This is a genomic window from Bradyrhizobium sp. CCBAU 25360, from assembly GCF_028128695.1.
Taxonomy (GTDB): domain Bacteria; phylum Pseudomonadota; class Alphaproteobacteria; order Rhizobiales; family Xanthobacteraceae; genus Bradyrhizobium; species Bradyrhizobium ottawaense.
In genome coordinates, this window is record NZ_LBJA01000001.1 from 400,957 (window position 1) to 455,351 (window position 54,395).

The following is a 54,395-nucleotide window of genomic DNA, read 5'->3' on the forward strand; positions in this document are numbered from 1 at the left end:
ACCGGCCGGAGCCAGATCGGCAGCCAGGCGAACAGGCGCTCGAACATCGGCGAGGAGCGCATCACGGCGATGCCGACGCCGCTGGTGATGAGCGCAAGCCCGATCAGGGCCAGATATTGCTCGACGCCGACGGCGCTGACCTTGGGTATCTCCAGCGAGTATGGCGCGCCGCCGAGCCATTGCGCGGTGAGCGCGCCGGCGAGCGAGGCTGCCAGGATCGGGGCCGCGCTGCCGACCGAATAGACGCCGACGATCAACTCACAGGCGTAGAAGGCACCGGTGATCGGCGCGCCGAATGCCGCCGCGATCGCAGCCGCAGCGCCGCAGCCGACCATCAGGCGCAGATCGTTGCGGCGCAGATTGAAGAACTTGCCGAACAGCGAGGCGATCCCCGAGCCAATCTGGGTATAGCCGGCCTCGAGGCCGACCGAGGCGCCGCAGCCGTTGGAGATCAGCGTCTGGCTCGACACGATGACGCTGTCCCGCATCGACAGATTGCCGCCGCGCAGCGCGTTCGCCTCGATCGGGTCGACCGCGTTCGAAATCTTCATCCGACGCCGCGACCACTCCATGATGCCAAGCGAAAGCCCACCCAGCGCCGGCGCGATCAGTGCCGCCCACGGGCTGACGCTCGCGTGGGCCGACAAGTGGACATCGACGGGAATTCCATAGATCACCACGTGCGCGATCTGCGCGATATGCGCCATCAGCGTCACCACCGCCCCGGCCAGCGTGCCGATCACCAGCGCCAGCGGGATCAGATAGAACTCGTTGCTGCGCAACAGAGCGCGCAGCCGAACCATGACGCGGTTAGATCCCTTGCGATCGGTGAGATGTCTGATCCGCGCGAACACCGCCCGCCCTAACCTTCCGACAGGCCGTAGCCGGCCATGCGCTGGCGGACCCGTTCGATCTCCTCGCTGGGGAGCAGCGGCGGTTTCCCGATCTGGAGGCAGCCGTGATATTGCCGCGCCAGCGTTTCGACCTCGACGGCGAGCCACATCGCCTTGTCCAGCGTCTTGCCGATCGCGATCATGCCATGATGGTCCAGCAGGCAGGCAAGCCGCCCCTCCAGCGCCCGCACCGCATGTTCGGACAGCTCCACGGTTCCGAACGTCGCATAGGGCGCGCAGCGGATGCTGTCGCCGCCGGCCGCCGCGATCATGTAGTGCACCGGCGGAATCTCCATGCCCATGATCGCCAGGATGGTGCAATAGGTCGGATGGGCGTGCACGACGGCGTTGACGTCACCCCGTGACTTCAGGATGTCGCGATGAAAGCGCCATTCGCTCGACGGCTTCTGATCGGGCGCATGTGTGCCGTCCATGGCCATGAAGACGATCTGGTCCGGCGTCATGGCCTCATAGGGCACGCTGGTCGGCGTGACCAGGAGCCCGTCCACATGCCGGACAGAGATGTTGCCCGAGGTGCCCTGGTTGATGCCGAGCGCGTTCATGCGCCGGCAGGCGTCGATGATGGCCTGTCTCTTGGCGAGCTCTTCCGCTGTCGTCGACATCCCGATTTCCTGACGATGGGCTTGTTAGACCCGAAGTACGTCAAAGCAATATGGCAGTGCAAGCGAAAGCGGCCCGGATCCGATGCCACCTTGTCGCCCCTCCTGCCAAATCACCAAATGGACGGCAAAATCAACGAATTCACGGATTGTCGCAGCCCTATGGCAGGCTGGTCCTGACCGCCGCAATCCCGTTGATCACGAACTGCACGGAATAGGCGGCGAGCAGCATGCCGAGGACGCGCGAGAGCACGGCATTTCCAGTGCGGCCGAGGGTTTTCGCGATCAGGTGAGCCGAGACGAAGCACAGCATGCAGAGCAGGCAGACCGAGAGCACGACCGCGATGATCACCGCGAGCCTCGCCCCATAGCCGGCGTCGCCCGAAAGCAGCAACGTGGTCGCAATCGCGCCGGGGCCGGCCATCATGGGGATGGCCAGGGGAAACACCGCGACATCGGAGGCGTGCTCGGACGTCGCCTTGTCGGCCTCGCGGGCCTCGCGATGCGGACGATCGCCGAAGATCATCTGGTAGGACACGCCGAACAGCAGCAGCCCGCCGGCGATCTGGAAGGCGGGGATGCCGATCCCGAGCTGGCGCAGCAGCCAGTTTCCGACCAGCGCGATCACCACCAGGATCGAGGCCGCGATCAGCGGTGCGCGCAATGCGATGGTTCGTTTGACCTTGTCGGGCATGCCGGCGGTCGCAGCGAGGAAGGCCGGCGCAAGGCCGACCGGATCGACAACCAGCAGCAGCGTCACGAAGGCGGACAGGGCGAAGTCGAGCATGTGCCGGTGGGGTCCTTGGACGCTGGAACGATGGCTTCCGGGCTGACTTAGCCCAGCAAAGCCGCTTTGGAAATCACTGGAGGCGACAATGAGCGACAGTGGAATCGGAATGCTTCTCGGCCAGCTCTCGGCCAACCTGCTCTGGCTCTGGTTCATCGGGGCCTTCGTGCTCGGCGGGGTCCTCGTCTATGGCGTGATGAAGGCCGGCCACCTCAGGCGCAGCGAGCGGGCGCAGCTCGATCGCAACACCGAGGCCCGACAGCGCCAGGAAGATCCCTACAAGCGCCCGACCTGAACGGTCGCCGCGCGCGCCGGTTGCAGTTTGGAACTTTCGTTCTCCAAACGGCTTTGATGGGCTGAGGATTGGGGAAGGAGATGCCTTCCCGTGTCACCTCAAGAGGAGGACATATGGCTAAACGAGCGAAGAAACGCGCACCCAAGAAGACCACAGCGCGCCGACCGCGTCAGGCGCCGAAGATGCTCAGCGACCTGTTTCTGGAGACGCTGAAGGACATCTATTTCGCCGAGAACAAGATCATCAAGACCCTGCCCAAAATGGCCAAGGCTGCAAACTCGAAAGAGCTCGCGGCCGCCTTCAACAAGCACCTGCGCGAGACCCAGGGCCAGGTCAAGCGTCTGGACCAGATCTTCAAGATGCTGGGCAAGCCTGCACGCGGCAAGCCCTGCGAGGCGATCAACGGCATTACCGATGAGGGCGCCGAGATCATGAAGGAGTTCAAGGGAGCGCCGGCGCTCGATGCGGGACTGCTCGCCGCCGCGCAGGCGGTCGAGCACTACGAGATCTCCCGCTATGGCACCTTGCGCACCTGGGCCGAGGAGCTCGGCATGCAGGACGCAGCAAGGCTGCTTCAGGCGACGCTGGACGAGGAAGAGGCGACCGATCATACGCTGACCGAGCTGGCCACCTCGGTGATCAACCTCGAGGCGGAAGAAGATTACCGCGCCGCGGCCTGACCCGCGCGCCAGCCGATGACGAAACGCCGCGGCCAGAGCCGCGGCGTTTGCTTTTTGGGCCAGAGCCGCGGCGTTTGCTTTTTGGGCCGTAGCCGCGGCGCTTGCTTTTGCGATCGCACGATGGCGCATGGCACGTCAGCGCCACCGCACTGGATTTCCCGGGAACCAGCCCCATATGCAGGCTTTCCCACCCCTGAGCCCGCATCATGCAACCCAAAAATCCCCTCGACTGGATGCTGTCCGAAGCCCTGGACCAGCTGACGCGCGCCGAGCGGCTGCGCCAGCAGTTCGGCCGCCAGGAAGCCTGCTGGGAGCCGCCGATCGACGTGCTCGAAACCGAGCATGAGCTGCTGATCCTGGTCGCGCTTCCCGGCGTCAATCCGGACAATGTCGAGACGGTCATTCATGACGGCGTGCTCGTCGTCTCCGGCCAGCGCACGCTTCCGCCGGAGCTTCGCAACGCCCGTATCCACCGGCTCGAACTGCCGCAGGGGCGTTTTGAGCGCCGCATTGCATTGCCCCTCGGCCGCTACGCCATCAGCCGCTTCGTGATGGACGGCTGCGTCGCGCTGCGCCTCGCCAAATCCTGAGGTCGATCATGGCCACCGAACAGATGAACAACGAACAGACCAATAACGACGTGAAGATCCCCGAAGACGCGCTGATCATCGTCGCCGTACGCGACATGGTGCTGTTTCCCGGCGCGATCGGGCCGATCGCGATCGCGCGGCCGAAATCGATCGCGGCGGCGCAGCAGGCGCTGCGCGAGCAGCGGCCGATCGGCATCGTCCTGCAGCGCAATCCCGAAGTCGATGATCCCACGCCGGACGACCTCTACCGGGTCGCGACCATCGCCAACATCGTGCGCTACATCACCGCGCCCGACGGCACCCATCACATCGTCTGCCAGGGCGTGCAGCGCGCGCGCATCCTCGACTTCCTGCCGGGGACGCCGTTCCCGGCTGCGCGCATCCAGCAGATTACGGAGCCCACCACGACTTCGCCGGAGATCGAGGCGCGCGCGCTGAATCTGCAGCGCCAGGCGATCGAGGCGATCGAGCTGCTGCCGCAGGCGCCGCCTGAGCTCGCCGCGATGTTCCAGGGCACCACCGCGCCCGGCGCGCTGGCGGATCTGGCGACCTCGTTCATGGACATCAAGCCGCAGGACAAGCAGGAGGTGCTGGAGACCATCGACCTCGCCTTGCGCGTCGAGAAGGTGTCCAAGCATCTGGCCGAGCGGCTGGAGGTGCTGCGCATCAGCAATGAGATCGGCCAGAAGACACGCGCCAGCTTCGACGAGCGGCAGCGCGAGGCGATCCTGCGCGAGCAGATGGCGACCATCCAGCGCCAGCTTGGCGAAGGCGACGGCAAGGCGGCCGAGGTCGCCGAGCTGACGTCTGCCATCACCAAGGCCAACATGCCGCCGGAGGCGGACGCGCACGCCAGGAAGGAGCTGCGCCGCTACGAGCGCATGCCGGAGGCCGCCGGCGAAGCCGGCATGGTCCGTACCTATCTCGACTGGCTGATCGAGCTGCCCTGGGCGCTGCCTGCGGAGAAGCCGATCGACATCAAGGAGGCGCGAGCCATCCTCGACGCCGATCATTTCGGCCTGGAGAAGATCAAGGGCCGGATCATCGAATATCTGGCGGTGCGCAAGCTCGCCCCGCAGGGCAAGGCGCCGATCCTGTGCTTCGTCGGCCCGCCCGGCGTCGGCAAGACCTCGCTCGGCCAGTCCATCGCGCGTGCGATGGATCGCCCCTTCGTGCGCGTCAGCCTTGGCGGCGTGCATGACGAAGCCGAGATCCGCGGTCACCGCCGCACCTATATCGGCGCGCTGCCCGGCAACATCATCCAGGGCATCAAGAAGGCTGGCAGCCGCAACTGCGTCATGATGCTGGACGAGATCGACAAGATGGGCCGTGGCGTGCAGGGCGATCCGTCAGCGGCCATGCTGGAGGTGCTCGACCCCGAGCAGAACGGGACGTTCCGGGACAATTACCTCGGCGTGCCCTTCGACCTGTCGCGCGTGGTGTTCATCGCGACCGCCAACATGCTGGACCAGATCCCGGGTCCGCTCCTGGACCGCATGGAGCTGATCAGCCTTGCCGGCTACACCGAAGAGGAGAAGCTGGAGATCGCGAAGCGCTATCTGGTGCGGCGGCAGCTCGAGGCCAACGGTTTGACCGCCGAGCAGGCCGAGATCGAGCCGGAGGCGCTGAAGCTGGTGGTCAAGGGCTACACCCGCGAGGCCGGCGTGCGTAACCTCGAGCGCGAGATCGGCAAGCTGTTCCGGCATGCCGCGGTGCAGGTCGCCGAAGGCACGACTGCGAAGGTGGTGGTGACGCCGAAGGACATCGCCACCGTGCTCGGCCAGCCGCGCTTCGAAGGCGAGATCGCGCAGCGCACCAGCGTTCCGGGCGTGGCAACCGGCCTTGCCTGGACGCCTGTCGGCGGCGACATCCTGTTCATCGAGGCGTCCCGTGTGCCCGGCCGCGGCGGCATGATCCTGACCGGCCAGCTCGGCGAGGTCATGCGCGAGAGCGTGCAGGCTGCGCTGACGCTGGTGAAGAGCAAGGCCACGCAGCTCGGCATCGATCAGTCGGTGTTCGAGAAGAGCGACATCCACGTTCACGTTCCGGCGGGCGCAACCCCGAAGGACGGACCGAGCGCGGGCGTTGCAATGTTCACGGCGCTGACGTCCCTGCTCACCAACCGCACGGTGCGCAGCGACACCGCGATGACCGGCGAGATCTCGCTGCGCGGCCTGGTGCTGCCGGTCGGCGGCATCAAGGAGAAGGTGGTGGCGGCCGCGGCGGCGGGCCTGAAGCGGGTGATGCTGCCGGCGCGCAACAAGCGGGACTATGACGACATCCCGAAGAGCGCGCGGGACAACCTCGACTTCATCTGGCTGGAGCGCGTCGACGAAGCCATCGCCGCGGCCCTCGAGCCGGTCGATGCGAAGGTCGAAGCGGCGGAGTGAATGCGATGAAGAAACTGCTGGAGAAAGCGAAGAGTTCGCGGACAACGCAGCGGCTGCGCCAGTTGCTCGATCGCGCGATCGACCGAGTTCGCGATGGGCTGGCGGCGCCAGGACTAGGTTCAAGACCGCGGCTTCAACCCATTCCGGTCCGGGTGAAGCGCCGCAAGGGTTGAGCCCTCCGTCTCAGGCCCTCGCGGCTGCCCCAATCAAAAGGCCCCCTCCGACCGAGGGGGCCTTTGCGTTGTTAGCCCACGGCGTCCTTGGCCGCCTTGACCGGGCGGGCGCGGACGATCTTGCGGGCCGGCTTGGCCTTGAACATCATCTCTTCACCCGTGAACGGGTTGGTGCCCTTGCGCGCCTTGGTCGCGGGCTTCTTGATGACCACGAACTTGGCGAAGCCCGGCACCAGGAACAGGCCGTTCTTCTTGAGCTCCTTGTGACCGACGTCGGTCAGCGTCTCCATGACGTTCTTGACGTCGCGCTTGGAAAGCTCGGTGGCGGTCGCAATCTTTTCGATCAACTGCGATTTGGACATTTGGGTTGGCATCGTGTCTCCTCTGATTCGTTGCCGGTTGCATATTAGACCAACCGGCGAAGGCCTATAGCCTTCTGCACAGTTTTGTCGCGGTTTTACGGGCTTTTTTGGCCCTCAGCGGCAAAAAACCCTGCTTTTTAGCGACTTCCGGAGCGGGAGAAGCCTCAGGCAGCGGATTTTACCTTGTTTCAAAGGCCCGCACGCAACCTTGCTAAAGCTGATTCGCCGCTTTCGACAAGCGACGAGGTGCCTCTTTGTGCGCGGAGGAGTGCGTTTCGCCCTAGAAAATAAGGCTAGATCGTCGCGTTGTGGCGTCTCACCTGCTCCCTCACCCTATTGCCACAGGGGCGCGGCGAGCTTCGCTCGCGCTAGATGCGCTCGATGATGATGGCCGGCGCCATCCCGCCGGCGGCGCACATGGTGACGAGACCACGCTTGAGGTCGCGCCGTTCGAGCTCGTCGAGCACGGTGCCGATCAGGATCGAGCCGGTGGCACCGATGGGATGGCCGAGCGCGATCGAGCCGCCGTTGACGTTGACCTTGGCGCGATCGAGCTTGAGGTCGCGGATGTATTTTTCCGCCACCACCGCGAACGCCTCGTTGATCTCGAACAGGTCGATGTCGTCGACGGTCAGCCCCGCCTTCGCCAGCACCTTGCGCGTCGCCGGCACCGGCGCGTTCAGCATCAGGGTCGGGGAGTCCCCCATGTTGGCCATCGCGACGACACGGGCGCGGGCTTTGAGGCCGTGCGCCCTGGCGTAGGCGGGCGAGGCCAAGAGGATCGCGGCGGCGCCGTCGACGACACCGGAGGAGTTGCCGGCGTGGTGCATGAAGTCGATTTCGAGATCAGGATATTTCTGCAGGATCAGGCCGCGATAGGTCGTGCCCTTGTCGTCGAGCGCATAGTCGGCAATCGCCGGAAAGGCCGGCTTCAGGCTGCCGAGGCCCTCCATCGTCGTCTGCGGCCGCGGATATTCCTCGTGGTCGAGCGCAAGGCTGCCGTCCTCGCGGTGAACCGGCACGAGGCTCTTCTTGAAGTGGCCGTTCGCGATTGCGTGCGCGGCGCGCTTCTGGCTCTCGAGCCCGAGCGCGTCGACGTCCCTTCGCGTGATGCCTTCGAGCGTCGCGATCGCATCCGCGCAGACGCCCTGATGCGATTGCGGATGCCGCGCGCGCAGGCGCAGATTGCCAGAGTCCATCATCATCGGGCCGCCGCCGCGGCGTCCTTCCATCGACATCATCTCGCAGCCGCCGGCGATGACGAGATCTTCCGCGCCCGCCATGATCGAGGATGCCGCCATGTTGACGCTGGTGATGCCGGAGCCGCAGAAGCGATCGAGCGTCACGGCGCTGGCGCGCACGTCATAGCCGGCATCGAGCGCCGACATACGGCCGAGATCGCCGCTTTGCGTTGCGACCTGCGCACTGCAGCCCCAGACGATGTCCTCGACATCGGCGGTGTTGATGCCGGTCCGATCAGCGAGCGCGCGCAGCACGGTGGCGCCGAGCTGCTGCGGATGAATGCCCGAAAGCGCGCCCTTGCCGGCCTTGCCGACGCCGCGCGGGGTCCGGCAGGCATCGATGATGAGTGCATCGGTCATTGGCGTTGTCCTCTTGTTGTGGGTTGTTGAGAGGCGTTTTCAATCAGGGGGAGATGGGAGTCAATGCACGGCATTCCTTCGCCTCTCCCCGCGTGCGGGGAGAGGCCGGATTTTACGCGCAGCGGAAAATTCGGGTGAGGGGGAGCTTCAACAAGGACGATGGCAGATGGACTCGCGGATAGAGCCCCTCACCCCTGCCCTCTCAGCGCGAGCGAAGCTCGTCGCGACCCCGTAAGAACAGGGAGAGCAAGAAGAGCTACGCACCCGCCGCGTTCTTCGCGATCACGTTGCGATAGAAGCTGGCGCTGAGTTTCGGCGTGCGGACCTGGGTGTCGAAATTGACGTGGTACAGCCCGAAACGCTTGTTCAGCCCATATACCCACTCGAAATTGTCCATCAGGCTCCAGAGGAAATAGCCGCGCACCGGGACGCCTTCGGCGGTGGCGCGCTGGAGCTGGGCGAGATAGTTGCGCAGGTACATGATGCGGTCGGTGTCGTAGATCTTGCCGTCCGGCGTGACGACGTCATCGCCGGAGGCGCCGTTCTCGCTGATGTAGATCGCATCCGTCTTCCAGATCTTTGCCGCCAGCTTCGGCACCCAATAGAGCGTCTCCGGCCCGACGCGCAGCCAGTCCGAGTTCATGTGCGGGAACGATTTCGGGATCGGCAGCGGCATGAAGCCCGCGCCCTGGTCGGAGGCCACCACATAGTTCTGCGGCGCGTAGATGTTGAGGCCGAGGAAATCGACCGGCGAGGAGATGATCTTCAGCTCCGCATCGGTGTATTTCGGCGCGTTGGGGCCGGCGAATTTCAGGAAGGCGTCGGTGTAGCGGCCCGTCATGATGACGTTGAGATAGCCGGCATTCATCTCGCGCAGTGCGATCTCCGCGGCACGGACGTTCTCCGGCGTGTCGATCGCGGGCGCGCAGGCATCGATGTTCTCGGCCGGCCCCACTCGGGTGCCGCGGCGGCCATGGGCGCGCACCGCCTGCACCGCGAGCCCGTGCGCGAGCGCGCTGTTGTGCCTGATCTGGTTGACCTCGGCCTGCGGCAGCGTCACGCCCGGCGCGTCGATGCCGATGCCGTAGCCGAAATAGACGAAGCGGCCGCTCTCGTTCAGCGTGAACACGTTTTTGACACGGTCAGTCAGATGCTCGGCGACATAGGCGGCGTAGTCGCCGAAGATCTTGCAGGTTTCCGTCGAACGCCAGCCGCCGAAGCGATCCTGCAGCGATTGCGGCAGATCCCAGTGATACAGCGTCAGCCACGGCTCGATGCCGTTCTTCAGGAGCTCGTCGACGAGACGATTGTAGAAGTCGAGCCCCTTCGGGTTGGGCTTGCCGTCGCCGTCCGGAAACAGCCGCGGCCAGGCCACCGAGAAGCGATAGGCCTTGCAGCCGAGCGCCTTGATGAGCGCGATATCCTCCTTGTAGCGGTGATAATGCTCATTGGCGCGGTCACCAGTGGTGCCGTCCTCGATCTTGCCGGGGATGCGCACGAACTTGTCCCAGATCGAGGCCCCTCGCCCGTCCTCGTTGACCGCACCCTCGACCTGATAGGACGAGGTCGCCGTGCCCCAGACAAAGCCCGCCGGAAAACCGCTGCCGCTGCGCGGCATGGCTGCCGGCCTGGCCTCGACGAGATCAAGCGGATTTGTCACCCCGGCTGCGGACAACCCCGCGAGCTTCGCAAACCGGCGACGCGAGACCTTGTCCGACATTGATGCTGCTCCGCTTCTCTTGGTTTTCGGCCCGGCACAATGAACAGTTCGAGGCCATTTGAGAAGCGCGTCCGGGAGGACCCAGATCCAGCAAACGTAGACGGTGCGGCAGGCACAATGCCGTCACTTTTCGGCGTCGGATGAATACTTTTCGGCTTCAGAGGGGCGGCTTTAGGGCCGACCTGCTCCGATTGCGCTGACCACGACCTGCATGAGCCACGCGATGCCGGCGTCTCTCATCGCCGCCTTGGTTGCGATCGCCCGGATCGCATCCGGTTTACGCGCAAAAGGCAGCTCGACGAACACCAAGCCGAAACGGCCGGCGTGGTGCTCCACCAATCGGCGCGGCAATGCTGCGATCAGATCAGATCCTGAAAGCTGGACGAGCGCCATCATGAAATTCGGGACGGTCAAGGCGATGCGGCGCTCGAGGCCGCGCTTTGCCAACATCTGATCGACGAAACCGCGCGCTTCACCACTGAGAGACACCAGCAGATGCTGTGACTGCGAGAATGCAGCACGGGTGGGCGCTTTCGCGAGGGGATGTCCCTTGCGCATGGCCAGCACGAAATCCTCGTCGTAGAGCCTGCGCGCCTCGAATCGCGGCGATACCGTCGGCAGCGGCAGCATTGCGACGTCGAGCTCGCGTCTTTCGAGCATATCGAGGCTTTGGTGCCAGGGCTCCCCGATCGCGCCGCCGCGCGGCGCAGGCATCAGGTGGATCAGGGCGAGGTCGATATGGGGGGCCGCAGTCGCGATCGATCGCAGGAGCTGAACGGATGTCGAGGCCAGGACGGCATCGGGGGCGCCAATCGTGAACCGGCGGCGGCTCTTCGCGGGGTCGAACGGTGCAGCCGAGCCGATCAGCTGTTCGATGCGCGCGATGATCTCGGTCACGGGCTCCTCGAGCTCCAAGGCCCGGGCCGTTGGAACGACGCCCTTCGGCGTCCGCAGAAACAGCGGGTCGTTCAGCAAGAGACGGAGCCGGCCAAGCGCATGGCTGACAGCCGACGGCGTCAGGCTCAGCCGGCCTGCAGCACGCGCGACATGACGTTCTTCCAGAACCACACGGAAGAGCACGAGGAGATTCAGGTCGATCCTGGATAGATCAATTTGGTTCAGCATGATGCTGAAATCATATCGCTGGATTCATCAAGTTCAAGGTCTCATGGATGGGGGCATTCGTCGTTCGATCAGGAGAGGCGAGATGACCAAGAGACCGCCCGGTGTGAACAATTGGCCAGACCCGCAGGAGCAGATGTCGCGGCGCTCGATGATGGCCGCCACGGCTGCAATTCCGCTGTCCGTTCAGCTTTCGGCCGACGCGGCCGCCGGGAACGACGCCATAGCCAGCCTCATCGAACGTGCCCGCGCGAAAAATGCCGCGTTCATGCGTGGCGACATGGATCGCTGGCTCCAGCTCGTCCGCGTCGCGCCGGATTTCACGTTGATGCAGCCGTTCGGCGGGCCTGCCAGTCGCGGATTCGACGCCAGCCCCAAGCGCCTGGCCGACCTATCGCGATACTTCAGGGAAGGCGAAACCGAGCTCGAGGTCTTGCAAACCCATGCATCGGACGCGCTCGTCGTTCTCGCAATGATCGAACACCAGCGGGCCGAAGTGGGCGGTTTGCCGGCCCAAGACTGGTCGTTGCGCGTGACCGAGGTCTACCGCAAGGATGGCACGGATTGGCAACTCGTGCACCGTCATGCGGATCCCCTGGTCCGAAGCATCACCCTGCAACAAGCCGCGATACTCGCCCGGGGCTGGCCGGAGGACAAATGATGTCCCTCGCCTCGCTGGAGCAGCCGGTCAGCTGGCCCCTGACGTCACGCATCGCGATACGAAATTTTCAGCGCGAGCGCTTCGGCAGCTTTGGCAGCTTGTCGGGATTGAATGCCGGGAACTGCTCGGTTCGCTCACTTGCCTGCGGCTGCTGTTCGGTCAGAATGAGCGTGCCCTTGAGGATCATTCCCGGCACTTGTTGTGCCGTCGCGGTGTAAGTCGCGATCTTGCCGGGACAGTTTCCCTCGATATCCAGGGTGAGCTCGTCTTCCACGCCGAAGACCGTTGCACGTCCGTCGGTATGACGCTTCGTTGATACGGTGGCGGTGAAGCGATCTCCATCGACCTGGCACGAGCCATGATACGTCATCAGGCTGTCGCGGCCCCAGATCTGTCCGTCTGCGACATGGACGATCCCGGTCCCCTGGTCGAGCGGCGTCTTGTACCACGCCGCATATGTCCCGTCCTTCAACATGGGAGCAGTCTCCCTGGCATTCCCGCACAACAATCCGCATGATAGCGCTAAGAAACCGTTAATCACGCGGCCCGTGCCAATCCGGCCTTTCCTTGCGCAGCTCGGCTTCAAGCTCCTCGACGATGCCGTGAAGCAGGCACGCGGCAAGTGGATCCGTCACCTCCCGTTCCAAGCGCCGATAACGCGCGATCTGGCATTCCTGCTCTCTCAACTGGTGCTCTGTCATCAGACGGGCCCTCCAGTGAATCGACGCGCAGACAGCCGAGCAGTTTCGTTAAAATTTTCGGATCATTTGCCATGGTTTCTAAACGGTAAAGGACAATCGGGCGGTCTGTCCGCGCAGGCCTCGAGAGAAAGCCCGGTCATGCACCCTTCCCCGCTCGACCTTCCATCGCGCGACTGACGAGTCTGTCGGAGGCCCCCATCAGCGCGGCCGCATAGGACGGCTCCGTGGACGACGGGCTCGCCAGGATCGCCTCCGCCTTGTTATTGAACATCGCACCGCTGCGGCCGTTGAGATCGCGCGACACCAGGAGCGGAACCAACCGCTCGGCATAAGCATCCGGCTCGACCATCATGAAGGTGGTCAGCCATTCCACGACGGCGAACAGCGCGCGCGACCCGAGCAGATTGGCGCGGATGTTGGTCTTGACGAAACCGGGGTTGAGGCCGAACACGTCGACGTCGGGAAAGCGGCTGGCCGCCTCGATGACGAGCACTTCGTTTCCGGCCACGGTGTTCGAATGTGCGGCGAACCGCTTGTAGCTTCGTTCCGAGTTCAGGTCGTCGACATTCGCCCTCTGCTCCGTCCCCGGAAATCCCATGACGAACATGCGGGGCCTCAGGTCGGCCCGGGCGCGGTCCTTGCCAAGTCGCGGAGCAATCTCGTTGAGGATGACGCGGCGGCTCAGATAGCTGACGGCAAGGTCGCGCTCGATGCCTTCGCCCGTCACCTCGCGTTTGGGGCCTGCCATGATGCCGGTCGTGAAGACAACGATGTCCATCTTGCCGGCGGGCAGCGCGCTGCCGATGCGGCGCGCATCCCGCATCGAGCTCAGATCTGCCTTCATGAACGTGATGCGCGGCATGTCCTGGTCGCGGAAGGTCTGACCGACGACCAGGACATTCGCGCCCCTGGCTGCGAGTTGATGGCTGAATGCCCGACCGATCCCGCCGGTGCCGCCGATCACGGCGACATTCAGTCCATCGAGCCGGAGGCTTTCGAGCGACGGTAGAGTCACGTTCAGGCTCTTGTCCAGTTCCACGCGTTTCACTTCAGGTGCCTTCCGCAAGCATTGATGAAAATGAGCGCTCTGCGCCGCGGTCGCGGTGCAGAGCCGATGAATGTGATGACCGCCCGTCCTCAGACGGCGGCAGCCGCGTCCCATGCGGGATAGTCGGTGTACCCGCTTGCATCACCGCCGAAGAACGTCCTGCGGTCGGCCTCGTTCAGCGGCGCACCGGATTTCAGGCGGGTCGGAAAATCGGGATTCGCCAGGATCATCTGGCCGTATGCTTCCAGATCGGCCAGCCCCGCGGCGACGTCGGAACCGATACGATCGCGCGGACGGCCCGGCCTGTTCACGATCAGCTTGCCGCGCCACAGTCTGCGGAGGTCGGCGAGCAGGTGATCGTCGCCCTGATGCATGATGTGAAGGTAGGCGAGCGAAAGCTTGTCGAGCTCAGCGACCAGATGGCGATAGAGGTCCGGTCCTTCGGCGCCTTCGTCGATGCCCCACATCGTGATGCCTGGAGACAGGCGGATCGCCGTCTTGTCCGCGCCGATCTCCGCGGCGATGGCCGCCGCAACCTCGACGGCGAAACGCGCGCGATTTTCGATCGAGCCGCCATAGGCGTCGGTCCGGGTGTTCGCGCTCGGCGCAATGAACTGCTGGACCAGATAGCCGTTCGCGCCATGGATCTCGACGCCGTCCGCGCCCGCCGCGATGGCGTGACGCGCGGCATCGCGGAAGTCGCCGACGGTCCGGCGCACTTCGTCGATCGCGAGCGACCGGGGCTGCGGGATATCCTGCATGCCCTTCGGCGTGAACATCGGCGTATCGGGCGCGATCGCGGACGGGGCCACGCCCGGCCGGTGATGCGGCGTGTTGTCGGGATGCGACATGCGTCCGGCATGCATGAGCTGGATGAAGATATGGCCCCCCTTGGCGTGCACGGCGTCGGTGACCTTGCGCCAACCGGCGACATGCGCGGGCGTGTAGATGCCCGGCGTGGTCATGTAGCCCTGCCCGTCATCGGACGGCTGGGTGCCCTCGGTGACGATCAGGCCGACGCCGGCGCGCTGCGCGTAATATTCGGCGGCGAGGCCGCCGGGAACGCCGCTGGCATCGGCGCGCGAGCGCGTCATGGGCGCCATAACCAGGCGGTTCGGAAGTTCAAGTCCGCCGACGCGGATGGGACTGAAGAGCGAATTCACGGCGAGCTCCTTCTCGATGATGCAGAGAAGGGAGATGGAGCTTCCAGCCAATGGAATAAATGCCGTATAATGGAACAGATTGATCCACATATGGGATAATCCGATGGAGCTGTTGAACGACATGGCGCTCTTCGTCGAGGTCGTGAAGGCCAGGAGCTTCCGGGGCGCCGCGGCGATCCTCGACATGCCCAACTCCACCCTGTCGCGACGGATCGGCCTCCTGGAGAAGGAAATCGGGCTTCGCCTGCTGAACCGGACGACGCGCAGGATCGAATTGACCGAAGCCGGCCAGCTTTATTTCGAGCGCTGCAAGCGCATCGTCGACGAAGCGCGCCTGGCGCACGAGCAACTCGGCGAGATGCTGGCGCGGCCGAGCGGACTGCTGCGCGTCTCACTGCCGGTGGATTTCGCCAACACCTATCTGGCGCCGTTGATCACCGAATTCGCACGGCAATATCCCGGCATCGATTTCGAGTTCGACCTGACGCCGCGGCGCGTCGATCTGGTCTCCGAGCCCTACGACCTGGCGATCCGAGTCGGAGAATCCGAGGCCTCCCATATGATCGCGCGGCCGCTCGCTCGCCTGCACGGCCATCTCTACGCCTCGCCGCGCTATCTCGAAGAGAACGGCGAGCCGGACGAACCGGCGGACCTCGCGCACCATCAATGTCTCTGCCAGACCAGGGTGGGCAGCTGGACGCTGCAAAACGGAACGCAAACGGTCGAAGCCAGCGTCAGCGGCCGTTTCCACCTCAACAGCATCGGCATGCTCCGCCGCCTGGCGACGCTCGACATGGGCATCACGTTCATGCCGCAAGAGATCGTCGCCGATGAAGTCGCAGCCGGCCGACTACGCCGTATCATGCCGCAATGGCAGGGCTTGCCGATGACCATCTACGCGGTCACCGAAACCCGGCTGCTCCCCGCCAAGACGCAACGCTTCATCGAATTCCTGAGAGAACGGCTGAGCCGGGACTAGATCCGGTTCGCGCCAACTCCCGGTTTGTAAGTCGCAGGGCGCGGCCTGCAAGCTGTCGGCGCTTCCCAAGCCGAAGGATTGGCAGCGAAAACGGCTTGCCTTTAAGAGACCAGACGAAGCCAGACGTCTCTGCTTGCCAGCGTGCCATTCGGCGTGGCGATTTCCATGTCCACGACGTGCAGGGAGCCGGGCTCGTCTGCGTAGATGTACCTGAGGTGCCACATGAGACCGAGGTCCGGTGAAATGACAAAATCGTCCAATCCGTCGGTGATATCTCGAACGGCCTCGCGATGCGTCAATGGCGCAGAAAACATCGCATCGATCAGGTCGGCCAGGCTCATGCCCTCGATGAGCATGAGGCGGGCGACCTCATCTCCGTAAACATGTCGGAGCGCTGAAACGATAGCAGCGACGGCACCCGGATTTTTCAACGACACGGCAAAGCGAGCCTCCGGGCGCATGATGCCGGAGGCAGGACATTCTACGCAAGCCGTCCGCCCGAGGCGGCGGGGAACTCCCTGCCCCGGCGCGGCCGGCTGCGCCTTCGCGCCTAGAACGTCACCCGCATGCCCGCATAGAACGCGCGTGGCCTCGCCGGGCTCAGCGAGCGCGGATCGGTGAAGTCGTTGCCGCCGTTGGTGAAGTTGGGCAAGGCTCCCGTGTCGAAGAACTGGCCGTAGGTCGCGTAGCGCTTGTCGAAGATGTTGTCGACCTTGCCATAAAGCTGGATGTTCTTCGCCACCTGGTAGGACGTATGGAGATTGAACACGGTATAGGACGGCAGTTTCGCGAACTGGTTCGACTCGTCGCCGACCAGGTACTGGCTGGAGACGAACAGCGCGTTGCCGCCGACCTTCCAGACGTCGGTCACGGCATAGTCGATGCCGACCTTGATGCGGTGGCGCGGGATGGCGGGGAGCTGGTTGCCGGGCCTGACCTGGATGGTCTCGCTGGCCGGGTCGGCGAACGGGCTTTCGGAGCCGAGTTCCAGCGGATCGAGGAAGCGCGCGTCGACGAAGGCGTAGCTTGCCTGGAACTGGAGCGTCGGCGATTTGATGTTGACCTCGGCCTCGAGGCCCTGCCGGCGGGTCCGGCCGACATTGGAGAAATAGCCGAAGCCGGTCCGTCCGACCACGGGCACCGCGACGATGTCGTCATAATTGGTGGCGCGGAAGCCGCCGATCTTCCAGCCGAGGGTGCCGATGTTCAGCTCCTTGGTGCCGCGCAGGCCTGCCTCCACGGTCTTGGACACGACCTGCTTGAGCGGCGGATCGGAAACCAGAAACGCCGCGATGAGACAGGGGCGGGCTGGATCGGAGCAGCCGAGTTCGAGCGGCGTCGGCACGCGGTTGGCCTCGGAATAGCCGGCATAGGCAGTCAGCCCCGGCGTGATCTTGTAGGTGCCGCCGATCACCGGGTTGAAGCGGGTGAAGGTATGATCGCCGTTGAGATCAGTCCCGAGCTGATCCTCCAGGCTGATGCGCGCCACGTTGAAGCGGCCGCCGCCGGTGACGGCGAAGGCATCCGTGACGTTGAACGTGTCCATCGCATACAGGCCGTTATATTGGTTGACGGTCCGCAGCGAGACGGGACCGGCAATTGTTTCCGGCTGACCGGTCGGCCCCAGGAAGAGGCCGCTACCGCTGACGACGTAGTTTTCTCCGATCGAGCCGATCTCGGCGGTGGCGTTGTAGCGCGTGACGCTGGCGTCATAGGTCGTGCCCATCACGAAGCGGTTGTCGTGCCCGAACAGTTGATCGGTGTTGGTGGCCTGCCCTGATACGCCGAAGGTGGTCGAACGGATCGTGCTCCGGTCGATCTCGCCGAGGATGGTTCCGAGCGGATAGGGATTGACGAGCTGCGCGCCATTGGTGCCGTTGGCCGGCGTCGCATCGTCACCGAAGCACAACAGGCCCAGAACGGCGCATTCCTGCACATCGGTCGGATTGCCGTCGACGAGCTTCTGCTCGTACCTGCGCACATGCGCGGTGCCTTCGAGCGTCCAGGTCGGCGTCGGATCGGCCTTTCCGGTCAGGTTGAGATAGCCGACGCGGTTGGACGTGGTCTGCGGCGTGGTGTAGGTCGCGCCCCAATATTTGTCGAGCAGTTCGGCCGGAACGGTGGCGCTGGCGCCGAAATCGTTCTTGGCGACGCCCATATTGGCGTGGAATTCGCTGTCGCCGGCCTTGTAGCCGACATCGCCGTAGAAGCGCCGCACCGTTGATTGCGAGAAATTGCGGAAGCCATTGTCGCGCAGGCCTTCGAGCGCGGCATAGACGCCGTAGTTCTTGTCGACCTGCTTGCCCCATTGCGCCGAGCCCTGGACGCGGCCGAACGAGCCGCCCATGACGTCGATCTCGGCGCCCTGATAGGTGAAGCCGTCCTTCATTTGCAGGTTGATGGCGCCGCCGAGCGCGTTGAGGCCGAAGGCGGGATTGTTGGTCACCAGCGTCACCGACCTGATCGCGGCGGTGGGGATCAGGTCCCAATTGACCGCGTCCGAGAAGGCCTCGTTGATGCGGACGCCGTTCTGATACACCGCAAGGCCTTGCGGCGTGCCGGTCACGGGCGAAGCGACAAAGCCACGGAATTCGACATCCGGCTGGAACGGATTGCCGGTGACCTCGGTGATGTTGACGCCGGCGATGTTGTCGCGCAGCGCGTCGGTGACGTTCAGCGAACCGGTGCGCTTGATCTGGCTGGCATCGACGGCGTTGATCGCCGACGGGACCTTGTCGACATCGAGGCCTCTGCCGATGCCCGGCGAGGTCGGGTAGACATAAAGCCGTGTCTTCGGCGCGGCGGACGACGCTGCCCCGATGCGCGCGACGGGTCGCGTCGGCGCGGTACGCCTCGCCACCGACGGCGGCGGTGCCGCCACTTCGACCGGCGGCAGATTCTGGACGTTGGTCTCCTCGTCTTGCGCGGCCCCGGCGGGGCCCGCCAAAACCACCCCGGACACCAGACCGGTCGACACCGAGGCCATCAACAAACGACGCTTGAACGAAAGAACCTTGCCCATCCCCGCCTTCCCATCCGTGACCACCGGCTGTTTTGATTTTCGCCGATTGGTTGAGACGAAGTGTAATCAGCGGCCGGTCGCACACCAGCCACAAAAGATCGGGCGCTATCCGCTCCCGTTTTCCCGACCAAATCGGGAATTTTTCCCGATCACCTCGGGAGAGCGATCAGGCGGCCGCGGTCGGAACCAGCGCTTCCACGGTCAAACCGCTATCGCCGGAGACGACGTTGAGCGTGCCGCCCAGCGCCAGAATCCGCTCACGCATGCCGACGAGGCCGAAGCCGAGCTTCTGGCCCGGCTCCATGCCGCGGCCATTGTCGCTGACCCGCACCCGCGCGCAGCAGCGGCCGTCCTGCGCCATCTGCTGCGCCGGCTCGATGACGACATTGACCGAGGTCGCGCCGGCGTGGCGGAACACATTGGTGAGCGCCTCCTGCACGATGCGGTAGATGGTGAGGTCGGCGGTCTCGCCGGTGGTGCCCAGCGCGGGCGAGATCGTGGTCTCGATGGCGACGTCGGGATGCGATTCCCGCCACAGCCGCGACAGCGATTCGAGCGCCTGGCGCAGCCCGAGCTCGGCGAGGCCGACGGGGCGGAGGCGCTCCAGCACGCGGCGGTTGAACTGCTGCAGCGCGTTGATCTGCTCCAGCATGGCGCTGCCATGTTTTCGCACCGCCTCCGCATTCGGGACGCGTCCATCCGCCTGCTTCGCCAGGGCGCCGGCATGCGCCCGCAGCGAGAACAGATACGGCCCGAACTCGTCGTGGAGCTCGCGCGCGATCTCCTTGCGCTCGATGTCCTGGAGCGACACCGCCCGCTCGGCGAGGCGCCGCTTGTCCTCGACCGCCTCACCGAGGGTTGCGGCAAGGTGGTTGAGCTTGGTGCAGATTGCGGCGAGCTCCGGCGCGCCGCCCGGTGCGACGCGCGCCTCGTAATGTCCGCCTTCGAGCTTCCCCATTGCCTCCGCCAGCGACTGGAGTGGCGCCAGCGCCCGGCCAACCACTTTCATCATCAGGAAAAACAGTGCCAGCGCGATCGCCGTGCCGACCTCGAGCTGAGTCACGATGCCGTCCCAGATCTCCGCGATCTCGTCATCGGGATGCGAGGTGATCAGGAGCGATCCGGGCTTGCCATGGATCGAGACCGGCACGCTCACTGCGGTCTGCTCGGGATGGACCAGGCTGACGAACCAGGCCGGCGGCCCGCGCGTGTCGGCGTCAGTGTCAAGCCGGGGCGGCGTCTGCGCATTGCCGCCGGTGTCCCGAAGCGTGATGCTGACATGGCGCAGGCGGCTGAGATCGCGCGCGATCTGGTTCAGCCTGGCATCCGGATCTGGCGCCTCGTTGAGATCGGCCACGATCATCTCGATGAATTCGCGCGCGAGCCGGATCACGCTCTGGTCCTCGGCCTGCACGCGGGGACCTGCCTCGGCGACCTGGCGGCCGATATTCACGGCGAGCCCCAGCGCCAGCAGCAGCGCCAGCAAGAGGTTGATGCGCCCGCGCAAGGATAGATTTTGCCACATTGGTGTCGCCCGTGCCTCGCGAAGCCTCGCCCGCCGCTGTCCGATGACGTTGACAGCGGCGAAGCGGCGGATATCTAATCGGAAGCGTACAGCAATCCCGGCCGGGCGCGAAACAGGCCGACGCTGTCACAAGGAAACGCCTATGCGCATTCTGATCGTCGACGACCATCCCATTGTCGCCTCCGGCTGTCGTGCCGTGCTGGCCGACGAGGGCGAGATCGAGATTTTGGAGGCCGCCGACGCCGAGGACGGCGAGTGCGTCTTCATCGTCGAACGCCCCGACCTCTGCATCATCGACATCAATCTGCCGACCGTCTCCGGCTTCGAGCTCGCGCGCCGCATCCTCGAGCGCGCGCCCGAGGCCCGCATCATCATGTTCAGCATGAACGACGACCCGGCCTTTGCCGCGCGCGCGATCGAATGCGGCGCCAAGGGCTACGTCTCCAAGACCGGCGATCCTGATGACCTCGTCGAGGCGATTCGCGCCGTCGGCGGCGGCGGCACGTACCTGCCGAGCGCGATCGCGCGCAGCATCGCCTTTGCGGGGCCGACGCTGGCGCAAAGCCCGCTGTCCAAGCTGAATGCGCGCGAGATGGAGATCCTGCGGCTGCTCAGCGCCGGCAAGAGCCTGTCCGAGATCGCCTGGCTGGTGCAATCGTCCTACAAGACGGTCGCCAACACCTCGTCGATCATGCGCCAGAAGCTCGGGGTGAAGACCTCGGTCGAGCTGGTGCGGCTGGCGATCGACAGCGGTGTTGCCTGACGCGGGCAGCTGCCACAAATTCGGTCACACAAGCGTTGCAATATTGATGTGGTGAGATGCCACGGAGTGAAGGCATGACGATTCAGACTGTCTCGACCAACAAATCCTACGGCGGCGTGCAGGGCGTGTATCGCCATGCCAGCCAGGCGACCGGAACCGACATGGTGTTCTCGGTCTATGTTCCCCCGCATGCCGACGGCGCCAAGCTGCCCGTGGTCTGGTATCTGTCCGGGCTCACCTGCACCCATGCCAACGTCACCGAGAAGGGCGAATTCCGCAAGGCCTGCGCCGAGCTCGGCCTGATCTTCGTCGCGCCCGACACCTCACCGCGCGGCGCCGACGTGCCGGGCGACGCCAACAATGCCTATGATTTCGGCTTAGGGGCCGGCTTCTATGTCGACGCCACGCAGGAGCCGTTCGCGCGCAACTATCGGATGTGGAGCTACGTCACGGACGAATTGCCCAAGCTCATCGCGGGAAATTTTCCCGTCGACGCCAAACGGCAATCGATCATGGGCCATTCGATGGGCGGCCACGGCGCGCTGACGGTGGCGCTGCGCAACCCGCACCGCTATCGCGCCGCGAGCGCCTTCGCGCCGATCGTGGCGCCCTCGCTCGTGCCCTGGGGCACCAAGGCGCTGACCGGCTATCTCGGGCCGAACAAGGACGCCTGGCGCGGCCACGACACGGTGGCGCTGATCGAGGATGGCGCGAAGTTTTCGGGCTTCCTGGTCGACGTCGGCGAGGCCGACAATTTCCTCAAAGAACAGCTGAAGCCCGAGCTGCTCGAAGCCGCCTGCAGCAAGGCGGGCATCCCGCTGACGCTGCGGCGTCAGGCGGGCTACGACCACAGCTATTATTTCATCTCGACCTTCATGGGCGATCATCTGCACTGGCATGCGGAGAAGCTGAAGGGGTGATGTCTTTCTTCCTTCTCCCCTTGCGATGAGGGGTATCTCTCCGCGAGCGCAGTATCGTAGGGTGGGCAAAGCGAAGCGTGCCCACGATTTCTCTCGAATCATTGATTGATCGTGGGCACGGCGCAAGTGCGCCTTTGCCCACCCTACGATTCTGGAGGGTAAAGAGCGCCCCTACTCCCGCTTGCCGTAATTCGGCGCCAATAGCCGGTTGCGGATCAGGTAGCTCATCGTGCGGGTCCAGGCTTCATCCGTGTTGCCGCGCATGTCGGCGCTCGCGGCGGCGATCATGTTGCCGGTCTTCACGTCGCGCAAATAGATGTTGAGATTGATGATCAGGTTCGAGACCTTCTGCACCATGCCGGTGATCTCGAGGTCAGCGCCCAATTCGCCCGCGAGCTTGAGATCGCAGCCGCCGCAGGCCTGTAAGTTGGCGTGACGGGCGGCATCCCTGACCGGCGCGATGTCGAGCACCTGGAACCTGCCGGACTCCGTCAATTCCTTGCGCAGCTGCTCGCTGATGAGCACGAGCCGCGCCTCTTCGGGCCTGGAGCCGTAGAACTCCCCGGGCAGGCTGGTGTCGATCAGCTCGAAATCGAACACGGCAAGCTTCGGTGGATCGGCGCGCGCGAGCGAAGGCGTCAACAGCAAAGCGGCGATCATCATCAATGCTCGCATGATCGTGATTCCAGGCCTCGCACGCGCGGGGACGAAATGCGGGGTTGCATGCCCTGACAAATTGGTCATGCTTGAAGCAGAGACAATTCTCTACCGGCGGTCAAGCGGGGGAGAACGCTTGGAGGAAACATGATCCGATGGTTGGCCGGCCTGATTGGCTTAGGTCTTGCTGCGACGAGCGCGCTCGCGGCGGAGCCTGCCCTGATCGGCGTCGGCTATCTCGGCGTCGCCGGCACCAGATCCACACTGTCGCTGGTCGAGCAGCCCGCGGAGAATGACGGCCTCGCAGGCGCGCGGCTCGCGATCGAGGACAACAATACCACCGGCAAATTCCTGGGCCAGCGGTTCGCGCTGGAAGAGCGCCGCATCAAGGAAGGCGAGGACGTCGTCCAGGCCGCGACCGCGCTCGCGGAGAAGAACGGCTTCATCATCGCCGACCTGCCCGCCGATGCGCTGCTGAAAGTCTCGGACGCCTTGCGCGACCGCGGCACGCTGCTGTTCAACGCAGGCGCGATCGACGAGCGGCTGCGCGAGGCCGATTGCCGTGCCAACGTGATCCACACCGCGCCGACACGGGCGATGCTGGCGGATGCGCTCGGGCAATATCTGGTTTGGAAAAAGTGGTCGCGCTGGCTGCTCGTGGTCGGCTCGCATGATGAAGATAAGCTGTTCGCCGATGCACTCCGGCGCACCGCCACGCGGTTCGGCGCCAAGATCGTTCAGGAGAAAACATTCGAGGACAAGGGCGGCGCGCGCCGCACCGATAGCGGCGTGACGCTGATCCAGCGCCAGATGCCGGTGTTCACGCAAGGCGCGCCTGCTTACGACGTACTGGTCGCCGCCGACGAGAGCGAGGTGTTCGGCGCGTATTTGCCCTATCGCACCTGGGATCCCCGCCCCGTTGCGGGCTCGGCTGGCCTGGTGCCGCGCAGCTGGGACGCATCGCAGGACCAGTGGGGCGCGATCCAGATGCAGAACCGCTTCGTCAAGCTGAACGCGCGGCGCATGACCGCACTCGACATGCAGGCCTGGACCGCGGCCCGCATGATCGGCGAAGCCACCTCGCGCACCAATTCGGGCGACGTCAAGAAGGTGACGGATTTCATCAAGGGCCCGGATTTTTCGGTCGCCGCCTTCAAGGGCACGCGGCTGACCCTGCGCGACTGGAATCTGCAGCTGCGCCAGCCCATCCTCCTTGTCGATGGCCGCATGGTGGTGTCGGTCTCGCCGCAGGAGGGTTTCCTGCACCAGGTCTCCGAGCTCGACACGCTCGGCTACGATCGTCCGGAGAGCAAATGCAAGCTGAAGTGAGAACGCAAATGTTGCGCATGTGGCGTGTGGGGCTCTTGTCCGGACTGGCGCTGGCGGCGGCACCTGCGCATGCGTTCATCGCCTATGTCTCGAACGAGAAGAGCAATACGGTCACGGTGATCGACACCGATAGCTGGACCGTGACCAAGACCATCAAGGTCGGCCAGCGCCCGCGCGGCATCGATTTCACGCGCGACGGCAAATTCGTGATGGTCGCCGTCGGCGACGACGACACCATCCAGGTGATCGACGCCAAGACGCAAGCCGTGGTGGACAGCCTGCCCTCCGGACCCGATCCGGAATTGTTCGCGCAGGATGCCGCCGGCAAGATCCTCTACGTCGCCAACGAGAACGACAATACGGTGACCGTGATCGACCTCGAGAAGCGCGCCAGGCTCGGCGACATCCAGGTCGGCGTCGAGCCCGAGGGCATGACCATCAGTCCCGACGGCAAGACGCTGATCAACACGTCGGAAACGACCAACATGGCGCATTTCATCGACACGGCGTCGCGCCAGATCGTCGCCAACGTGCTGGTCGATGCGCGGCCGCGCTTTGCCGAGTTCAAGCACGATGCTTCCGAAGTGTGGGTCTCCTCCGAGATCGGCGGCACCGTCTCGGTGATCGACCCGAAGAAGCACGAGGTGATCGGCAAGGTCAATTTCGAGATCCCGGGCCTGAGGAAAGAGGCGATCCAGCCCGTCGGCATCGGCATGACCAAGGACGACAAGACCGCCTTCATCGCGCTCGGCCCCGCCAACCGCATCGCCGTGGTCGACGTCGCCTCGCGCAAGGTGACGAAATACCTGTTGGTCGGGCAGCGGGTCTGGCACATGGCGTTCACGCCCGACGAAAAATATCTGCTCACCACCAACGGCGTGTCGAACGACGTTTCCGTCATCGACGTCGCCGCGCAAAAGGTGATCAAGACGATTCAGGTGGGCGAACTGCCCTGGGGCATCACGATCGCGCCATGACCAGCCCCGCTCCGATTCCCGAGCCACAGGAGGCGCCGAAGCTAGAAGCGGCGGCGGTGCCGGCGCTGTCGATCGACGGCGTCAGTCATGCCTATGGGCAGCGGCGTGCGTTGATCAACGTCTCTTTCAACGTGCAGCCGGCGAGCTTTACCGCCCTGCTCGGCCTCAACGGCGCCGGCAAGAGCACGCTGTTCTCGCTGATCACGCGCCTGTTCGGCATCCAGAGCGGCCGGGTCGGCATTTTCGGCCACGACATCAGCAAGAGCCCCGGCGAGGCGCTGCGGCTGCTCGGCGTCGTGTTCCAGCCACGTACGCTCGATCTCGACCTGTCGCTGACCCAAAACCTGCTCTATCACGCAGCCCTCCACGGCATCAGCCGGAGCGAGGCCGCCGCACGCAGCGCCGAGCTGCTCGGCCGCATCGGGCTCGCTGACCGCGCCGGCAGCAAGGTGCGCGATCTCTCCGGTGGCCAGATGCGGCGGCTGGAGATCGCGCGGGCGCTGCTGCACCAGCCGCGGCTGCTGTTGCTGGACGAGCCGACCGTCGGCCTGGATGTCAAGGCGCGCGCCGACATCATCAGCCAGGTCCGCCAGCTCGTGACGGAGCAAGGCATCGGCGTGCTCTGGGCCACGCATCTGTTCGACGAGATCATGCCGAGTGACGACCTCGTGGTGCTGCACCAGGGCAAGGTGCTGGCGCAGGGGCCGATGAGCCGCGTCGTCACCGAGGCCGGCGCGCAGGACGTCAACACCGCCTTCATGCGCCTGACCGGTGCGCAAACCATGCCGGGAGGCGGCGCATGAGCAGCATCACCACGCGCGAGGTGCCGCGCGGCTTCTCGGTCCAGGAGTACCTCACCTGCCTTACCGGCATCGTCTGGCGCGAGGGGTTGCGCTTCCTGCATCAGCGCGAACGCTTCGTCTCGGCGCTGGTGCGGCCCCTGGTGTGGCTGTTCATCTTCGCCGCCGGCTTCCGTCAGGTGCTCGGCATCTCCATCATCCCGCCCTACGAGACCTACATCCTCTACGAGGTCTATATCGCGCCCGGGCTGATGGCGATGATCCAGCTCTTCAACGGCATGCAGTCCTCGCTCTCGATGGTCTACGACCGCGAGATGGGCAACATGCGCACGCTGCTGGTGAGCCCGCTGCCGCGCGGGTTCCTGCTGTTCTGCAAGCTGCTGGCGGGCACCGCGGTGTCGCTGCTCCAGGTCTATGCGTTCCTGCTGATCGCCTGGTTCTGGGACATCACCCCGCCGTCGTCAGGCTATCTGACCGTGCTGCCGGCGCTGATCCTGTCCGGGCTGATGCTGGGCTCGCTCGGTATGCTGATCTCCTCCGGCATCAAGCAACTCGAGAACTTCGCAGGCGTCATGAACTTCGTCATTTTCCCGATGTTCTTCGCCTCGTCCGCGCTCTACCCGCTGTGGCGGGTGCAGGAGGGCAGCCCCTATCTGTACTACCTCTGCGAGGCCAATCCGTTCACCCATGCGGTCGAGCTGATCCGTTTTGCGCTCTACGGGCAAATCAACTGGATCTCGCTGGCAGTGGTCGCGGCTTGCACAATCGTCTTCATGATCGGCGCGATTCTGGCCTATGATCCCTCGCGTGGGCTGGCGCGACGGGGGCCCGCAGGAGGCGAAGGATGAAGGTTCTGGCGATGGCTGTTGTGGCGCTGGCGCTGTCGGGCACGGCCGCGCGCGCGGCCGATCCACGCTATCCCGACTGGCCCTGCACCCAAGCCAAGGTGCCGGAGATTTCGCTTGCCGCCGTCTGGGCCGGCCCGGCGCTCGACGACGTCCAGAACACATGGAAAGACGACGCCAAGGTCAGCGCACTGGTCGCAAAACTATCGGCGCGCAAAACGCCGCTCGATGAGGCCGAAAAGTCCGTGAAGGAATTTCTGGCCGCCTCCGCCACTGACAAGACCGCGAAGGCGAAGCTCCTGTTCGCCGGCCTGTTCGACACGCTCAATGCCCAGCGCTCCCAGGTGATGGCCGGGCTCGAACGCGTCAGCCGCAAGCAGCGCGAGGCCGCCGACAAGATTCGCGAGGAGGCGATCGCCCTTCAGGCGCTGCAGGGCGCGACGCCGCGCGACGAGGCCAAGGTCGAAACGCTCAGCAACGAACTGATCTGGAAGACCCGCATTTTCGAGGACCGCAACAAGGTCGTGCGATTCGTCTGCGAGGTTCCCACCACGATCGACCAGCGCCTGTTCGCACTTGGCCGCGTGATCCAGCAGGAAATGGAATAGCGCCCGCCTCGCTGGAGGCCACGACAAGGTTCCCGGATCGGCCCGGTTAACCTTTGCCCGGCTATCTGCCGGAACCAAATCGATCTAGGATGGCTTGTCGAAGTGAACTCCAAGACGTCGGGAGGCCTCGATGGGAACCACCAGATTCATCTTTGCGGGCGCTGCGGCCCTCAGCATGCTTGCAACCAGCGCTCTTGCCGACGACATGACCGGAATGGTCATGCGGATCGATCGGCTCAACGGCACGATCTCGATCCAGCAGACGCAGAAGGGCACCGTCGGTGGTAGCGCTGGCGGCGCCGGCGCGCTCCAGGAGTACAAAACCAAGGACGCCGCGATGCTGGAGGCCGTTCATGCCGGCGACAGGGTGAACTATTCTGCGACCGACAACAACGGCACGGGCACGCTGACGAAGCTGCAGAAGCAGTAGGCGCTTGCTTCGCCTCTCCCCTTTCGCACCGCCGTCGTGGCCGGGCTTGTCCCGGCCATCCACGCTTGGCCACGCAGCGTGAAGAACGTGGATGCCCGGGACAAGCCCGGGCATGACGACGTCTACTGCTCGGGCCGCGGCTCCGGCTGCACCTCCTCTGTCGGAAGCTTGGCGCGCTCCCAGCCGTCGGTGCCGTCGGGGTACCAGGCGATGTTGGAATAGCCATACGCCAGCGCGCGCTTGGCGGCGTTCCAGGACATCCAGCAATCGGCGAGGCAATAGATCACCAGCAGCGCGGCCTTGTCGCCACGCGAGGCCTGTGCGAGGCCGCGCTGGAGATAATCGTCCATGGCCGGCGGCAATTTGCCGTAGCCGGTATCCGGCAGCCAGATGCTGCCCGGAATGTTCTTGCGCGGCGCATCACGCCATACCGTGCCTGCGGGAAGGTTCTTCGGCTTCGGCGGGCGCGGCAGCACGTCGACGAACGCGCCGCTCCTGGCGCGCCAGATCGCTTCGGCTTCCACCGTGTTGAGCACGCGCGCGCCCGCAAGCGTCGCCGGCACCGGTGCGCGATAATTGTCGGCGCGATAACCCTCGGGCTCGAACGGCTCCTGCTGCTGCGCGGATGCCGGCACCGCCAACGCGGCAACGACGAGCGCAGCGGCAAGAGGCCGCCTCATTGCGACTTCTTGGCCGTCTCCGCGCTGAGCGGCCGATTGCTCTCGTCGAGCAGCGGTATACCGAAGTCGACCAGGATCTTGTTGATCTCGCCCTGGTTCTCCTGGATCAGCTTGTTGAGCTGTCGCTTCCAGTTCTGGTCGGCGGGACGCACGCCCATGCCGATGCGATAGACCAGCTTCGGCCCCGTGGTTTCCTTCACCAGCGGCGTGACGTGAAGCGAGCCGATCTTCTTCGCATAATAGCCGGCCATGGGTCCCCACAGCACCCCGGCGTCGATCTTGCCGGCGGCGAGGTCGTCGATCATCGCCTGCGCCGAATTGTCGTAGCGCGTGTCGATCATCAGCGGATAGGGTTTTGCATCGCTCATCAGGCCGGCAATGGCCATGTTGGTCGCCGGCGGCGTTCCGGCGACGATGCCGACATGCTTGCCCTTCAGCTTCGGGTCCTCGAGCGTATCGACCTCCTCGAGCCCGCTGCCGGCCTTGGCGACCAGCGCGTACGACGTGCGGTAATAGGGATTGGTGCCCTGCACGACGTCATCGCCTTGCGGAAAACCCATGATGACATCGCAGCGATGCGCGCCCAGCGTCATCCGCACGAAGCCGGTGGCCTGCGGGAAGAAGACGTAGTCGAGTTTCTTCTTGAGCTTGTCGGCAAACAGCTCGGCCAGCTTGTTCTCGAACCCCTCGCCCTTCTCGTTCGAGAACGGCAGATTGCGCGGATCGGCGCAGACGCGCAGCACGTTCGGGTCGACCAGCTCGAACGAGAGGTCGCCGCTGTCATTGGTCTGCGCGATGGCGACATCGCCGAACGCACAGGACGCAACCAGGACCCCCAGTGAAAACAACCAGCGACGATGTCGTCCGGCCTCCGTCATCGCGCTTCCTCCTCGTTTTGTTTGAATGCTATCCATGCAACGCATGACGCGCCATCTTTTGCCAGACTTCGCTGGCTTTGCTTTGTTGCAGTGCAATGCAGCAACCCTTTGAACTGAGGCGGAAAAGTGTCTCGCATCGCTCGAGTGATCGCAGCCTTGTCCCTGCTGGGGATCGTAACGCTAGCACGGGCCGGGGCGGCCGAATTGCCTGTGAGCGAAGTCGCAGCGGGAATCTTCGTACACTCCGGGGCCATTGCCCTGATGACCCGCGAGAACGAGGGTGACATTGCCAATGTCGGCTTCATCGTCGGCGATGATGCGGTGGCCGTCATCGACACCGGCGGCAGCCTCCGCGAAGGCGAGGCCCTGCTGGCCGCCGTGCGGGCTCGCACGCCCAAGCCGATTCGCTATGTCATCAACACCCACGGCCATCCCGACCATGTCTTCGGCAACGCGGCCTTCGCCGCCGGTGGCACCAGCTTCGTCGGTCACAGCAAGCTGCCGCAGGCGCTCGCGACGCGCGGCCCCTACTATCTCGACAATTTTCGCCGCATCATGGGCAGCGCGTTGATCGATCCCGTGAAGATCATTGCCCCGACCCTCTTGGTTTCGGACACGATGACGCTCGATCTCGGGTCGCGCCGCCTCATCTTGCGCGCCTGGCGGACCGGGCACAGCGACAGCGACGTCACCGTGTACGACGAGGCGACAAAAACCTTGTTCGCGGGCGACCTCGTCTTTCTCCGCCACATTCCGGTCATGGACGGCAGCATCCGCGGCTGGCTCGACACGTTGAAGGAATTGGAGACCATCCCGGCGCAACGCGTCGTTCCCGGTCACGGCCCCGTGAGCGACTGGCCTGCCGCGCTGGCCGATGAGCGGCGTTACTTGTCAACGCTGCTATCCGACGTGCGCGCGCTGAACAAGAATGGCGAGCCGATCCGAGCCGCGGCCGACAAGGCGGCTGCGGAAGAGCGGCCGCGCTGGCAGTTATTCGGCGATTACAACGCCCGGAACGCAACTGCAGCATTTTCGGAAATTGAATGGGAGTAGCAGGCGCGCTACGATAGGCGCAGGAGATCGGCTTCGCTGACTCCGGAACGAGATCAGCTTCGCTGACTCGGAGGATCATGACCATGACCCGATGGACACGCCACCTGCCCTTGATCGCTGCACTGCTCGGCATCGCCTTCGCCGTGCCGGCGCAGGCTGAAGAGGCCGACGATCCCTGGCCGGGCCTGGTGCAGGACATCTTCAATAGCCGTGCGATGAACGACGGCAGCGGCGTGATCGGCATCGAGATGCCGTATCGCGCAGAGGACGCGGCGATCGTGCCGGTGACCCTGCGCAGCAAGCTGTCGCCCGCAGACAGTCGCCGTATCCGTTCGATCACGCTCGTGATCGACCGTAACCCGGCGCCGATGGCGGCGAAGTTCGAGCTCGGCTCCGACGCCAATGTCACCGAGATCTCGACGCGCGTGCGTGTCAACAATTACACCGATGTGCACGCGGTGGCCGAGCTCAGCGATGGCCAGCTCTATGTCTCGAAAGTCTATGTGAAAGCCTCCGGCGGCTGCTCGGCGCCGGCAGGAAAGAACGCCGAGGAGGCGCAAAACCGGCTCGGCCAGATGCGCTACAGGCAATTCGCGCGCGAGGAAGCGCCCGCGAGCCGCATCCGCGAAGCGCAGATCATGATCGGCCATCCCAACAATTCCGGCCTTCAGATGGACCAGGTCACGCAGCTCTACATTCCCGCCTTCTTCGTCAACCAGCTGAAGCTGACGCAGGACGACAGCCCGGTGCTGTCGATGGAAGGCGGCATCTCGATCTCGGAAGATCCCAATCTGCGCTTCACCTATGTCTCCAACGGCGCCAAGCGTTTCCGCGCGGAAGCAAAGGACACGGATGGGCACGTGTTCCGGAATGAGTGGGATGTGGAGAAGCCGGGGACGTAGCTAGCACCGCTTATGCTAATTCCCCTCTCCCCTTGTGGGAGAGGGTGGCTCGCCGCATAGCGGCGAGACGGGTGAGGGGTCTTTCTCCTCAGATGAGCGCGCGGTGAGATACCCCTCATCCGGCGCTCCGCGCCACCTTCTCCCACAAGGGGAGAAGGGATTGCACCGTTTCCGCGGCTATAGCTAGAAACACCTCACCTCGGCTTCCGCCTGCGCCCGCCGCAAATCGTTCACTGCCGTGTTCGCCTGCTCGGAGGTGCGGAACTGGACGCCGAGATTGCCGCGGACCTGGGACATGCTGAGCGCGGTCTCGGCGGTCACGTAGCGCTCATAGGTGACGATCGAGGCGACCACGTCGATCGAGCAGGAACATTGCTCGATCGACTGCCGACTCTCGCCATTGGCCTTCATGCAGCCATAGACGTACTCCGCGCGCGCCGACGTCGGATAATCATTGGCCTCCTCGGCCCGCGCCACGCACGCGGTCGCCGCCAGCACCGTCAATGCGGCGACAATCGGTCGTAGCTGTCCGGCCAGTTTCATGCGCATCCTCCCGCGGGTTGCGAGCAAAGCTATGCTATGCGTATTGTCCTGAAAAGCACTCTATCAGAGGAAACGGCTCACAAGGTGATGAGAGCACTTGGCGTGATAAGGGCACTTGGTCGAATATTGGCGCTCGCGACGACGCTGGCGCTATCGCTGGCCGCACCCGGCCGCGCCGCGGATTCGATCCGCCTTGCGGTGCAGAAAACCGGAACATTCTCCTGGGAGCTGGCCGCGATCCGCGCGAGCGGCCTCGACAAGGAGGCGGGCCTTTCGCTCGAGGTCACCGAGCTCGCGAGCACCGAGGCCGGCAAGATCGCGATGCGCGCAGGCAGCGCCGACATCATCCTGTCAGACTGGCTGTGGGTGTCGCGCGAGCGCGCGCTCGGTGCCAAGCTCACCTTCTATCCCTATTCCAGCGCGCTCGGCGCAGTGATGGTACCCGCATCCTCTCCGATCAAGACGCTCGCCGACCTGAAGGGGCGCAAGCTCGCGGTCGCCGGCGGGGCGATCGACAAGAGCTGGCTGCTGCTCCAGGCGAGCATGAAGCAGGACGGCATCGACCTGAAGTCGGAGGCGACCATCGCCTACGGCGCCCCGCCCCTGATCGCCGCCAAGGCGCTCGACGGCGAGATGGAGGCGAGCCTCAATTTCTGGAATTTCTGTGCCCAGCTCGAGGCCAAGGGATTTCGCCGCCTCGCCGGCATCGAGGACATTCTGCCGAAGCTCGGTGCCAAAGGCGCGGTCTCCGCCGTCGGCTATGTCTTCGACGAGAATTGGGCCGCGAGCCATCGCGACGCCGTGGCGCGATTCATCGCGATGACGCGCAAGGCCAAGCAGCTGCTGGTGACCTCGGATGCAGCCTGGGACAAGATCGCGCCGCTCACCGGCACGTCCGACGCAGCCATGCTCAAGACCTATCGCGACCGCTATCGCGACGGTATTCCGCGCCGGAGCATCGACGACGAGGAGAAAGACGCGCGCGTGCTTTACCGCGTGCTGGCCGAGATCGGCGGCCGCGACCTCGTCGGCCCGGCGGCCGAGCTCGATCCGGGCACGTTCTATCACGCGGTCCCCGGAGATTGAGGTGCTGCGTCTTCTGTCGTTCGCCCTGTTTCTCGCGATCTGGTGGATTGCCGCGCTGTTCGTCGGCGGCGCGAAGCTGCCCTCCCCGCCGGCCGTGCTCGAGGTGATGATCGCGGAAGCCTCATCTGGCGCGCTGTTCCTGCATCTCGGCGCCACGCTGGCGCGCGTGACCCTCGCCTTCGTGCTGGCGATGTCGCTCGGCAGCGCCATCGGCTACCTGATGGGACGGGTCAGGCTCGCGGATAAGCTCGGCGATCCCTGGCTGATCCTGCTACTCAATTTGCCCGCGCTGGTCGTGATCGTGCTGGCCTATATCTGGGCCGGCCTGACCGAGGCCGCCGCGATCGCGGCGATCGCCATCAACAAGCTGCCGACCGCGGTCGTCACCCTGCGCGAGGGCACCCGCGCGCTCGACCGCTCGCTCGACGAGATGGCGAGCGTGTTCGCGATGCCGCGCTGGCGCGCGTTCCGCCATGTCGTGCTGCCTCAGCTTGCGCCTTACATCGCAGCCTCGGCCCGTTCCGGACTGTCGCTGGTGTGGAAGATCGTGCTGGTCGCCGAGCTCTTGGGACGTCCGAACGGCGTCGGCTTCGAGATCGGCGTCGCTTTCCAGCTGTTCGACACGCCGCGGCTGCTCGCCTATTCGCTGACCTTTGCCGCGGTCGTGCTCGTCATCGAGACCTTGCTGGTGCAGCCGTTCGAAGCCCGCGCAAACAGGTGGCGCCCCCGTGCGGCTTGAGCTCGAGATCACAGGCAAGACGTTCAGGAGTGCCGCGGGCGGAACGCACGAGGTGCTGGCGCCGCTCAAATTCGCGCTTCAATCCGGCGAGGTCGGCGTGCTCATCGGTCCCTCCGGTTGCGGCAAGAGCACGATGCTGCGCATCATCCTGGGGCTCGATAGCGATTTCAGGGGCCACGTTGCGCGTCCACCGCAGGCGCGGATCGGCATGGTGTTTCAGGAGCCGCGGCTGCTGCCGTGGCGTTCGGTCGAGCAGAATGTGCGGCTGGCGGCGCCCGACGTGACCGAGGCGAAGCTGTCCGAACTGTTCAGGATTCTGGAGCTGGAAGCGCATCGCAGCCACTTTCCCGGCGAGTTGTCGCTCGGCCTTGCCCGGCGCGTCGCGCTCGCCCGCGCTTTCGCAGTCGAGCCCGATCTCCTCGTGCTCGACGAGCCCCTCGCCTCGCTCGACGACGCGCTCGCCGGCCGCTTGCGCGACGAGATCGCGACGCTGGTGGCCAGCCGTCCGGTGATGACGCTGCTTGTCACCCACAGTTTCGATGACGCGGTTCGCCTCGGCGACCGCCTGTTCTTCTTGTCGCCGCGCCCCGCGCGTATCGTGGCCGAGGTGCCTATCGGCATCCCGCGCGACAGACGCGGCGAAGCCGAGATTGCGGCGATCAAGGCCGGCCTCGCCCAACGAACTCAAGGCGACCGCACTGAGCGAGATGTCTCATAGCCGGTCGCCTGGCGGACGTGCTAGACTGGGCCGGCGGCGGAGTCGATGATGACGCGGACGGTCGCCCTCTCAACGCTGGCAACGCTTGGTCTTGCACTCGTCACGATGACGGCGGGCGCGCAGGACATGATGCGCGACGTCGACCTCACCTCCCCCGCGATGGTCTCGTCCGAAATGACCAGGCCAGAGGTCGAGGCCGTGCTGGCCAAAGCGAGCGCCGCGCAGCCTGCCGATTTCACCGGCAAACGCCTGTCGGGCCTCGATCTCTCGGGGCTGGACCTGTCCAACGCGGTCTTCCGCGCCGCGCGGCTCAACAAGACAATACTCCGAGACGCCAGGCTTGACCGTGCAATCCTCGATCAGGCGTGGCTGCTGGATGCGGATCTTACCGGCGCAAGCCTGAAGGGCGCCAATCTGTTCGCCTCGCAAATGGCCCGCGCGCGTCTCGACGGCGCGAACCTGTCAGGAGCGCGCATCGCTGCCGATCTCACCGGCGCAAGCCTGGTCGGCGCTTCGATCGCGGACGCGAATCTGGGCGCCGATATGCGCAACCAGTCGATGGGGCTGATGCGCGCGGTGCTGAGATCCGCCAATCTGGAACGGCTGAACGCGCGCAACGCCGATTTGTCGCGCGTCGACCTCGAATTCGCAGTCCTCAGGAGCGCCGATCTGAGCGGCGCATCACTGAAGAACGCCCAACTCGGCGGAGCCGATCTGACGGGCGCGATCGTCATCGACGCCGATTTCGACGGCGCCGATCTCGTCTCGGCGAAGCTGATTGCACTGAACGGCCTTGACCGCGCCAAAAATTTCGACAAGGCAAAGAACCGCGAGCGCCTGATCAGGGAATGATGGCCCGCCTTTGGGAGGACTGGCTGATGCGTTGGGTTCTAGCTTTGATCGCGTCGTTGACGCTTGCCGGCGAAGCCGCCGCGCAGGCCAAGGGCAAGGGCATTAGGCTCTGGAACCTGACGACGGAGACGATCTCCGGCTTCCAGCTCTCGCCCGCCGGCAAGACCGACTGGGGCCCGAACCAGTGCTTGAACGACAAGGACAAGGAGGTCGACCACGACGAGCGGCTGCGCATCACCGGCGTCGAGCCGGGCCGCTACGACGCCAAGGTCAGCTATCCCAGTGCGCGGCAGTGCGTCGTTCGCGACATCGAGATCAGGGCGGATGCGGTGTTCTCGATCGCCGACAAGGATCTGAAGGACTGCAGCAAGTAGCGAGACGCCTCACGCCTTGTCGTTCGGGTGCGGATATTCGCAGCGCCACCGCACCGCCTGCCATTTCGGATGGTCGCCGACCCATTGCGCGATATAGGGGGGCGCGGCCATCGCGCATTGCCGCGGCGACCCACCATAGTTGAACATCAAATGCTGTTCCTCGCAGGTCGCAGGCGAGAGCACCGCACACACAGTCACCACCAGGTCAATCGGGTTCATGCCGGGATCCTCTCGCAAGTGGCGGTCAAGATTAGCACGAAAGGTTACGTACCACGGAAGCGGAAGTTTCAGATCCGGGCGAGAAATGGGGCGGGAACTGGCTCTTCCCGGGCTCCCAGGCAAGGCAAAGCCCGGGCATGACGACGCTCTCTGCTAAAAATTGACGCCGAACACCATCCGGGCCTGGTGGCGCTCGAAATTGACGAGGTCGAGATTGCCGCCCGCTCCGGCCGGCCGGCCCCAGGCCTGCATGCTCCAGCTCAAGGTCAGCCGCGAGCGCTCGGAGAGCTGGAAATAGGCGGTCGGGCCGACGAACAGGGCCTGGCCTGAAAACTCGCCGAGGCCGATGCCTTCATATTGCCGGAAGTAGCGCAGCTCCCCGCCGAGCAGCATGTTGGGCCGCACGCGCACCAGGCCGGCGAACGCCGCACCGATCGTCGAACTCTTCTCGGACTGCCCCGCCACCTCGAAGCGCGCCCATTCCGGTTGATAGATCAGGTTGAGGGCGCCGATGGCAAAATTCGGGATGAGTTCGCGGTCGATGGCGAGGGTGAATTCCGTGCCGTACATCCGCCCCTTCGCGCCGCTGGTCTCGTCGATGCGGTCGCCGTGGAGCTCGGCGGCGATGGTGAGGCCGAACGGGGCGCGCTCGCGGTCGAGCAGGCGATAACGCAGGTCGAGCGAGGCGCCCTGGAAGTTGATCTGACGGCGGTCGTCGATGTCGGGGACGCCGGTGATGTCGTGCAAGCTGGCGGCGGCGCCAACCTCGATGCGGAAGTTCGGCAGCGGCACGATCTCGATCTCGACCTCTTTCTCAAGAGCGCGATAGGTGCCGCCGCCCTTGCCGAAGCGCCCCGTCGTTTGGCTCTGGAATTCGCGCTCGCCGGGATTGCCGACATCGGTGCCGATCATGAAGCCGAAGATGTGCTCGGTATCGAAGCCCTCCTCGGCGTGCCCATGCGTCGGTATCAGCGCGACCGCGCAGGCAATCACCATCAGAAATCTGCGAGCTCCGCCGCGCATCCCCGTACCCCGAAGGCGCGCGCCGCTTTGATGCGGCAGCAGCGCTGACCGGCCATCAGCGTAACACACTGCAGCAAGAGCGTGGTCTAGATTTTGAAAGAAGATGATTGCAGCCTGCGCAGGCGTTTCATCGCAGGCGTATCATCGCGTCGGTGGCAAGAAGCACAATGATGCCAGGCTCGGGATCCGACACTGCCACGGCTTCGACGGCGTTCACCGTCAAAGCCGCGGCAGGTCGTCAGTCTTACTTGCGCGCAGCGCAGGCGTACATGTTGATTTCCATGCCGACCGGCACTTCCACGATCTTCGGAGCTTTCCAAGCCATTCGGGGTCTCCCCAAGGTATTGAGCGCGACATCGCGCGGCGCAAAACCTAGGGCTGCGTCAGTTGCAGTTCAAGCCTCGATTCGCCTGCCGAGCGCGTCCGTGTCGATTCTTCGCGGCTGCGTTTCTCTCTCGGACAAAGCCAGTTCCCTCTTGGTCAAGCACGACCTGCGAGACACCGTCTTGTGCGACGCACCGCACGTCGAATCGACACGAATGGCACGTCGCCGTCAGCAGCCCTTGTCGGCCATTGCGGCGTCCGGCTTGGCACCTTCGGCCCGCTGAGCCGCCGTCGGCTGGCTCTGCATCTGCCGCTGCGCATCTTCGGATGAAGCCGGCGTTTCGCCACTTGCACGGTTCATCGTGCTGGTCGGCGGATGCTGGCTGGTGTCGCCCGCTGAACTGGACGAGGGCGACTGCGCTGCGCCCACCGTCACGGGACCAGAACCGGCATCCTTGTCAGTGCTGGCGCTGCCCGTGTTGCACGGGCCGGCGACCGCGACTCCGGCGCTCAACGCCAGGATCGCGCAGGCAGCAAGAACGGAACGTTTCGTGTTCATCTGCATCTCCTCTTCTCCCGCGGCGCTGCCCCGGCGCCGAGCAGGACGTCGCGAAGAGAACAGGCCGAGCAGCCTGATGTTCCGAGTTTCGGAGCGGAAATGCTCCCAAACGCCACCGCGTCACGACTGTTCCGATTGCACCGCTCACCGCAACAATCGCAGCAGCGCGCGCCCGGCGCGCGAGTTCAGCTCCTTCGCATCCAGCGTTCCGTCCTTGTCGGGATTGGCCGCGTTGAAGCGCTGCTCGACCACGGACAGATATTCGTCGAGCGTCAGGGTCCCGTCACGATCGGGATCGGCCGCGGCGAGCTCTTTCGCCGTCAACCGTCCGCGCAATTCGCGCGCATCGAGCGTGCCGTCATGATCGGGATCGAGCTTTGCGAACGTTGCGGCGGCCGCCTTCTTCACCTCGGCGAGATCGAGCGTGCCGTCATTGTCGGTGTCGAACAACTTGACCGCGTTGCCGGAGGCCGACCACGCCGGACCGGACAACAATGCAATGGTGAGCGCAAGTGCAACTGAGCGACGCGAAATCATCAAGACCTCCAGATGAAGAGCCCCGGTTCGGGCGGGGACACGACGACATAAATCCACAAGCAGTCCCAGGTTCAAGTCCGTAACTGCGCGACAACCCCGGGGAACCTGGCTTCCGCCCCGACAACCTACGCCGAAGCTGCTTCGCGTTGCGGAATTTTTTCAGCGTCTCCACGCAAGTGGAAGTCTACGGCCGTCAGGTTTCCGTAAGGTGACCGGCGCCTGTTCAACGATATCGACACGACACTTACGACTTTCGTATTGACGCGTTTTGGTTTCCGACGGAGTGTTGCTCCCGCAGCGTCAAAAGGCGCGCATATTGGGAGGAACGGATGAAACGCTTTGCGATGGCCGCGAGCCTCGTCATGCTTGCATCGACTTGTGCAAGCGCACAGACCACCGAGCAACTGGTCAAGGGCGCGACTGATACATCGAACGTTCTCAATTACGGGATGGGCTACAATCTGCAGCGCTTCTCGACGCTGAACCAGATCAACAAGGACAGCGTCAAGAACCTCGTCCCGGTCTGGAATTACTCTTTCAACGACGATCGCAGCGAGGAATCGCAACCGCTGGTGTACCAGGGCGTGATCTACGTGACCTCGCACAACGCGACCATGGCGGTCGACGCCAAGACCGGCAAGCAGATCTGGAAGACCAAGGTCGAATATCCCGCCGAGACGCCGCGCATCGTCTGTTGCGGCATCATCAACCGCGGTGCGGCGCTCTATGACGGCAAGGTGTTTCGCACCACGCTCGACGCCAACGTGATCGCGCTCGACGCCAAGAACGGCAAGGAGCTGTGGCGGCAGAAGGCGGCCGACATCAAGGAAGGCTATTCGATGACGGTGGCGCCGCTGGTTGCCGACGGCGTCGTCATCACCGGCATCTCCGGCGCCGAGTTCGGCACCAGGGGATTCATCGACGGCTGGGATCCCGCGACGGGCAAGCATCTCTGGCGCACCCATTCGATCCCCTCGCCGGAAGAGCCCGGCGGCGATACCTGGAAGGGCGATACCTGGAAGCTCGGCGGCGGCTCGACCTGGATCACGGGGTCTTATGACCCCGAGCTGAACACGATCTATTGGGGCATCGGCAATCCCGGCCCGTTCAACTCGGCGGTGCGTCCCGGCGACAATCTCTACACCTGCTCCGTGCTGGCGATGGATCCCAAGACCGGCAAGATCAAGTGGCACTACCAGTTCTCGCCGAACAACCCGTTCGACTATGACAGCGTGGCCGAGATGGTCCTCGCCGACATGAATGTCGAGGGCAAGCCGACCAAGGTGCTGATGGACGCCAACCGCAACGGCTTCTTCTACGTGCTCGACCGCACCAACGGCAAGCTGCTCGCGGCCAATCCTTACGTGAAGGTCAACTGGGCGACCGGCATCGACATGAAGACGGGACGTCCGATCGAGACCGACGTGTCTAAGGACGCGCGCGAGGGCAAGAAGGTCACGGTCTATCCGTCGATCCTCGGCGGCAAGAACTGGGAGCCGATGTCCTTCAACCCGCAGACCGGCCTTGCCTATGCCAACACGCTCGCCTTCGGTGGCAGGTACAAGACGGAGCCCGTCACCTTCAAGCAGGGTGAATGGTATCTCGGGATGGACCTGACCGACCTCTGGGAGTACGGCGACGGGCCGCGCGGTCATCTCAAGGCGATCGATCCCATGACCGGCAAGTCGAAATGGGAAGCGCCGAGCGACATTCCACGCTTCTCGGGCGTGCTGTCGACCGCGGGCGGCGTCGTGTTCTCGGGTGCCCTAACCGGCGAGTTCGAGGCCTTCGATGCCGACACCGGCAAGAAGCTCTGGCAGTTCCAGACCGGGTCCGGCATCGAGGGCCAGCCGGTGACCTGGCAGCAGGATGGCGTGCAGTATGTCGCGGTGACCAGCGGCTATGGCGGCGTCTACTCGCTGTTCTCCGGCGACGAGCGGCTTGCCAACGTGCCGCCCGGCGGCTCGCTGTGGGTCTTTGCGGTCAAGCAGTAATCCACGGCATGATGCTGAGAAAGCCATCTCACAGGACGGCGGCGGTCCTCGCCGCCGTCGCGGGGCTGACGGTCGCGCTTGCGGCGACCGTTCGCGCCGCGGACGACGCAACCGGCAATCCCATGCAGGCACAGATCGACCACGGCAAGTCGACCTATGCTTCGAAATGCTCGCACTGCCATGGCCCCAATCTGATGAACTCCGGCACGATCACGCCGGACCTGCGTGCCATCCCCGACGACAAGACCCGCTTCATCACCACAGTGAAGAACGGCAAGAACAACAAGATGCCGCCGTGGGGCGATATCCTCAACGACGAGGAGATCGGCTCCCTCTGGGCCTTCATCTCCAGCCGGAGGAAGCCATGAGGGGCCGGCGTGCTGCATGGAGCATTGCGGCCGTTCTTTCGACGATGGCGTCGGTCGCTGTTGCGGCCGACGATCCCCTGAAGATCTGTCTCGACGAGGACCGGCCGCCGTTCTCGATGCACCACCGCGGCAAGCCGGATGCCGGCTTCGACGTGCTGCTTGCGCAGGCAATGGCTGAGCGGCTGGGACGGAAGCTGACGATCCAGTGGTTCGAGAGCAAGCTGGACGAGGATTCGAGCCCCCAGCTCGAGGCCAACGCGTTGCTCTCGGATCGCCGCTGCTCGCTCGTCGGCGGCTACGCGCTGACGCAGGATTCGCTCGTCGCCCCCGGGATGAAGACGGCGCGCTTGCCTGACTTCGCCGGGGCCACGCGCGACGATCGGAGGCGCCGCGTCGCACTCGGCGTGCTCGCGCCGAGCCAGCCTTACGTCTATTCGCCGATGACGGTCGTGCTCGGGCCGAAGGCAAGCGGGCGCAAGATCGGCGACATCGGCGATCTCGCAGGCCTTCGTCTCGTCATCGAAAGCGGCTCGCTCGGCGACGCCATCCTGATGACCTTCGACAAGGGACGGCTGATCGACAACATCACCCATCTCGTCCCCGGCCGCGACGATCTGCTGGGCGCACTCCAGCGCGGCGACCATGACGCGACGCTGATCGACCTCGGCCGCTTCGACGCCCATCGCGCCGCGCATCCGGACACGGCGATCACGGCGTCCGGATACTATTATCCGATCGGCGCCAATCGCGGCTATGTCGGACTGGCCAGCGATGGCGTGCTGATCGACGCCGTCAACAAGGCGCTGACGGGGCTCGCGGCCGAAGGCAAGATCGCAGAATTCGGCAGGCAGGCTGGGCTCACCTACCTGCCACCGCGCGAGCCTGCGATCCTGGGCGATGTCTGGATGAAGATCATTCAGCGGTGATTGGAAAGGCTCTGGTGTCCCGGACGCGCTGCAATGCCCCTCAGCGTTGCGGCGCAGAGCCGGGACCCATGCGGCATAGCTTGCGGTCGAGGCATAGGACCCGGCTCAGCAGCGCACCGCTGAAGGAGCACTGCGCTGCGTCCGGGGCACAACGCCGCGCCCACCATGCCCCACTCTGTCCGACGGAATGCGCCAATCTGTCTCGCTCGCCGGCCATGGCGGCGCCAGCCTGATGCAGTAGGTTCGGCCAAAATCAGGAGGGAATCATGACCGCCAAATTCGATCGCCGCCACTTCGTCGCCGCCGGTACCACCGCACTTGCGATGCCCTTCGTCATGCGCGGCGCCTCGGCGCAGGCCGCGTGGCCGTCGCGGCAGATTCGCATGATTTGCAGCTATCCCGCCGGCGGGCAGACCGACCTGCTCGCGCGCGCCTACGGTGAGTTCATCTCAAAGCAGGTCGGCAAGACCGTCGTCGTCGAGAACAAGCCCGGCGCCTCCGGTGCGATCGGCACGGCCGAGGTCGCTCGCGCCGAGCCCGACGGCCACACCATGCTGTGCTCGATCTCGACCACCTACATCATGAACCGGGTGGTGATGAAGAATCCCGGCTACGACATGGACAAGGATTTGGCGCTCGTCAGCGTCATTCCGGGCGCCGGCCTGTTGCTGGTCGCGAACCCCAAGACCGGCGTCAAGACGCTGGAGGATTTCGTCGCGTTCGCACGCAAGAGCGGCAAGGTGAATTTCGGCACCTATAGCGCGGGCTCGGCCCCGCACATGACGATCAACGAGCTCAACAAGCAGTATGGCCTGTCCATCGAGCCGGTCCATTACCGCGGCGAGGCCCCGATGTGGACGGGGATGCTCGAAGGCACGCTGGATGCCGCGATGGGCAGCTACACGGCGGCGCAGTCGGTCCTGCAAAGCGACCGCGGCACCGTGTTCGCGGTGCATTCAAAGAAGGTCGACGCGATCCCTGCTATCAAGACCCTTCCGGAGCAGGGCGCGACCTCGAAATTCTTCACCGTGAGCGGCTTCTCCGGTTGGGCCGTGCCGAAGGCGACGCCGCAAGCGGTCGTCGACCGCCTGGCGGAGCTCTGCGTTGCCGCCAACAACGATCCGAAAGTGAAGGAAGTTCTCACGACCTTCGTGCTCGAACCCGCAATCGGCTTCAAGGAGAGCAACGCCCTGTATCAGCGCGAACTGCCGATCTGGATCGAGAGCGCGAAGTCTCTCGGCCTCGAGCCGGCTTGAGGCCTGGCACGGCGTGCACGGCCCGTAGACCAAAGCCTAGTGTCGGAACGGCATTTTCCCGCTATGATTGTGCGTCGCTGTCGAAGGATAGCAACCGCACGAGCTAGAAAGGCCGATCGCATGACGCCGGATTCGCTCGCCGTGGCCGCCATGATCATCCTGCTCTTTCCGATGGGTTATTTCACGCTGGCTTCGCCCGCCTTTCTGCTGGTGAAGCTCGATGTCCGGCCCGTCGCACTGTTGCTGCGCGGAATGTTTAATGCCCATTTCCTGGTGATGGGCGCAGCCGGGATTATCGGGACCGTGGCCTTCCTGCTCGCTGGCCAGCTCGTCTTCGCGACGGTCGTCGGCCTGCTTGCAGCTCTGGCGATCGGCGGCCGCCGCCGGTTCATGGCGCGGATGGACAATCAGCTCAGCGCCGGCGATGCCGGCGACACCGAGGCCCCCCGTCGGCTGCGACGGCTGCATTGGAGCGGGATGCTGTGCAACGCGGTCCTGCTTGCCGCGCTGCTGGCCAGCATTCCCTACATTTCGACGGCTGCTTGATCGGCAATTGCTGCGTGAGCGGCACTGCAACCGCCGGAGCTGCCTCGGCGCCCGCCTAAAGCATGATCCGGAAAAGTCGCATCGCGCCTTAGTGCTCGCCCGAACTCGCGGTGGCCTGCTGCGCCTTGTGGATCGAGGACGGCACCACGCCGAAATATTTCCGGAACACCCGGCTGAAATGCGATGAGCTGGAGAAGCCCCAGGAGAACGCGACGTCGGTGATGGTCTTGCCGGCGTGGGCCTCGAGCTCCTGGCGGCAGTTCTGCAGGCGCGCCTGCCAGATGTAGTCGCTCACCGTGGTGCCGCGCTCCGAGAACAGCATATGCAGATAGCGCTTCGAGCAGCCGAGCTCGGTCGAGATTTGGTCGATGCACAGATCCGGGTCGCGCAGGTGCTCGCGGATGAAGAACTGCGCGCGCACATACATCGCTTCCGGCCCGACACGGTCGAACATCGTGTCGGCTTCGCGCAGCGGCAGCAGCAACAGGTCGATCAGCGAATCGGCGACGCCGACCGCGCTGTTTGCCGACAGCTTTGCCGCCTCGTCGAAGGTCGCATGAACGAAATCGTGGGCGATCCGCCCCGTCCCTGTCTTCGACGACAGCTTGCAGGCGGGCATCCGCTGCGACGGGAATCCGCGGTCGCGCAGCAGCGCCTTCGGCACGATCACGACGTCGTGACGGGTGAAGGCCGGGCTGATGATCGAATGCGGGCAGGAGACGTCATAGGCGATGATGTCGCCCGGGTTGATCTCGATGTGGCGGCCTTCTTGCTCGAAATAGGACACGCCGTAAGTCTGGAAGTGAATCTTGATGTACGGATGCTCGTTGGCCTTGGCGCGCGCCAGCGTGTGGGCAATGCGATGCTGACTCACTTCGATCTGGCAGAGCTTCAGGCGCGAGACGCTGGTGTAGTCGATGCGGCCCTCGAGCGAGGACGCCTCCAGCGGATCGACGTCGAAATGCCCACACAGGCTCGTCAGCCCGTCGATCCAGCTCTGGATCTGGCGCTTCGGCGTCATGCCGGTCGTCGAGAGCGTGTGAATGGTGTCGGACATTAATCCAGCCACTGGTTTGATCCGGAGAGACGCGAATCGCGACCAGCGCTGCCGGAGCCCTCAGCCGTGATTGCGTGACGTTTACCTCGAATTTGAGCGGTCTTTTGGCACGAGCGCCATCGTTCCATTGCCACCCTTGAAACTTAATCCTCCGCCTTAGTTGCAGCGCCGTCAAGGGGAACCTGAGCGTTGAAGGCACTGCAAAAGCGATGCGGAAGCCGCTGAATTCGCTACTGCAAAATCAAAATCTTCGCGTCCGTGCGCTATGAAGCAAACCGGCTTCTCTCTTGGGCAAGTTTCCCGATGACGAAGTCGTTAGGGATTGCGGCAGGAACAACAAGAACGGGCTCCTGCACGTGGACCCGTGGCTCTCATCAGGAGGAGGAAACAGCACAGCATCGTTTCTGGTCCCAATCGTGACCGCCCTGCACGAGCAGACGCCGGACGAGAAGCCCGGTGAATCAGTATTGCTTCGGAAACAATAAACGAGACCAACGGAGGAATAACTATGCGCAAGGTGCTACTGGCGACCTTTCTTGGCTCCGCGGCGGCGCTCGCCGTCGGGGGCGCCTCAGCCAATGACGAGCTGGTCAAGATGTCGCAGAACCCGAAAGACTGGGTGATGCCGACCGGCGACTACGCCAATTCCCGCTATTCCAAGCTCAACCAGATCAACGCACAGAACGTAGGCAAGCTCCAGGTGGCCTGGACCTTCTCGACCGGCGTGCTGCGTGGCCATGAAGGCGGCCCGCTGATCATCGGCAACATGATGTACGTCCACACGCCGTTCCCGAACAAGGTCTATGCCATTGACCTTTCCAACGAGAACAAGATCGTCTGGAAGTACGAGCCGAAGCAGGATCCGAACGTCATTCCGGTGATGTGCTGCGATACGGTCAATCGCGGCCTGGCCTTCGGCGACGGCAAGATCTTCCTGCATCAGGCCGACACCACCCTCGTCGCGCTCGATGTCAAGACCGGTCAAGTTGCATGGACCGTCAAGAATGGCGATCCGAGCAAGGGCGAGACCGGCACGTCGGCCCCCATGGTCGTCAAGGACAAGGTGCTGATCGGCATCTCCGGCGGCGAGTTCGGCGTCCAGGCCCATATGTCGGCTTACGATATCAAGACCGGCAAGCTGGCATGGCGCGGATATTCGGAAGGACCGGACAACCAGCTCCTGGTCGACGACAAGACCACCGCGCTCGGCAAGCCGATCGGCAAGGATTCCAGCCTGAAGACCTGGCAGGGCGATCAGTGGAAGATCGGCGGCGGTGCCACCTGGGGCTGGATCTCCTACGATCCCGAGCTGAACCTCGTCTACTACGGATCGGGCAACCCCTCGACCTGGAATCCGAAGCAGCGTCCCGGCGACAACAAATGGTCGATGACGATCTGGGCGCGTAACCCGGATACCGGCGTCGCCAAGTGGGTCTATCAGATGACGCCCCACGACGAATGGGACTATGACGGCGTCAACGAGATGATCCTCTCGGACCAGTCGATCAACGGCCAGCCGCGCAAGCTGCTGACGCACTTCGACCGTAACGGCCTCGCCTACACCATGGACCGCACCAACGGCGAACTGCTGGTCGCCGAAAAGTACGATCCGAAGGTGAACTGGACCTCCGGCGTCGACATGGACAAGAACTCGCCGACCTACGGCCGTCCGAAGGTGCTCGACGTAGCTTCGACCGACAAGGCGGGCGAGGACGTCAACGTGAAGGGCATCTGCCCGGCCGCGCTCGGCACCAAGGACGAGCAGCCGGCAGCCTACTCGCCGGACACGCAGTTGTTCTACGTTCCGACCAACCACGTCTGCATGGACTACGAGCCGTTCAAGGTGAGCTACACCGCGGGCCAGCCCTATGTGGGTGCGACGCTCTCGATGTATCCGCCGGCGGGTGAAACCCACATGGGCAACTTCATCGCCTGGGACGGCAAGACCGGCAAGATCGTCTGGTCGAACAAGGAGCAGTTCTCGGTCTGGTCGGGTGCGCTCGCAACCGCCGGTGGCGTGGTGTTCTACGGCACGCTCGAAGGCTACCTGAAGGCGGTCGACGCCAAGTCCGGCAAGGAGCTCTACAAGTTCAAGACTCCCTCCGGCATCATCGGCAACGTCACCACCTATGAGAACGGCGGCAAGCAGTATGTCGCAGTGCTCTCCGGCGTCGGCGGCTGGGCCGGCATCGGTCTGGCGGCAGGCCTGACCGATCCGACCGCAGGTCTCGGCGCGGTCGGTGGCTACGCGGCTCTCAGCAACTACACGGCACTCGGCGGTACGCTGACCGTGTTCGCGCTGCCGAACTAGGCCCATCAGCATCGCTCCGGCGCGTGGAATCAACCCCACGCGCCGGCTCGTCTCCCCCGGGCTCCTTCGAGGATGAATCTCTTGCGTAAAATCTGCTCTGTCATTGCTGCGATGATCTTGGTTGCGTCCGGAGGAATTGCGGTCGCGGACGGTCCGGGCGATCCGACCGCCGTGAAGAAGGAAGACGACGGAAAGTGGCTCGATAAGGACGGCACTCCGACCTACAAGATTTCCGACGGCACCGTGGACTGGTTCACCTATTCCGGATACCGCCGCTATCACTCCGACTGCCACGTCTGCCATGGGCCTGACGGCATGGGTTCCACCTACGCGCCGGCGCTCAAGGATTCCGTGAAGACCATGAGCTATGGCGACTTCCTCGGCGTCGTCGCCTCCGGTCGCAAGAACATCTCGACCGCGCAGGAGAACGTCATGCCCGCCTTCGGCGATAATCCGAACGTCGCCTGCTACATGGATGATCTGTACGTCTATCTGCGCGCCCGCTCCACCGAAGCATGGGGCCGGCAGCGTCCCTCCAAGAAGGAGGAGAAACCGGAGGCCTACACCAAGGCGGAAGAGGCCTGCATGGGCCATAAATGAACGTTGCCGAGGCTGCCGAGACCACCTCTTGGCATCTTGCGAGAATTTGAGGAGCTACCAATGAAGACACGTGCCGCCGTCGCTTTCGAAGCCAAGAAGCCGCTCGAGATCGTCGAGCTCGATCTGGAAGGACCGAAGGCCGGCGAAGTCCTGGTCGAGATCAAGGCGACGGGCATCTGCCATACCGACGCCTACACGCTCGACGGCTTCGACAGCGAGGGAATTTTCCCGTCGGTCCTGGGACATGAGGGCGCAGGCATCATCCGCGAGATCGGTCCTGGCGTGACCTCGGTGAAGCCGGGTGACCACGTCATCCCGCTCTACACGCCGGAATGCCGGCAGTGCAAAAGCTGCCTCAGCCAGAAGACCAATCTCTGCACCGCGATCCGCGCGACGCAAGGCAAGGGCGTGATGCCCGACGGCACCAGCCGCTTTTCCTACAAGGGCAAGCCGGTCTACCACTACATGGGCTGCTCGACCTTCTCGAACTTCACCGTGCTGCCGGAGATCGCGGTCGCCAAGATCCGCGAGGACGCCCCGTTCGACAAGAGCTGCTACATCGGCTGCGGCGTCACCACCGGCGTCGGCGCCGTCGTCAACACCGCGAAGGTCACGCCGGGCTCCAACGTAGTCGTGTTCGGCCTCGGCGGCATCGGCCTCAACGTGATCCAGGGCGCCAAGATGGCCGGCGCCGACAAGATCATCGGCGTCGACATCAACGACTCCAAGGAGGATTGGGGCCGCAGGTTCGGCATGACCGAGTTCGTCAACCCCAAGAAGATCACCGGCGACATCGTCCAGCACCTCGTCGGCCTCACCGACGGCGGCGCCGACTACACTTTCGATTGCACCGGCAACACCACGGTGATGCGCCAGGCACTGGAAGCCTGCCATCGCGGCTGGGGCACCTCGATCATCATCGGCGTTGCCGAATCCGGCAAGGAGATCGCCACCCGCCCGTTCCAGCTCGTCACCGGGCGCAACTGGCGCGGCACGGCCTTCGGCGGCGCCCGCGGCCGCACCGACGTGCCGAAGATCGTCGACTGGTACATGAACGGAAAGATCCAGATCGATCCGATGATCACCCACGTGCTCAAGCTCGAAGAGATCAACAAGGGCTTCGACCTCATGCACGAGGGCAAATCCATCCGTTCAGTCGTCGTCTACTAGCTCGAAAGCGTCACCCCAAGGAGGATCGACCCATGACTGTTGCACTCCATCCATCGATCGACAACGGCCTCAAACAGGGCAGCGGCAGCTTTGCCGGCGGCACGCTGGCCTGCAAATGCAAGGACCATCAGGTCAAGGTCGGCATCAAGGGCGACGTCGCCCACAATCACGCCTGCGGCTGCACCAAATGCTGGAAGCCGCAGGGCGCGACGTTCTCCGTCGTCGCCGTGGTGCCGCGCCAGAACGTCACCGTGCTCGAGAACGGTGACAAGCTCCAGATCGTCGATCCCTCCGCAGTGATCCAGCGCTACGCCTGCAAGGCGTGCGGCACCCACATGTACGGCCGCATCGAGAACAAGGGCCACCCGTTCTACGGTCTCGACTTCATTCATCCGGAGCTGTTCCAGGAGCAGGGTTCGCAGGCGCCGCAATTCGCCGCCTTCGTCTCCTCGGTGATCGAAGCGGGCGTGAAGCCGGAGCAGATGGCGGGTATCCGTTCGCGGCTGAAGGAAATCGGGCTCGAGCCCTATGATTGCCTGTCACCGGCGCTGATGGACGCGATCGCGACCCACGTCGCCAAAGCCAAAGCGGCCTGAGCAAGGCCGCCTAACGAGGCCGCCTGAGCAAGGCGGTCGGACGTTCACCATGACCTATCCGCTCGCTGGCCTCGATCAGTGCCAGCGAGCCGGACGGGCCCGGCTCCGGGACAGTCGCGGCGATGCCGCCGCCCCTGCAAGCTACGCGTATGCGAGCGTGATTGGCTCCCTCAGTCCTGGTCTCTGAATGACTGCGCAGCGCCGCCAACTTCCGTCTTGAAGTTCCCGGCCCCTGCGTTTCTCCCTCCCTCGACTGAGGCACCTTGCTTCGTCCGCGCAGTCTTTCTGGCGGACGAAGCTTTTTTTCATCGCAGCCCCTGTTTGCGAACGCCCGGTCCACGCGGCGCGATGACGCGCCCTGCTTTTGACAAACCGTCGATGCAATCTTTTCCCGGTGAGAACACCCGGCTGTGAACGCCGGGCCGGCGCGACCTCTGCTACGATCGCGTCGTCACGATGCCGCACAACGTTCAATCAATTAAGAACAAAAACGGGAGGTATCGAGCACATCCAGACATCGCCATCGGCGTTCCTGCCTCCCTCCGGGATTTGCCCGCGCGGGACGAGGGCGGGCTGTGGCGCGACCAGGCACGAACCGGCGCCGACCGGCGTCGACGAGTTTTGAATTTGGCATGCTTATGAAGAGCGAGGGACGATCATGATCAAGGTGAAGATCAACGGCCAGGAACAGAGCTGGGACGGCGACCCGGATCTCCCGCTACTCTGGTTCCTGCGTGACGAAGCCGGGCTGACCGGCAGCAAGTACGGCTGCGGCCAGGCCCTGTGCGGCGCCTGCACCGTCATCGTCGACAAGCAAGCCGTGCGCGCCTGTATCACGTCGGTCAACGACGTCGCCGGACGCGAGGTCACCACAATCGAGGGCCTGCACCCGACCGGTGATCACCCGGTGCAGAAGGCGTGGCGCCAGGTCAACGTGCCCCAATGCGGCTTCTGCCAGGCCGGTCAGATCATGCAGGCCGCGGCGCTTCTGATGGACAATCCAAAGCCGTCGCACGACCAGATCCGCCAGTCGATGTCGGGCAACATCTGCCGCTGCGGCTGCTACCAGCGCATCGAGAACGCGGTCCATCTCGCATCGACGGGGGTGTGACATGAATTTCATCGACAATCCCGGCAAGCTCCGTGGCTTCGAAAAGAACATCAAGATCGAGAAGGTCTCGCGCCGCAGCATCCTGAAAGGGCTCGGCATCACCGGCGGCTTCGTGCTCGCCGCACCCGTGATGTCGCGCCAGGCATTGGCCTACGAGACCGGCGCCGGAAAGATGCCACACGGCGTCGTGGTGGATCCGCGCGTGTTCGTTTCGGTCGCGCCCGACGGCATCGTGACCATCGTGGGTCACCGTTCGGAAATGGGCACCGGCGTCCGCACCTCCCTGCCGCTGATCGTGGCCGAGGAGATGGAGGCCGACTGGTCCAGGGTCAAGGTGCAGCAGGCCCATGGCGACGAGGTCAAGTTCGGCAACCAGGACACCGACGGCTCGCGCAGCACGCGGCATTACCTGATCCCGATGCGCCAGATCGGCGCCTCCGCCCGCACCATGCTGGAGCAGGCCGCGGCGAAGCGCTGGGGCGTGCCGGCGACCGAGGTCAAGGCCGTCAATCACGAGGTCGTCCACAGCACCAGCGGCCGCAAGCTCGGTTTCGGCGAGCTCGCCGCCGACGCCGCCAAGGAATCGGTGCCTGCCATCGAAGGCCTCAAGCTGAAGGATCCCCGGGATTTCCGGTATCTCGGCAAGGGCCAGGTCGGCATCGTCGATCTCCACGACATCACCACCGGCAAGGCGATTTACGGCGCCGATGTGCGGCTGCCGGGCATGAAATATGCCGTGATCGCCCGCCCGCCGGTAACCGGCGGCAAGCTGGTCTCGTTCGATCCCGATGCGGCGCTGAAGGTCGCCGGCGTCGAGAAGGTGCTGAAGGTTCAAGGCTGGCCGTGGCCGTCCAAATTCCAGCCGCTCGGCGGCGTCGCGGTGATCGCCCGCAACACCGGCGCGGCGATCAAGGGCCGCGACGCGCTGAAGCTGGTCTGGGACGACGGCGCCAATGGCAAATACGACTCCGTCGCCTACCGCAAGGAGCTCGAGGAGGCCTCGCGCAAGCCCGGCCTCGTCCTGCGCAAGGAGGGCGATGCGGACGCTGCCCTGAAGGGCGCCGACAAGGTGATCGTCGGCGAGTACTACGTCCCGCATCTTGCTCATGTCAGCATGGAGACGCCGGTGGCGGTCGCCGACGTCAAGGGCGACAAGGCCGAGATCTGGGCGCCGGTGCAGAGCCCCGGCGGCACCCGCGAGGACGTCGCCAAGACGCTCGGCATTCCCGAGGCCAACGTCACGGTCAACGTCACGCTGCTCGGCGGCGGATTCGGGCGCAAGTCGAAATGCGACTTTGCGCTCGAGGCCGCGCTGCTCTCGAAAGAGCTCGGCGCACCGGTGAAGGTGCAGTGGACGCGCGAGGACGACATCCATAACGGCTTCCTGCATACCGTCTCGGTCGAGCGGATCGAGGCCGGCCTCGACAAGAGCGGCAAGGTTGTTGCCTGGCGCCATCGCAGCGTGGCCCCCAGCATCGCCTCGACGTTCGCTGCCGGGACCGTGCACCAGGCCCCGTTCGAGATCGGCATGGGCCTCGTCGACATGCCGTTCGAGATCGCCAACATCTCGTGCGAGAACCCGGAAGCCGCGGCGTTTACCCGCATCGGCTGGTTCCGCTCGGTCTCGAACATCCCGCGCGCCTTCGCGGTGCAATCAATGGTCGGCGAGATCGCGCAAGCGACCGGCCGCGACCAGAAGGAGACGCTGCTCGCGCTGATCGGAAGCCCGCGCATCGTCAAACCGGAGGTGAAAGACCTCTGGAACTACGGCGAGCCCCAGGAGAGCTACCCGATCGACACCGCGCGCCTGCGCAAGGTGGTCGAACTGGTCGCCGAGAAGGGTGAGTGGGGACGCAAGGTACCGAAGGGCCATGGCCTTGGCATCGCAGTGCACCGCAGCTTCGTCAGCTACATCGCGACCATCGTCGAGGTCGCCGTCGACGACAAGGGCAAGCTGACGGTGCCACGGGTCGACACGGCGATCGATTGCGGCACCTATGTCAACCCCGAGCGCATCGCCTCGCAGATCGAAGGCGCGGCGATCATGGGGCTGAGCCTCGCCAAATACGGCGAGATCACCTTCAAGGATGGCAAGGTGCAGCAGAAGAACTTTGACGACTTCCAGGTCGTCAGGATGGACGAATCTCCCGTGGTGACCAACGTCTACATCGTGCCGCCCGGACCCGACACGCCGCCGAGCGGCGTCGGCGAGCCCGGTGTTCCGCCATTCGCACCGGCGCTGATCAATGCGATCTTCGCGGCGACCGGAAAACGCATCCGCTCGCTTCCGATCGGCAAGCAATTGGAGGCGTGAGACGGAACAGAGGCGCGAGACGGAACACAAGCGGTCTCGCGCCGTTTCCATCGATCTGACAGGAGCAGATCGATGACAAATATCTCAAAGGCGCTCGCAGTCTCGTTGCTGTCGGGCGCCTTTCTTGTGACCGCCTCCGGCGCATTCGCCCAGAGCAACACGACGCCACCGGCTACCGCGACGCGCCCCACCACGCCGGACCAGAACTCGCTGCCCAACGCCAACGCCCCGCCTCCCTCGACCACCCAGACCACCGGACAACACAACCCGGATCCCAAGGTTCGCGAGATGAACCAGAAGGAAAAGGACAAGGTGGAGCGTTTGGGGAAGTAGTGCTGCTCTGAGGTGTTGTTGCATACTGACGTGCCACACCATTATGGCCGGGCTTGTCCCGGCCATCCACGATCTTTACCGCGGCACAGAGAACGTGGATGCCCGGGACAAGCCCGGGCATGACGATCGTGTGCGGCAAGCGCGCGTCATCATACACGCAAAAATGCGGCGGACGTCGCCGTCCGCCGCATTCGCCACCCCCCTGCTGCTCCGCTTCTTTCGATCCGCCGCGGAGCTACTTCTTCAGCGCAAACACCCAGATGACGCCGCCTTGCGGCACATTGGCTTCGATGCCGATGTTGTTGGTCACCAGCGCGTCCTGGATGCGTTGCGCGTCGACGCCCCATCCCGACTGGATCGCGATGTATTGGGTGCCGTCGATCTCATAGGACACCGGCATGCCCATGATGCCGGAGTTGGTCTTCTGCTCCCACAGGAGCTCGCCGGTCTTGGCGTTGAAGGCTCGGAAGTTGCGGTCATTGGTGCCGCCGACGAAGATGAGATCGCCCGCGGTCGCCGTCACCGAGCCGAACAGCTGCGACTTCGGGAAGTTGTGTTGCCACACCTTCTTGCCCGTGGTGGGATCCCAGGCCTGCAGCTCGCCGAAATGATCCGCGCCCGGCTTCGTCTTCAGGCCGATGTCTTCCGGCTTGGTGCCGAGCCAGAGCTCGCCCGGCTTGAGCGCGACTTTCTCGCCGGTGAACCCGCCGCAGAAGTTCTCGTTGGCGGGCACGTAGACGAGGCCGGTCTTCTGGCTGTAGGCCGCCGACGGCCAGTCCTTGCCGCCCCACAGCGACGGACAGAACTCGACGCGCTTGCCGATCACCGGCTTGTGCGCGGGGTCGACGATCGGCTTGCCGCTCTCGGGCTCGATGCCCTTCCAGACGTCGGTCGAGACGAACGGCCAGCCGGCGACATAGTTGATCTTGGTCGGCGTGCGCTCGAGCACCCAGAAGATCGCGTCGCGGCCCGGATGGACCAGGCTCTTGATGTTGCGGCCATCGCGCTGCAGGTCGATCAGCATCGGCGCATCGACCTCGTCCCAGTCCCAGGAATCGTTCTGGTGGTACTGGTGATAGGTCTTGATCTTGCCGGTGCTCGGATCCAGCGCAAGTACCGAGGAGGTGTAGAGATTGTCGCCGGGATGGGTCTCGCCGGGCCATGGCGCGGCGTTGCCGACGCCCCAATAGATCGTCTTGGTCTCCTTGTCGTAATTGCCGGTCATCCAGGCCGAGCCGCCGCCGTTCTTCCAGTCGTCGCCCTGCCAGGTGTCATGGCCCGGCTCGCCTTCGCCTGGAATGGTGAAGGTCCGCCACAGCTCCTTGCCGTCCTTGGCATCATAGGCCGCGATATAGCCGCGCACGCCGAACTCGCCGCCGGAGCCGCCGACAATGACCTTGCCGTCGACGATCAGCGGCATCAGGGTCATGTACTGGCCCTTCTTGTAGTCCTGCACCTTGGTGTCCCACACCACCTTGCCGGTCTTGGCATCGAGCGCGACGACATGGTCGTCCGTGGTGGCGAGGTAGAGCTTGTCCTCCCAGAGGCCGACGCCGCGGCTGGTCGGGTGCAGCTGGAACAGATCGTCGGGGAGCTGCCGCTTGTAGCGCCAGTATTCGTCGCCGGTCTTGGCGTTGAGCGCGATCACCTGCCCCATCGGGGTCG

General features: G+C 64.5%; 59 protein-coding genes and 1 pseudogene (2 of these 60 only partly in view). 34 read left to right on the forward strand and 26 right to left on the reverse strand.

Translation table 11 applies throughout. From position 1 onward, the window contains the following. From XH81_RS01760 to XH81_RS01770, 3 genes are all read right to left on the reverse strand, one after another. Window positions 1-854, reverse strand: the 5' end (the start) of a protein-coding gene (locus XH81_RS01760; RefSeq protein ID WP_028142665.1) for a chloride channel protein. 934 nt of this gene lie to the left of the window's left edge; 854 of the gene's 1,788 nt are visible here — the first part of the coding sequence; it begins with the start codon at window positions 852-854; its stop codon lies beyond the left edge, outside the window. 8 nt (window positions 855-862) lie between these two features. Next, the gene (locus XH81_RS01765) at window positions 863-1,516 is read right to left on the reverse strand and encodes an L-fuculose-phosphate aldolase (protein ID WP_028142666.1); all 654 of its coding nucleotides are present in this window, start codon (window positions 1,514-1,516) and stop codon (window positions 863-865) included. Between the two features lie 157 nt (window positions 1,517-1,673). Further along, window positions 1,674-2,300, reverse strand: coding sequence for a MarC family protein (locus XH81_RS01770; protein WP_028142667.1), 627 nt, complete (start codon window positions 2,298-2,300; stop codon window positions 1,674-1,676). A gap of 88 nt (window positions 2,301-2,388) precedes the next feature. Here XH81_RS01770 and XH81_RS01775 point away from each other — a divergent pair, with 88 nt between their 5' ends. The 5 genes from XH81_RS01775 (at window position 2,389) to XH81_RS01795 (ending at window position 6,428) form a co-directional block, all read left to right on the forward strand. After that, window positions 2,389-2,595 (forward strand): hypothetical protein, encoded by a 207-nt coding sequence (locus XH81_RS01775; protein WP_018320686.1) that lies wholly within the window; start codon window positions 2,389-2,391, stop codon window positions 2,593-2,595. Window positions 2,596-2,708: 113 nt separating this feature from the next. Continuing rightward, window positions 2,709-3,275 carry a YciE/YciF ferroxidase family protein gene (locus tag XH81_RS01780; RefSeq protein ID WP_028142668.1) on the forward strand — a complete coding sequence of 189 codons (567 nt, stop codon included), beginning with the start codon at window positions 2,709-2,711 and terminating at the stop codon, window positions 3,273-3,275. A gap of 206 nt (window positions 3,276-3,481) precedes the next feature. Then, window positions 3,482-3,865 (forward strand): Hsp20/alpha crystallin family protein, encoded by a 384-nt coding sequence (locus XH81_RS01785; RefSeq protein WP_028142669.1) that lies wholly within the window; start codon window positions 3,482-3,484, stop codon window positions 3,863-3,865. 8 nt (window positions 3,866-3,873) lie between these two features. Then, entirely contained in the window at window positions 3,874-6,255 is a 2,382-nt protein-coding gene (gene lon / locus XH81_RS01790) for an endopeptidase La (protein ID WP_271595648.1), read from the forward strand. A 5-nt stretch (window positions 6,256-6,260) separates the two neighbouring features. After that, window positions 6,261-6,428 (forward strand): hypothetical protein, encoded by a 168-nt coding sequence (locus XH81_RS01795; protein WP_162832254.1) that lies wholly within the window; start codon window positions 6,261-6,263, stop codon window positions 6,426-6,428. Window positions 6,429-6,499: 71 nt separating this feature from the next. Here XH81_RS01795 and XH81_RS01800 read toward each other — a convergent pair whose 3' ends face one another. From XH81_RS01800 to XH81_RS38545, 5 genes and pseudogenes are all read right to left on the reverse strand, one after another. After that, window positions 6,500-6,802, reverse strand: a complete 303-nt coding sequence (locus tag XH81_RS01800; protein WP_018320691.1) for an HU family DNA-binding protein — start codon at window positions 6,800-6,802, stop codon at window positions 6,500-6,502. A gap of 356 nt (window positions 6,803-7,158) precedes the next feature. Next, window positions 7,159-8,391 (reverse strand): acetyl-CoA C-acetyltransferase, encoded by a 1,233-nt coding sequence (locus tag XH81_RS01805; protein ID WP_038973573.1) that lies wholly within the window; start codon window positions 8,389-8,391, stop codon window positions 7,159-7,161. Window positions 8,392-8,647: 256 nt separating this feature from the next. After that, window positions 8,648-10,111: a GH1 family beta-glucosidase gene (locus tag XH81_RS01810; RefSeq protein WP_038973574.1), complete on the reverse strand. Its 1,464-nt coding sequence runs from the start codon at window positions 10,109-10,111 to the stop codon at window positions 8,648-8,650. A 171-nt stretch (window positions 10,112-10,282) separates the two neighbouring features. Continuing rightward, entirely contained in the window at window positions 10,283-11,008 is a 726-nt protein-coding gene (locus tag XH81_RS01815; protein WP_333913138.1) for a LysR substrate-binding domain-containing protein, read from the reverse strand. A gap of 78 nt (window positions 11,009-11,086) precedes the next feature. Next, a pseudogene (locus tag XH81_RS38545) lies at window positions 11,087-11,236 on the reverse strand (LysR family transcriptional regulator); the annotation flags it as partial. A gap of 82 nt (window positions 11,237-11,318) precedes the next feature. Here XH81_RS38545 and XH81_RS01820 point away from each other — a divergent pair. After that, on the forward strand, window positions 11,319-11,894 hold the full coding sequence (locus tag XH81_RS01820) for a YybH family protein (RefSeq protein WP_271595649.1): 576 nt from the start codon (window positions 11,319-11,321) through the stop codon (window positions 11,892-11,894). 67 nt (window positions 11,895-11,961) lie between these two features. Here XH81_RS01820 and XH81_RS01825 read toward each other — a convergent pair whose 3' ends face one another. The 4 genes from XH81_RS01825 to XH81_RS01840 all read right to left on the reverse strand — a co-directional run bounded on the left by XH81_RS01825 (window position 11,962) and on the right by XH81_RS01840 (window position 14,746). Then, window positions 11,962-12,369, reverse strand: a complete 408-nt coding sequence (locus XH81_RS01825; protein WP_038973576.1) for a hypothetical protein — start codon at window positions 12,367-12,369, stop codon at window positions 11,962-11,964. 58 nt (window positions 12,370-12,427) lie between these two features. After that, complete coding sequence (locus tag XH81_RS01830) at window positions 12,428-12,595, reverse strand: hypothetical protein (RefSeq protein ID WP_162832255.1); 168 nt, start codon at window positions 12,593-12,595, stop codon at window positions 12,428-12,430. 136 nt (window positions 12,596-12,731) lie between these two features. Continuing rightward, entirely contained in the window at window positions 12,732-13,610 is an 879-nt protein-coding gene (locus tag XH81_RS01835) for an SDR family NAD(P)-dependent oxidoreductase (RefSeq protein ID WP_271595650.1), read from the reverse strand. A 122-nt stretch (window positions 13,611-13,732) separates the two neighbouring features. Beyond that, window positions 13,733-14,746 (reverse strand): alkene reductase, encoded by a 1,014-nt coding sequence (locus XH81_RS01840; protein ID WP_442868191.1) that lies wholly within the window; start codon window positions 14,744-14,746, stop codon window positions 13,733-13,735. A gap of 163 nt (window positions 14,747-14,909) precedes the next feature. Between XH81_RS01840 and XH81_RS01845 the strand changes: the two genes are divergently transcribed. After that, window positions 14,910-15,785, forward strand: coding sequence for a LysR family transcriptional regulator (locus tag XH81_RS01845; protein ID WP_271594224.1), 876 nt, complete (start codon window positions 14,910-14,912; stop codon window positions 15,783-15,785). Between the two features lie 101 nt (window positions 15,786-15,886). On the opposite strand, the gene XH81_RS01850 is transcribed toward XH81_RS01845, so the two are convergent. From XH81_RS01850 to XH81_RS01860, 3 genes are all read right to left on the reverse strand, one after another. Next, the gene (locus XH81_RS01850; RefSeq protein ID WP_271594225.1) at window positions 15,887-16,246 is read right to left on the reverse strand and encodes a hypothetical protein; all 360 of its coding nucleotides are present in this window, start codon (window positions 16,244-16,246) and stop codon (window positions 15,887-15,889) included. An 89-nt stretch (window positions 16,247-16,335) separates the two neighbouring features. Further along, window positions 16,336-18,807: a TonB-dependent receptor gene (locus XH81_RS01855; RefSeq protein ID WP_173015792.1), complete on the reverse strand. Its 2,472-nt coding sequence runs from the start codon at window positions 18,805-18,807 to the stop codon at window positions 16,336-16,338. A 166-nt stretch (window positions 18,808-18,973) separates the two neighbouring features. Continuing rightward, entirely contained in the window at window positions 18,974-20,332 is a 1,359-nt protein-coding gene (locus tag XH81_RS01860; RefSeq protein ID WP_271595652.1) for a histidine kinase, read from the reverse strand. A 142-nt stretch (window positions 20,333-20,474) separates the two neighbouring features. On the opposite strand from XH81_RS01860, the gene XH81_RS01865 reads away from it, so the two are divergent. Together XH81_RS01865 and fghA are read left to right on the forward strand one after the other, a co-directional pair. After that, the gene (locus XH81_RS01865; RefSeq protein WP_018320706.1) at window positions 20,475-21,095 is read left to right on the forward strand and encodes a response regulator; all 621 of its coding nucleotides are present in this window, start codon (window positions 20,475-20,477) and stop codon (window positions 21,093-21,095) included. 74 nt (window positions 21,096-21,169) lie between these two features. After that, entirely contained in the window at window positions 21,170-22,015 is an 846-nt protein-coding gene (gene fghA, locus XH81_RS01870; RefSeq protein WP_028142683.1) for an S-formylglutathione hydrolase, read from the forward strand. A gap of 171 nt (window positions 22,016-22,186) precedes the next feature. Here fghA and XH81_RS01875 read toward each other — a convergent pair whose 3' ends face one another. Continuing rightward, the gene (locus XH81_RS01875) at window positions 22,187-22,759 is read right to left on the reverse strand and encodes a DUF3280 domain-containing protein (RefSeq protein ID WP_028142684.1); all 573 of its coding nucleotides are present in this window, start codon (window positions 22,757-22,759) and stop codon (window positions 22,187-22,189) included. A 60-nt stretch (window positions 22,760-22,819) separates the two neighbouring features. Here XH81_RS01875 and XH81_RS01880 point away from each other — a divergent pair, with 60 nt between their 5' ends. The 6 genes from XH81_RS01880 to XH81_RS01905 all read left to right on the forward strand — a co-directional run bounded on the left by XH81_RS01880 (window position 22,820) and on the right by XH81_RS01905 (window position 27,661). Next, complete coding sequence (locus XH81_RS01880) at window positions 22,820-24,001, forward strand: ABC transporter substrate-binding protein (protein WP_038949206.1); 1,182 nt, start codon at window positions 22,820-22,822, stop codon at window positions 23,999-24,001. Window positions 24,002-24,009: 8 nt separating this feature from the next. Beyond that, window positions 24,010-24,978 carry a YVTN family beta-propeller repeat protein gene (locus tag XH81_RS01885; RefSeq protein WP_271595653.1) on the forward strand — a complete coding sequence of 323 codons (969 nt, stop codon included), beginning with the start codon at window positions 24,010-24,012 and terminating at the stop codon, window positions 24,976-24,978. After that, on the forward strand, window positions 24,975-25,781 hold the full coding sequence (locus XH81_RS01890; RefSeq protein ID WP_271595654.1) for an ABC transporter ATP-binding protein: 807 nt from the start codon (window positions 24,975-24,977) through the stop codon (window positions 25,779-25,781). The genes XH81_RS01885 and XH81_RS01890 overlap by 4 nt, the downstream gene beginning before the upstream one ends. Next, window positions 25,778-26,626, forward strand: coding sequence for an ABC transporter permease (locus tag XH81_RS01895; protein ID WP_028142688.1), 849 nt, complete (start codon window positions 25,778-25,780; stop codon window positions 26,624-26,626). The genes XH81_RS01890 and XH81_RS01895 overlap by 4 nt, the downstream gene beginning before the upstream one ends. Continuing rightward, window positions 26,623-27,231, forward strand: a complete 609-nt coding sequence (locus tag XH81_RS01900; protein WP_028142689.1) for a hypothetical protein — start codon at window positions 26,623-26,625, stop codon at window positions 27,229-27,231. The genes XH81_RS01895 and XH81_RS01900 overlap by 4 nt, the downstream gene beginning before the upstream one ends. A gap of 130 nt (window positions 27,232-27,361) precedes the next feature. Further along, a complete protein-coding gene (locus XH81_RS01905; protein ID WP_028142690.1) occupies window positions 27,362-27,661 on the forward strand; it encodes a copper-binding protein in 300 nt (99 codons plus the stop codon). Window positions 27,662-27,783: 122 nt separating this feature from the next. Here XH81_RS01905 and XH81_RS01910 read toward each other — a convergent pair whose 3' ends face one another. Beyond that, the gene (locus tag XH81_RS01910) at window positions 27,784-28,341 is read right to left on the reverse strand and encodes a PQQ-dependent catabolism-associated CXXCW motif protein (RefSeq protein WP_038973398.1); all 558 of its coding nucleotides are present in this window, start codon (window positions 28,339-28,341) and stop codon (window positions 27,784-27,786) included. Next, complete coding sequence (locus tag XH81_RS01915) at window positions 28,338-29,219, reverse strand: substrate-binding domain-containing protein (RefSeq protein ID WP_038973399.1); 882 nt, start codon at window positions 29,217-29,219, stop codon at window positions 28,338-28,340. Before XH81_RS01915 ends, XH81_RS01910 begins: the two co-directional genes overlap by 4 nt. Window positions 29,220-29,345: 126 nt before the next feature. Between XH81_RS01915 and XH81_RS01920 the strand changes: the two genes are divergently transcribed. Together XH81_RS01920 and XH81_RS01925 are read left to right on the forward strand one after the other, a co-directional pair. Continuing rightward, window positions 29,346-30,272, forward strand: coding sequence for a quinoprotein relay system zinc metallohydrolase 2 (locus tag XH81_RS01920; protein ID WP_028142693.1), 927 nt, complete (start codon window positions 29,346-29,348; stop codon window positions 30,270-30,272). Window positions 30,273-30,355: 83 nt separating this feature from the next. After that, window positions 30,356-31,174, forward strand: a complete 819-nt coding sequence (locus XH81_RS01925) for a quinoprotein dehydrogenase-associated SoxYZ-like carrier (protein ID WP_028142694.1) — start codon at window positions 30,356-30,358, stop codon at window positions 31,172-31,174. Window positions 31,175-31,357: 183 nt separating this feature from the next. Here the strand turns inward: XH81_RS01925 and XH81_RS01930 are convergent, their stop codons facing one another. Further along, on the reverse strand, window positions 31,358-31,717 hold the full coding sequence (locus tag XH81_RS01930; RefSeq protein WP_026202407.1) for a hypothetical protein: 360 nt from the start codon (window positions 31,715-31,717) through the stop codon (window positions 31,358-31,360). Between the two features lie 87 nt (window positions 31,718-31,804). Between XH81_RS01930 and XH81_RS01935 the strand changes: the two genes are divergently transcribed. From XH81_RS01935 to XH81_RS01955, 5 genes are read left to right on the forward strand one after another with little or no spacing between them, the layout of a single operon-like run. Next, window positions 31,805-32,803, forward strand: a complete 999-nt coding sequence (locus XH81_RS01935) for an ABC transporter substrate-binding protein (protein ID WP_049806606.1) — start codon at window positions 31,805-31,807, stop codon at window positions 32,801-32,803. 1 nt (window position 32,804) lies between these two features. After that, the gene (locus tag XH81_RS01940) at window positions 32,805-33,542 is read left to right on the forward strand and encodes an ABC transporter permease (protein WP_028142696.1); all 738 of its coding nucleotides are present in this window, start codon (window positions 32,805-32,807) and stop codon (window positions 33,540-33,542) included. Next, window positions 33,532-34,260 carry an ABC transporter ATP-binding protein gene (locus XH81_RS01945; RefSeq protein ID WP_095427021.1) on the forward strand — a complete coding sequence of 243 codons (729 nt, stop codon included), beginning with the start codon at window positions 33,532-33,534 and terminating at the stop codon, window positions 34,258-34,260. Before XH81_RS01940 ends, XH81_RS01945 begins: the two co-directional genes overlap by 11 nt. Before the next feature lie 48 nt (window positions 34,261-34,308). Further along, window positions 34,309-35,112 (forward strand): pentapeptide repeat-containing protein, encoded by an 804-nt coding sequence (locus XH81_RS01950; protein ID WP_028142698.1) that lies wholly within the window; start codon window positions 34,309-34,311, stop codon window positions 35,110-35,112. A gap of 26 nt (window positions 35,113-35,138) precedes the next feature. Continuing rightward, window positions 35,139-35,486 carry a hypothetical protein gene (locus tag XH81_RS01955; protein WP_028142699.1) on the forward strand — a complete coding sequence of 116 codons (348 nt, stop codon included), beginning with the start codon at window positions 35,139-35,141 and terminating at the stop codon, window positions 35,484-35,486. 9 nt (window positions 35,487-35,495) lie between these two features. On the opposite strand, the gene XH81_RS01960 is transcribed toward XH81_RS01955, so the two are convergent. The 5 genes from XH81_RS01960 to XH81_RS01980 form a co-directional block, all read right to left on the reverse strand. Beyond that, window positions 35,496-35,705 (reverse strand): hypothetical protein, encoded by a 210-nt coding sequence (locus XH81_RS01960; protein ID WP_018320724.1) that lies wholly within the window; start codon window positions 35,703-35,705, stop codon window positions 35,496-35,498. Between the two features lie 153 nt (window positions 35,706-35,858). Then, on the reverse strand, window positions 35,859-36,701 hold the full coding sequence (locus XH81_RS01965) for a hypothetical protein (protein WP_244429146.1): 843 nt from the start codon (window positions 36,699-36,701) through the stop codon (window positions 35,859-35,861). A gap of 271 nt (window positions 36,702-36,972) precedes the next feature. Continuing rightward, the gene (gene pqqA / locus XH81_RS01970) at window positions 36,973-37,053 is read right to left on the reverse strand and encodes a pyrroloquinoline quinone precursor peptide PqqA (protein ID WP_012029362.1); all 81 of its coding nucleotides are present in this window, start codon (window positions 37,051-37,053) and stop codon (window positions 36,973-36,975) included. A gap of 228 nt (window positions 37,054-37,281) precedes the next feature. Further along, window positions 37,282-37,617, reverse strand: coding sequence for a hypothetical protein (locus XH81_RS01975; RefSeq protein WP_028142701.1), 336 nt, complete (start codon window positions 37,615-37,617; stop codon window positions 37,282-37,284). Window positions 37,618-37,755: 138 nt separating this feature from the next. Then, window positions 37,756-38,148: an EF-hand domain-containing protein gene (locus XH81_RS01980; RefSeq protein WP_028142702.1), complete on the reverse strand. Its 393-nt coding sequence runs from the start codon at window positions 38,146-38,148 to the stop codon at window positions 37,756-37,758. A 329-nt stretch (window positions 38,149-38,477) separates the two neighbouring features. Here XH81_RS01980 and XH81_RS01985 point away from each other — a divergent pair, with 329 nt between their 5' ends. The 5 genes from XH81_RS01985 (at window position 38,478) to XH81_RS02005 (ending at window position 43,238) form a co-directional block, all read left to right on the forward strand. Then, window positions 38,478-40,142: a methanol/ethanol family PQQ-dependent dehydrogenase gene (locus XH81_RS01985; RefSeq protein ID WP_018320727.1), complete on the forward strand. Its 1,665-nt coding sequence runs from the start codon at window positions 38,478-38,480 to the stop codon at window positions 40,140-40,142. Between the two features lie 11 nt (window positions 40,143-40,153). Next, window positions 40,154-40,510: a c-type cytochrome gene (locus XH81_RS01990; protein WP_028142703.1), complete on the forward strand. Its 357-nt coding sequence runs from the start codon at window positions 40,154-40,156 to the stop codon at window positions 40,508-40,510. Then, window positions 40,507-41,436 carry a substrate-binding periplasmic protein gene (locus tag XH81_RS01995; RefSeq protein WP_028142704.1) on the forward strand — a complete coding sequence of 310 codons (930 nt, stop codon included), beginning with the start codon at window positions 40,507-40,509 and terminating at the stop codon, window positions 41,434-41,436. Before XH81_RS01990 ends, XH81_RS01995 begins: the two co-directional genes overlap by 4 nt. Before the next feature lie 266 nt (window positions 41,437-41,702). Continuing rightward, window positions 41,703-42,692, forward strand: a complete 990-nt coding sequence (locus XH81_RS02000; protein WP_028142705.1) for a Bug family tripartite tricarboxylate transporter substrate binding protein — start codon at window positions 41,703-41,705, stop codon at window positions 42,690-42,692. A 120-nt stretch (window positions 42,693-42,812) separates the two neighbouring features. Beyond that, on the forward strand, window positions 42,813-43,238 hold the full coding sequence (locus tag XH81_RS02005; RefSeq protein ID WP_028142706.1) for a hypothetical protein: 426 nt from the start codon (window positions 42,813-42,815) through the stop codon (window positions 43,236-43,238). Window positions 43,239-43,326: 88 nt separating this feature from the next. On the opposite strand, the gene XH81_RS02010 is transcribed toward XH81_RS02005, so the two are convergent. Then, window positions 43,327-44,295, reverse strand: coding sequence for a helix-turn-helix domain-containing protein (locus XH81_RS02010; protein WP_018320733.1), 969 nt, complete (start codon window positions 44,293-44,295; stop codon window positions 43,327-43,329). Window positions 44,296-44,803: 508 nt separating this feature from the next. Here XH81_RS02010 and xoxF5 point away from each other — a divergent pair. From xoxF5 to XH81_RS02045, 7 genes are all read left to right on the forward strand, one after another. Continuing rightward, window positions 44,804-46,606 (forward strand): lanthanide-dependent methanol dehydrogenase XoxF5, encoded by a 1,803-nt coding sequence (gene xoxF5, locus XH81_RS02015; protein ID WP_271595655.1) that lies wholly within the window; start codon window positions 44,804-44,806, stop codon window positions 46,604-46,606. A gap of 111 nt (window positions 46,607-46,717) precedes the next feature. Then, window positions 46,718-47,206, forward strand: a complete 489-nt coding sequence (locus XH81_RS02020) for a c-type cytochrome, methanol metabolism-related (protein ID WP_028142708.1) — start codon at window positions 46,718-46,720, stop codon at window positions 47,204-47,206. 60 nt (window positions 47,207-47,266) lie between these two features. Continuing rightward, window positions 47,267-48,376 carry an S-(hydroxymethyl)glutathione dehydrogenase/class III alcohol dehydrogenase gene (locus tag XH81_RS02025; protein WP_018320736.1) on the forward strand — a complete coding sequence of 370 codons (1,110 nt, stop codon included), beginning with the start codon at window positions 47,267-47,269 and terminating at the stop codon, window positions 48,374-48,376. A gap of 32 nt (window positions 48,377-48,408) precedes the next feature. Continuing rightward, window positions 48,409-48,972: an S-(hydroxymethyl)glutathione synthase gene (gfa, locus tag XH81_RS02030; RefSeq protein WP_018320737.1), complete on the forward strand. Its 564-nt coding sequence runs from the start codon at window positions 48,409-48,411 to the stop codon at window positions 48,970-48,972. 658 nt (window positions 48,973-49,630) lie between these two features. Next, entirely contained in the window at window positions 49,631-50,083 is a 453-nt protein-coding gene (locus tag XH81_RS02035; protein WP_028142709.1) for a (2Fe-2S)-binding protein, read from the forward strand. A 1-nt stretch (window position 50,084) separates the two neighbouring features. Continuing rightward, window positions 50,085-52,397, forward strand: a complete 2,313-nt coding sequence (locus XH81_RS02040; protein WP_028142710.1) for a xanthine dehydrogenase family protein molybdopterin-binding subunit — start codon at window positions 50,085-50,087, stop codon at window positions 52,395-52,397. Window positions 52,398-52,469: 72 nt separating this feature from the next. Continuing rightward, window positions 52,470-52,730 (forward strand): hypothetical protein, encoded by a 261-nt coding sequence (locus tag XH81_RS02045; RefSeq protein ID WP_028142711.1) that lies wholly within the window; start codon window positions 52,470-52,472, stop codon window positions 52,728-52,730. 235 nt (window positions 52,731-52,965) lie between these two features. Here the strand turns inward: XH81_RS02045 and XH81_RS02050 are convergent, their stop codons facing one another. After that, window positions 52,966-54,395 carry the 3' portion of a methanol/ethanol family PQQ-dependent dehydrogenase gene (locus XH81_RS02050; protein WP_028142712.1) on the reverse strand. It continues 298 nt past the right edge of the window, so 1,430 of the gene's 1,728 nt are visible here — the last part of the coding sequence; the start codon falls outside the window, past its right edge; its stop codon occupies window positions 52,966-52,968.

What these genes read in the sequence shown, in the direction of transcription:
- XH81_RS01880 (WP_038949206.1), top strand. Translation starts at nt 22,820, where the DNA reads ATGATCCGATGGTTGGCCGGCCTGATTGGCTTAGGTCTTGCTGCGACG.
- XH81_RS01810 (WP_038973574.1), bottom strand. Translation starts at nt 10,111, where the DNA reads ATGTCGGACAAGGTCTCGCGTCGCCGGTTTGCGAAGCTCGCGGGGTTG.
- XH81_RS01785 (WP_028142669.1), top strand. Translation starts at nt 3,482, where the DNA reads ATGCAACCCAAAAATCCCCTCGACTGGATGCTGTCCGAAGCCCTGGAC.
- XH81_RS01865 (WP_018320706.1), top strand. Translation starts at nt 20,475, where the DNA reads ATGCGCATTCTGATCGTCGACGACCATCCCATTGTCGCCTCCGGCTGT.
- XH81_RS02040 (WP_028142710.1), top strand. Translation starts at nt 50,085, where the DNA reads ATGAATTTCATCGACAATCCCGGCAAGCTCCGTGGCTTCGAAAAGAAC.
- XH81_RS01965 (WP_244429146.1), bottom strand. Translation starts at nt 36,701, where the DNA reads ATGGTGATTGCCTGCGCGGTCGCGCTGATACCGACGCATGGGCACGCC.
- gfa (WP_018320737.1), top strand. Translation starts at nt 48,409, where the DNA reads ATGACTGTTGCACTCCATCCATCGATCGACAACGGCCTCAAACAGGGC.
- XH81_RS02020 (WP_028142708.1), top strand. Translation starts at nt 46,718, where the DNA reads ATGATCTTGGTTGCGTCCGGAGGAATTGCGGTCGCGGACGGTCCGGGC.
- XH81_RS01825 (WP_038973576.1), bottom strand. Translation starts at nt 12,369, where the DNA reads ATGTTGAAGGACGGGACATATGCGGCGTGGTACAAGACGCCGCTCGAC.
- XH81_RS01830 (WP_162832255.1), bottom strand. Translation starts at nt 12,595, where the DNA reads ATGACAGAGCACCAGTTGAGAGAGCAGGAATGCCAGATCGCGCGTTAT.
- XH81_RS01885 (WP_271595653.1), top strand. Translation starts at nt 24,010, where the DNA reads ATGTTGCGCATGTGGCGTGTGGGGCTCTTGTCCGGACTGGCGCTGGCG.
- XH81_RS01915 (WP_038973399.1), bottom strand. Translation starts at nt 29,219, where the DNA reads ATGACGGAGGCCGGACGACATCGTCGCTGGTTGTTTTCACTGGGGGTC.
- XH81_RS01960 (WP_018320724.1), bottom strand. Translation starts at nt 35,705, where the DNA reads ATGAACCCGATTGACCTGGTGGTGACTGTGTGTGCGGTGCTCTCGCCT.
- XH81_RS02045 (WP_028142711.1), top strand. Translation starts at nt 52,470, where the DNA reads ATGACAAATATCTCAAAGGCGCTCGCAGTCTCGTTGCTGTCGGGCGCC.
- XH81_RS01985 (WP_018320727.1), top strand. Translation starts at nt 38,478, where the DNA reads ATGAAACGCTTTGCGATGGCCGCGAGCCTCGTCATGCTTGCATCGACT.
- XH81_RS01980 (WP_028142702.1), bottom strand. Translation starts at nt 38,148, where the DNA reads ATGATTTCGCGTCGCTCAGTTGCACTTGCGCTCACCATTGCATTGTTG.
- lon (WP_271595648.1), top strand. Translation starts at nt 3,874, where the DNA reads ATGGCCACCGAACAGATGAACAACGAACAGACCAATAACGACGTGAAG.
- xoxF5 (WP_271595655.1), top strand. Translation starts at nt 44,804, where the DNA reads ATGCGCAAGGTGCTACTGGCGACCTTTCTTGGCTCCGCGGCGGCGCTC.
- pqqA (WP_012029362.1), bottom strand. Translation starts at nt 37,053, where the DNA reads ATGGCTTGGAAAGCTCCGAAGATCGTGGAAGTGCCGGTCGGCATGGAA.
- XH81_RS01795 (WP_162832254.1), top strand. Translation starts at nt 6,261, where the DNA reads ATGAAGAAACTGCTGGAGAAAGCGAAGAGTTCGCGGACAACGCAGCGG.
- XH81_RS01875 (WP_028142684.1), bottom strand. Translation starts at nt 22,759, where the DNA reads ATGACCAATTTGTCAGGGCATGCAACCCCGCATTTCGTCCCCGCGCGT.
- XH81_RS01895 (WP_028142688.1), top strand. Translation starts at nt 25,778, where the DNA reads ATGAGCAGCATCACCACGCGCGAGGTGCCGCGCGGCTTCTCGGTCCAG.
- XH81_RS01805 (WP_038973573.1), bottom strand. Translation starts at nt 8,391, where the DNA reads ATGACCGATGCACTCATCATCGATGCCTGCCGGACCCCGCGCGGCGTC.
- XH81_RS01855 (WP_173015792.1), bottom strand. Translation starts at nt 18,807, where the DNA reads ATGGGCAAGGTTCTTTCGTTCAAGCGTCGTTTGTTGATGGCCTCGGTG.
- XH81_RS02005 (WP_028142706.1), top strand. Translation starts at nt 42,813, where the DNA reads ATGACGCCGGATTCGCTCGCCGTGGCCGCCATGATCATCCTGCTCTTT.
- XH81_RS01765 (WP_028142666.1), bottom strand. Translation starts at nt 1,516, where the DNA reads ATGTCGACGACAGCGGAAGAGCTCGCCAAGAGACAGGCCATCATCGAC.
- XH81_RS01975 (WP_028142701.1), bottom strand. Translation starts at nt 37,617, where the DNA reads ATGCAGATGAACACGAAACGTTCCGTTCTTGCTGCCTGCGCGATCCTG.
- XH81_RS01925 (WP_028142694.1), top strand. Translation starts at nt 30,356, where the DNA reads ATGACCCGATGGACACGCCACCTGCCCTTGATCGCTGCACTGCTCGGC.
- XH81_RS01770 (WP_028142667.1), bottom strand. Translation starts at nt 2,300, where the DNA reads ATGCTCGACTTCGCCCTGTCCGCCTTCGTGACGCTGCTGCTGGTTGTC.
- XH81_RS01930 (WP_026202407.1), bottom strand. Translation starts at nt 31,717, where the DNA reads ATGAAACTGGCCGGACAGCTACGACCGATTGTCGCCGCATTGACGGTG.
- XH81_RS01935 (WP_049806606.1), top strand. Translation starts at nt 31,805, where the DNA reads ATGAGAGCACTTGGCGTGATAAGGGCACTTGGTCGAATATTGGCGCTC.
- XH81_RS01905 (WP_028142690.1), top strand. Translation starts at nt 27,362, where the DNA reads ATGGGAACCACCAGATTCATCTTTGCGGGCGCTGCGGCCCTCAGCATG.
- XH81_RS01900 (WP_028142689.1), top strand. Translation starts at nt 26,623, where the DNA reads ATGAAGGTTCTGGCGATGGCTGTTGTGGCGCTGGCGCTGTCGGGCACG.
- XH81_RS01780 (WP_028142668.1), top strand. Translation starts at nt 2,709, where the DNA reads ATGGCTAAACGAGCGAAGAAACGCGCACCCAAGAAGACCACAGCGCGC.
- XH81_RS02000 (WP_028142705.1), top strand. Translation starts at nt 41,703, where the DNA reads ATGACCGCCAAATTCGATCGCCGCCACTTCGTCGCCGCCGGTACCACC.
- XH81_RS01845 (WP_271594224.1), top strand. Translation starts at nt 14,910, where the DNA reads ATGGAGCTGTTGAACGACATGGCGCTCTTCGTCGAGGTCGTGAAGGCC.
- fghA (WP_028142683.1), top strand. Translation starts at nt 21,170, where the DNA reads ATGACGATTCAGACTGTCTCGACCAACAAATCCTACGGCGGCGTGCAG.
- XH81_RS01950 (WP_028142698.1), top strand. Translation starts at nt 34,309, where the DNA reads ATGACGCGGACGGTCGCCCTCTCAACGCTGGCAACGCTTGGTCTTGCA.
- XH81_RS01800 (WP_018320691.1), bottom strand. Translation starts at nt 6,802, where the DNA reads ATGCCAACCCAAATGTCCAAATCGCAGTTGATCGAAAAGATTGCGACC.
- XH81_RS01890 (WP_271595654.1), top strand. Translation starts at nt 24,975, where the DNA reads ATGACCAGCCCCGCTCCGATTCCCGAGCCACAGGAGGCGCCGAAGCTA.
- XH81_RS01775 (WP_018320686.1), top strand. Translation starts at nt 2,389, where the DNA reads ATGAGCGACAGTGGAATCGGAATGCTTCTCGGCCAGCTCTCGGCCAAC.
- XH81_RS01995 (WP_028142704.1), top strand. Translation starts at nt 40,507, where the DNA reads ATGAGGGGCCGGCGTGCTGCATGGAGCATTGCGGCCGTTCTTTCGACG.
- XH81_RS02025 (WP_018320736.1), top strand. Translation starts at nt 47,267, where the DNA reads ATGAAGACACGTGCCGCCGTCGCTTTCGAAGCCAAGAAGCCGCTCGAG.
- XH81_RS02035 (WP_028142709.1), top strand. Translation starts at nt 49,631, where the DNA reads ATGATCAAGGTGAAGATCAACGGCCAGGAACAGAGCTGGGACGGCGAC.
- XH81_RS01955 (WP_028142699.1), top strand. Translation starts at nt 35,139, where the DNA reads ATGCGTTGGGTTCTAGCTTTGATCGCGTCGTTGACGCTTGCCGGCGAA.
- XH81_RS01850 (WP_271594225.1), bottom strand. Translation starts at nt 16,246, where the DNA reads ATGCGCCCGGAGGCTCGCTTTGCCGTGTCGTTGAAAAATCCGGGTGCC.
- XH81_RS01990 (WP_028142703.1), top strand. Translation starts at nt 40,154, where the DNA reads ATGCTGAGAAAGCCATCTCACAGGACGGCGGCGGTCCTCGCCGCCGTC.
- XH81_RS01860 (WP_271595652.1), bottom strand. Translation starts at nt 20,332, where the DNA reads ATGTGGCAAAATCTATCCTTGCGCGGGCGCATCAACCTCTTGCTGGCG.
- XH81_RS02010 (WP_018320733.1), bottom strand. Translation starts at nt 44,295, where the DNA reads ATGTCCGACACCATTCACACGCTCTCGACGACCGGCATGACGCCGAAG.
- XH81_RS01910 (WP_038973398.1), bottom strand. Translation starts at nt 28,341, where the DNA reads ATGAGGCGGCCTCTTGCCGCTGCGCTCGTCGTTGCCGCGTTGGCGGTG.
- XH81_RS01820 (WP_271595649.1), top strand. Translation starts at nt 11,319, where the DNA reads ATGACCAAGAGACCGCCCGGTGTGAACAATTGGCCAGACCCGCAGGAG.
- XH81_RS01840 (WP_442868191.1), bottom strand. Translation starts at nt 14,746, where the DNA reads ATGGCGCCCATGACGCGCTCGCGCGCCGATGCCAGCGGCGTTCCCGGC.